Source organism: Sphingobium jiangsuense, from assembly GCF_014196495.1.
Lineage (GTDB): Bacteria > Pseudomonadota > Alphaproteobacteria > Sphingomonadales > Sphingomonadaceae > Sphingobium > Sphingobium jiangsuense.
The window spans coordinates 1-55,116 of sequence record NZ_JACIDT010000013.1; the positions used below are offsets into that span (position 1 = coordinate 1).

General features: G+C 65.5%; 54 protein-coding genes, 1 tRNA gene, 2 pseudogenes and 1 other annotated feature (1 of these 58 only partly in view). Of the genes and pseudogenes, 38 read left to right on the forward strand and 19 right to left on the reverse strand.

Annotated elements, in window-relative coordinates:
• Positions 1–298 precede the first annotated feature (298 nt).
• Positions 299–2,266, forward strand: a complete 1,968-nt coding sequence (locus tag GGR43_RS16220) for a relaxase/mobilization nuclease domain-containing protein (protein ID WP_008642578.1) — start codon at positions 299–301, stop codon at positions 2,264–2,266.
• A gap of 46 nt (positions 2,267–2,312) precedes the next feature.
• Here the strand turns inward: GGR43_RS16220 and GGR43_RS16225 are convergent, their stop codons facing one another.
• The 7 genes from GGR43_RS16225 to GGR43_RS16255 are packed head-to-tail and all read right to left on the reverse strand — an operon-like array spanning position 2,313 to position 9,846.
• Entirely contained in the window at positions 2,313–3,101 is a 789-nt protein-coding gene (locus GGR43_RS16225) for an enoyl-CoA hydratase/isomerase family protein (RefSeq protein WP_008642579.1), read from the reverse strand.
• 31 nt (positions 3,102–3,132) lie between these two features.
• On the reverse strand, positions 3,133–3,915 hold the full coding sequence (locus tag GGR43_RS16230) for an SDR family oxidoreductase (protein ID WP_008642580.1): 783 nt from the start codon (positions 3,913–3,915) through the stop codon (positions 3,133–3,135).
• A 30-nt stretch (positions 3,916–3,945) separates the two neighbouring features.
• Positions 3,946–4,746 (reverse strand): enoyl-CoA hydratase/isomerase family protein, encoded by an 801-nt coding sequence (locus GGR43_RS16235; protein WP_008642581.1) that lies wholly within the window; start codon positions 4,744–4,746, stop codon positions 3,946–3,948.
• Entirely contained in the window at positions 4,743–5,924 is a 1,182-nt protein-coding gene (locus tag GGR43_RS16240) for a thiolase family protein (RefSeq protein WP_008642583.1), read from the reverse strand. The genes GGR43_RS16235 and GGR43_RS16240 overlap by 4 nt, the downstream gene beginning before the upstream one ends.
• A gap of 27 nt (positions 5,925–5,951) precedes the next feature.
• Positions 5,952–7,628, reverse strand: coding sequence for a long-chain-fatty-acid--CoA ligase (locus GGR43_RS16245; RefSeq protein WP_008642585.1), 1,677 nt, complete (start codon positions 7,626–7,628; stop codon positions 5,952–5,954).
• Positions 7,629–7,639: 11 nt separating this feature from the next.
• A complete protein-coding gene (locus tag GGR43_RS16250) occupies positions 7,640–8,698 on the reverse strand; it encodes a CaiB/BaiF CoA transferase family protein (RefSeq protein WP_008642587.1) in 1,059 nt (352 codons plus the stop codon).
• A 2-nt stretch (positions 8,699–8,700) separates the two neighbouring features.
• Entirely contained in the window at positions 8,701–9,846 is a 1,146-nt protein-coding gene (locus tag GGR43_RS16255; RefSeq protein ID WP_008642589.1) for an acyl-CoA dehydrogenase family protein, read from the reverse strand.
• Positions 9,847–10,040: 194 nt separating this feature from the next.
• Between GGR43_RS16255 and GGR43_RS16260 the strand changes: the two genes are divergently transcribed.
• Together GGR43_RS16260 and GGR43_RS16265 are read left to right on the forward strand one after the other, a co-directional pair.
• On the forward strand, positions 10,041–11,081 hold the full coding sequence (locus GGR43_RS16260; protein WP_034201272.1) for an AraC family transcriptional regulator: 1,041 nt from the start codon (positions 10,041–10,043) through the stop codon (positions 11,079–11,081).
• A gap of 305 nt (positions 11,082–11,386) precedes the next feature.
• A complete protein-coding gene (locus tag GGR43_RS16265) occupies positions 11,387–12,436 on the forward strand; it encodes an MBL fold metallo-hydrolase (RefSeq protein ID WP_021025934.1) in 1,050 nt (349 codons plus the stop codon).
• Between the two features lie 176 nt (positions 12,437–12,612).
• Here the strand turns inward: GGR43_RS16265 and GGR43_RS16270 are convergent.
• A protein-coding gene (locus tag GGR43_RS16270) for an IS3 family transposase (RefSeq protein WP_226145690.1) occupies positions 12,613–13,859 on the reverse strand; the annotation gives its coding sequence in 2 pieces (ribosomal slippage) (positions 12,613–13,568 and positions 13,568–13,859; 1,248 coding nt in all).
• Positions 13,462–13,578 (reverse strand) — a sequence feature (AL1L pseudoknot). It overlaps the preceding gene by 117 nt.
• 300 nt (positions 13,860–14,159) lie before the next feature.
• Here GGR43_RS16270 and GGR43_RS16275 point away from each other — a divergent pair.
• From GGR43_RS16275 to GGR43_RS16370, 20 genes and pseudogenes are all read left to right on the forward strand, one after another.
• The gene (locus GGR43_RS16275; RefSeq protein ID WP_017234568.1) at positions 14,160–15,527 is read left to right on the forward strand and encodes an MFS transporter; all 1,368 of its coding nucleotides are present in this window, start codon (positions 14,160–14,162) and stop codon (positions 15,525–15,527) included.
• 24 nt (positions 15,528–15,551) lie between these two features.
• A complete protein-coding gene (locus tag GGR43_RS16280) occupies positions 15,552–17,336 on the forward strand; it encodes an acyl-CoA dehydrogenase (RefSeq protein WP_034201270.1) in 1,785 nt (594 codons plus the stop codon).
• Between the two features lie 12 nt (positions 17,337–17,348).
• Positions 17,349–17,819: a MaoC family dehydratase gene (locus GGR43_RS16285; protein ID WP_008642609.1), complete on the forward strand. Its 471-nt coding sequence runs from the start codon at positions 17,349–17,351 to the stop codon at positions 17,817–17,819.
• Positions 17,820–17,840: 21 nt separating this feature from the next.
• On the forward strand, positions 17,841–18,590 hold the full coding sequence (locus GGR43_RS16290) for an electron transfer flavoprotein subunit beta/FixA family protein (RefSeq protein ID WP_008642611.1): 750 nt from the start codon (positions 17,841–17,843) through the stop codon (positions 18,588–18,590).
• Positions 18,591–18,624: 34 nt separating this feature from the next.
• A complete protein-coding gene (locus GGR43_RS16295; RefSeq protein ID WP_008642612.1) occupies positions 18,625–19,557 on the forward strand; it encodes an electron transfer flavoprotein subunit alpha/FixB family protein in 933 nt (310 codons plus the stop codon).
• A 14-nt stretch (positions 19,558–19,571) separates the two neighbouring features.
• The gene (locus tag GGR43_RS16300) at positions 19,572–19,772 is read left to right on the forward strand and encodes a hypothetical protein (RefSeq protein WP_124988613.1); all 201 of its coding nucleotides are present in this window, start codon (positions 19,572–19,574) and stop codon (positions 19,770–19,772) included.
• A gap of 158 nt (positions 19,773–19,930) precedes the next feature.
• Positions 19,931–20,842 carry a LysR family transcriptional regulator gene (locus tag GGR43_RS16305; protein ID WP_008642614.1) on the forward strand — a complete coding sequence of 304 codons (912 nt, stop codon included), beginning with the start codon at positions 19,931–19,933 and terminating at the stop codon, positions 20,840–20,842.
• A 25-nt stretch (positions 20,843–20,867) separates the two neighbouring features.
• Positions 20,868–21,098: an EexN family lipoprotein gene (locus tag GGR43_RS16310; RefSeq protein ID WP_008642615.1), complete on the forward strand. Its 231-nt coding sequence runs from the start codon at positions 20,868–20,870 to the stop codon at positions 21,096–21,098.
• Between the two features lie 226 nt (positions 21,099–21,324).
• Positions 21,325–23,355, forward strand: coding sequence for a conjugal transfer protein TraG (locus GGR43_RS16315; protein WP_008642616.1), 2,031 nt, complete (start codon positions 21,325–21,327; stop codon positions 23,353–23,355).
• Entirely contained in the window at positions 23,352–23,807 is a 456-nt protein-coding gene (locus GGR43_RS16320; RefSeq protein WP_008642617.1) for a ribbon-helix-helix protein, CopG family, read from the forward strand. Before GGR43_RS16315 ends, GGR43_RS16320 begins: the two co-directional genes overlap by 4 nt.
• Entirely contained in the window at positions 23,804–24,841 is a 1,038-nt protein-coding gene (gene trbB, locus GGR43_RS16325; protein ID WP_008642618.1) for a P-type conjugative transfer ATPase TrbB, read from the forward strand. Before GGR43_RS16320 ends, trbB begins: the two co-directional genes overlap by 4 nt.
• Before the next feature lie 83 nt (positions 24,842–24,924).
• Complete coding sequence (locus GGR43_RS16330) at positions 24,925–25,221, forward strand: TrbC/VirB2 family type IV secretion system protein (protein ID WP_015014587.1); 297 nt, start codon at positions 24,925–24,927, stop codon at positions 25,219–25,221.
• Positions 25,218–25,503: pseudogene (locus tag GGR43_RS16335) on the forward strand (VirB3 family type IV secretion system protein). Before GGR43_RS16330 ends, GGR43_RS16335 begins: the two are co-directional and overlap by 4 nt.
• Before the next feature lie 10 nt (positions 25,504–25,513).
• Positions 25,514–27,961, forward strand: coding sequence for a conjugal transfer protein TrbE (gene trbE, locus GGR43_RS16340; protein ID WP_008642621.1), 2,448 nt, complete (start codon positions 25,514–25,516; stop codon positions 27,959–27,961).
• On the forward strand, positions 27,958–28,695 hold the full coding sequence (gene trbJ / locus GGR43_RS16345; RefSeq protein ID WP_188073045.1) for a P-type conjugative transfer protein TrbJ: 738 nt from the start codon (positions 27,958–27,960) through the stop codon (positions 28,693–28,695). Before trbE ends, trbJ begins: the two co-directional genes overlap by 4 nt.
• Positions 28,696–28,707: 12 nt before the next feature.
• Positions 28,708–30,015: a P-type conjugative transfer protein TrbL gene (trbL, locus tag GGR43_RS16350; protein ID WP_034201269.1), complete on the forward strand. Its 1,308-nt coding sequence runs from the start codon at positions 28,708–28,710 to the stop codon at positions 30,013–30,015.
• 11 nt (positions 30,016–30,026) lie between these two features.
• Positions 30,027–30,731, forward strand: coding sequence for a conjugal transfer protein TrbF (gene trbF / locus GGR43_RS16355; protein WP_008640769.1), 705 nt, complete (start codon positions 30,027–30,029; stop codon positions 30,729–30,731).
• The gene (gene trbG, locus GGR43_RS16360) at positions 30,728–31,726 is read left to right on the forward strand and encodes a P-type conjugative transfer protein TrbG (RefSeq protein WP_008640770.1); all 999 of its coding nucleotides are present in this window, start codon (positions 30,728–30,730) and stop codon (positions 31,724–31,726) included. The genes trbF and trbG overlap by 4 nt, the downstream gene beginning before the upstream one ends.
• Positions 31,727–31,728: 2 nt before the next feature.
• A complete protein-coding gene (locus GGR43_RS16365; RefSeq protein WP_034201268.1) occupies positions 31,729–32,991 on the forward strand; it encodes a TraB/TrbI/VirB10 family type IV secretion system protein in 1,263 nt (420 codons plus the stop codon).
• Positions 32,988–33,236 carry a DUF2274 domain-containing protein gene (locus GGR43_RS16370; protein WP_008642645.1) on the forward strand — a complete coding sequence of 83 codons (249 nt, stop codon included), beginning with the start codon at positions 32,988–32,990 and terminating at the stop codon, positions 33,234–33,236. Before GGR43_RS16365 ends, GGR43_RS16370 begins: the two co-directional genes overlap by 4 nt.
• Before the next feature lie 289 nt (positions 33,237–33,525).
• Here GGR43_RS16370 and GGR43_RS16375 read toward each other — a convergent pair whose 3' ends face one another.
• Positions 33,526–34,542, reverse strand: coding sequence for an acyltransferase family protein (locus GGR43_RS16375; RefSeq protein WP_188073046.1), 1,017 nt, complete (start codon positions 34,540–34,542; stop codon positions 33,526–33,528).
• A 105-nt stretch (positions 34,543–34,647) separates the two neighbouring features.
• Between GGR43_RS16375 and GGR43_RS16380 the strand changes: the two genes are divergently transcribed.
• The 4 genes from GGR43_RS16380 to GGR43_RS16395 all read left to right on the forward strand — a co-directional run bounded on the left by GGR43_RS16380 (position 34,648) and on the right by GGR43_RS16395 (position 37,363).
• Positions 34,648–35,349: an RluA family pseudouridine synthase gene (locus GGR43_RS16380; protein WP_188073116.1), complete on the forward strand. Its 702-nt coding sequence runs from the start codon at positions 34,648–34,650 to the stop codon at positions 35,347–35,349.
• Entirely contained in the window at positions 35,336–35,755 is a 420-nt protein-coding gene (gene arfB, locus GGR43_RS16385) for an alternative ribosome rescue aminoacyl-tRNA hydrolase ArfB (protein ID WP_188073047.1), read from the forward strand. The genes GGR43_RS16380 and arfB overlap by 14 nt, the downstream gene beginning before the upstream one ends.
• Positions 35,756–35,922: 167 nt before the next feature.
• Positions 35,923–36,312 (forward strand): hypothetical protein, encoded by a 390-nt coding sequence (locus tag GGR43_RS16390; RefSeq protein WP_188073048.1) that lies wholly within the window; start codon positions 35,923–35,925, stop codon positions 36,310–36,312.
• 139 nt (positions 36,313–36,451) lie between these two features.
• Positions 36,452–37,363 (forward strand): hydrogen peroxide-inducible genes activator, encoded by a 912-nt coding sequence (locus GGR43_RS16395; protein WP_188073049.1) that lies wholly within the window; start codon positions 36,452–36,454, stop codon positions 37,361–37,363.
• Here GGR43_RS16395 and GGR43_RS16400 read toward each other — a convergent pair.
• Genes GGR43_RS16400 through pgsA form a run of 3 tightly spaced genes read right to left on the reverse strand, consistent with a single transcriptional unit; the run spans position 37,360 to position 38,630 of the window.
• Positions 37,360–37,806 (reverse strand): molybdenum cofactor biosynthesis protein MoaE, encoded by a 447-nt coding sequence (locus GGR43_RS16400; protein WP_188073050.1) that lies wholly within the window; start codon positions 37,804–37,806, stop codon positions 37,360–37,362. The two genes, GGR43_RS16395 and GGR43_RS16400, sit on opposite strands and share 4 nt — an antisense overlap.
• On the reverse strand, positions 37,803–38,063 hold the full coding sequence (locus GGR43_RS16405) for a MoaD/ThiS family protein (protein WP_188073051.1): 261 nt from the start codon (positions 38,061–38,063) through the stop codon (positions 37,803–37,805). The genes GGR43_RS16400 and GGR43_RS16405 overlap by 4 nt, the downstream gene beginning before the upstream one ends.
• A 3-nt stretch (positions 38,064–38,066) precedes the next feature.
• Entirely contained in the window at positions 38,067–38,630 is a 564-nt protein-coding gene (gene pgsA, locus GGR43_RS16410; protein WP_188073052.1) for a CDP-diacylglycerol--glycerol-3-phosphate 3-phosphatidyltransferase, read from the reverse strand.
• Between the two features lie 163 nt (positions 38,631–38,793).
• On the opposite strand from pgsA, the gene GGR43_RS16415 reads away from it, so the two are divergent.
• Positions 38,794–40,092, forward strand: a complete 1,299-nt coding sequence (locus tag GGR43_RS16415; protein ID WP_188073053.1) for an MFS transporter — start codon at positions 38,794–38,796, stop codon at positions 40,090–40,092.
• Between the two features lie 351 nt (positions 40,093–40,443).
• Here GGR43_RS16415 and GGR43_RS16425 read toward each other — a convergent pair whose 3' ends face one another.
• The gene (locus GGR43_RS16425; protein WP_188073055.1) at positions 40,444–41,091 is read right to left on the reverse strand and encodes a class I SAM-dependent methyltransferase; all 648 of its coding nucleotides are present in this window, start codon (positions 41,089–41,091) and stop codon (positions 40,444–40,446) included.
• A gap of 215 nt (positions 41,092–41,306) precedes the next feature.
• On the opposite strand from GGR43_RS16425, the gene GGR43_RS16430 reads away from it, so the two are divergent.
• Both GGR43_RS16430 and GGR43_RS16435 read left to right on the forward strand, forming a co-directional pair.
• Positions 41,307–41,843: a fimbrillin family protein gene (locus GGR43_RS16430; RefSeq protein WP_188073056.1), complete on the forward strand. Its 537-nt coding sequence runs from the start codon at positions 41,307–41,309 to the stop codon at positions 41,841–41,843.
• A gap of 220 nt (positions 41,844–42,063) precedes the next feature.
• Positions 42,064–43,359, forward strand: a complete 1,296-nt coding sequence (locus GGR43_RS16435; RefSeq protein WP_188073057.1) for an MFS transporter — start codon at positions 42,064–42,066, stop codon at positions 43,357–43,359.
• On the opposite strand, the gene GGR43_RS16440 is transcribed toward GGR43_RS16435, so the two are convergent.
• Positions 43,356–44,057 carry an NAD-dependent deacylase gene (locus tag GGR43_RS16440; protein ID WP_188073058.1) on the reverse strand — a complete coding sequence of 234 codons (702 nt, stop codon included), beginning with the start codon at positions 44,055–44,057 and terminating at the stop codon, positions 43,356–43,358. The genes GGR43_RS16435 and GGR43_RS16440 overlap by 4 nt on opposite strands.
• Positions 44,058–44,096: 39 nt before the next feature.
• Complete coding sequence (locus tag GGR43_RS16445; protein WP_246343840.1) at positions 44,097–44,513, reverse strand: MerR family transcriptional regulator; 417 nt, start codon at positions 44,511–44,513, stop codon at positions 44,097–44,099.
• A 73-nt stretch (positions 44,514–44,586) separates the two neighbouring features.
• On the opposite strand from GGR43_RS16445, the gene GGR43_RS16450 reads away from it, so the two are divergent.
• The 6 genes from GGR43_RS16450 (at position 44,587) to ada (ending at position 48,794) form a co-directional block, all read left to right on the forward strand.
• Positions 44,587–45,348: a glutaredoxin family protein gene (locus GGR43_RS16450; protein ID WP_223177490.1), complete on the forward strand. Its 762-nt coding sequence runs from the start codon at positions 44,587–44,589 to the stop codon at positions 45,346–45,348.
• An 83-nt stretch (positions 45,349–45,431) separates the two neighbouring features.
• Positions 45,432–46,163 carry a 4-hydroxy-tetrahydrodipicolinate reductase gene (gene dapB, locus GGR43_RS16455; RefSeq protein WP_188073060.1) on the forward strand — a complete coding sequence of 244 codons (732 nt, stop codon included), beginning with the start codon at positions 45,432–45,434 and terminating at the stop codon, positions 46,161–46,163.
• 12 nt (positions 46,164–46,175) lie between these two features.
• The gene (gene nth, locus GGR43_RS16460; protein ID WP_188073061.1) at positions 46,176–46,835 is read left to right on the forward strand and encodes an endonuclease III; all 660 of its coding nucleotides are present in this window, start codon (positions 46,176–46,178) and stop codon (positions 46,833–46,835) included.
• 56 nt (positions 46,836–46,891) lie between these two features.
• Entirely contained in the window at positions 46,892–47,341 is a 450-nt protein-coding gene (locus GGR43_RS16465) for a hypothetical protein (RefSeq protein WP_246343841.1), read from the forward strand.
• Between the two features lie 112 nt (positions 47,342–47,453).
• Positions 47,454–47,530 (forward strand) — tRNA-Arg (locus GGR43_RS16470).
• A 178-nt stretch (positions 47,531–47,708) separates the two neighbouring features.
• Positions 47,709–48,794: a bifunctional DNA-binding transcriptional regulator/O6-methylguanine-DNA methyltransferase Ada gene (gene ada / locus GGR43_RS16475; RefSeq protein ID WP_246343842.1), complete on the forward strand. Its 1,086-nt coding sequence runs from the start codon at positions 47,709–47,711 to the stop codon at positions 48,792–48,794.
• 93 nt (positions 48,795–48,887) lie between these two features.
• Here the strand turns inward: ada and GGR43_RS16480 are convergent, their stop codons facing one another.
• Positions 48,888–49,577, reverse strand: a complete 690-nt coding sequence (locus GGR43_RS16480; protein WP_188073062.1) for a hypothetical protein — start codon at positions 49,575–49,577, stop codon at positions 48,888–48,890.
• Positions 49,577–51,028 (reverse strand): CYTH and CHAD domain-containing protein, encoded by a 1,452-nt coding sequence (locus tag GGR43_RS16485; protein WP_188073063.1) that lies wholly within the window; start codon positions 51,026–51,028, stop codon positions 49,577–49,579. Before GGR43_RS16485 ends, GGR43_RS16480 begins: the two co-directional genes overlap by 1 nt.
• Before the next feature lie 266 nt (positions 51,029–51,294).
• Here GGR43_RS16485 and GGR43_RS16490 point away from each other — a divergent pair.
• Positions 51,295–51,795: pseudogene (locus GGR43_RS16490) on the forward strand (CHAP domain-containing protein).
• Positions 51,796–51,832: 37 nt separating this feature from the next.
• Here the strand turns inward: GGR43_RS16490 and GGR43_RS16495 are convergent.
• Positions 51,833–53,197, reverse strand: coding sequence for an ATP-binding protein (locus GGR43_RS16495; RefSeq protein WP_246343843.1), 1,365 nt, complete (start codon positions 53,195–53,197; stop codon positions 51,833–51,835).
• Between the two features lie 7 nt (positions 53,198–53,204).
• Positions 53,205–53,933 carry a response regulator transcription factor gene (locus GGR43_RS16500; protein WP_188073065.1) on the reverse strand — a complete coding sequence of 243 codons (729 nt, stop codon included), beginning with the start codon at positions 53,931–53,933 and terminating at the stop codon, positions 53,205–53,207.
• Positions 53,934–54,268: 335 nt separating this feature from the next.
• On the opposite strand from GGR43_RS16500, the gene GGR43_RS16505 reads away from it, so the two are divergent.
• Positions 54,269–55,116: the 5' portion of an efflux RND transporter periplasmic adaptor subunit gene (locus GGR43_RS16505; RefSeq protein WP_188073066.1), read on the forward strand. 292 nt of this gene lie beyond the right edge of the window; only the first 848 of its 1,140 coding nucleotides appear in the window; the start codon lies at positions 54,269–54,271; the stop codon falls past the right edge of the window.

The window sequence follows — 55,116 nt, forward strand, 5'->3', positions numbered from 1 at the left end:
AACACGGCTGGCCTGCGGCCATTGCCGTGTTCGCCGGTGCGCTGGCTGCTGGTGCAGCCTTGCCACCGGGCCGCAGTTGCCGGGATCGAGAACCTGGGGGACAGGGGGAGGCAAATGCGGAAGGCAAGATTGAAGGGCGCGGCACCACGGCGCGCGCAAAGCCAGTCTGCACGTGGGTTGGGGGCGGCACTCGCCACAAGGTGGCTTCGTGCCGCCAGCAGCCCCAAGGCCTTGCGGGCATTGGGAATACCGTGTGCCGCATGCGCTCGGGCGCGATGGGCTTGGTGGGGACTGCATCATGAGCCAGCGCGGAAATCCCGGTGACGATGACCGTTTTCGCGTGCGGCCCAGCAAGCCCAGGCAGCGCGGCGACACCTTCATTGCCCAGGTGCTGCGCCAGACGAGCAAGGCCGCTGGCGTCTCTGGCCGGGGGCGCAAGACCACCGGCAAGCCCCCCGGTTCGCGCCTGGGGCGCGGTCATGTCGCAGCCCGCTTCACGGGCCAGTCGTTGACGGCGCTTTCTCGCCGGGCCACGGTCAAGGTGCGGCTGGTGTATTTGCAGCAGGCCAGCGGCCGCTCCACCGTGCAGCACCTGCGCTACATCGAGCGCGAAGGCGTGGACCGCCAGGGTGGACAGGGCCGTGCCTATGGCGCCATCACCGACGAGGCGGACACGGCCGCCTTCGAGGAGCGTGGCAAGGGCGACCGCCACCAGTTCCGCTTCATCGTCTCGCCCGAGGATGCGGAGCAGCTCGAAGACCTGCGCACCTACACCCGGCACCTGATGCAGCGCATGGAGGCCGACCTGGGCACCCGCCTGGATTGGGTGGCGGTCGATCACTGGAATACCGACAACCCGCACACCCATGTCGTGCTGTGCGGCAAGGACGACACTGGCAAGGATCTCATCATTTCGCAGGAGTACATCACCCGCGGCATGCGCGAGCGGGCGATGGAACTGGCCACCGAATGGCTGGGGCCGCGCACCGAGCTGGAGATCCAGCGCACCCTAGCCCGCGAAGTGGAACAGGAGCGGTGGACGAGCCTGGATCGCACCCTCCAGCGCGAGGCGGTGGACGGCCTGGTGAAGGTCGAGCGCTTCAACGAACCCAAACTGCAACGCCAGCGTCTGCTGCTGGTCGGGCGCTTGCAGCGGCTTCAACGCATGGGGCTTGCCACGCAGACCCAGCCCGGCACTTGGGCCGTGCATGCCGATGCCGAGAAAACCTTGCGGGCCATGGGAGAACGTGGCGACATCATCCGCACCATGCAGCGCGCGATGGGCGGCAAGCAGCGTGACCTGGCCGTGTTCCAACCGGGCGAGGATGGACACTCCATCATCGGCCGCGTGGCGGGCAAAGGACTGGCCGACGAACTGTACGACCGGGGCTATCTGGTGGTCGATGGCATCGACGGCAAGGCCCACTATGTGGCGCTGCCGCCCAGGACGGAACTGGAGCAGTACCCCATGAGCGCAGTGGTCGAGGTGAAAGGCTCCGCCGAGGTGCGCGCAGCGGACAAGACCATCACCGCGCTGGCGACCAATGGGCTGTACCGCACCGACCATCACTTGGCCATTGCACAAGGCCAGGCCAAGGATGGCCGCGACCCGCATGAAGTGGTTGCGGCCCATGTCCGCCGCCTTGAAGCCCTGCGCCGAGCGGGCATCGTGGAGCGCGTCGCTGAGGGACTATGGAAGGTGCCCGGTGACTTGCCTGAGCGTGGCCGCCAGTACGACGCGCAGCGCCTGGGCGGCGTGGCCGTGGAGCTGAAATCGCACCTGCCCATCGAGCGGCAGGCCCGCGTGATCGGTGCCACCTGGCTGGATCAGCAGTTGATCGGCGGCGGCTCCGGTCTGGGTGACCTGGGCTTTGGCGGCGAGGCCAAGCAGGCGCTACAGCAGCGCGCCGATTTCCTGGCCGAACAGGGACTGGCCGAGCGGCGCGGCCAGCGCGTGATCCTGGCGCGCAATCTGCTGGGCGCGTTGCGCAATCGGGAAGTGGCGCAGGCCGCGAAGGACATTGCCGCTGATACGGGCTTGGAGCATCGTCCGGTAGCTGAGGGGCAGCGCGTGGCGGGTATCTACCGCCGCAGCCTCATGCTGGCCAGCGGGCGCTACGCGATGCTGGATGACGGTATGGGGTTCAGCCTGGTGCCGTGGAAGCCGGTCATCGAACAACGACTCGGCATGCTGATTTCTGCACAGATACATGGTGGCACTGTATCCTGGCAAATCCGACGCCAGTTGGGTTTATCCATTACCTGACGCCAACGGCAATTGAACTCCACCAACTGGATGCGTCTACAACCGATCAGCGTCCGGTAAACTGAGGCACTCGCTTTGCGACGAACGCGTGGACCGCTTCCAGCGAATCCGTGGTTTTCGAGGCCCGATTCATTTCGGCCGCCTCTAACCTCAATGAGGTCACCAGACCGCTCTCGAAGGCAGCAAGTTGCAGGCGCTTGGCGCCCGCATAACCATGCGTAGGACCGGTCGAGAATTGCACCGTCATGCGCTGCGCTTCGTCCAGCAGGCTCTCGCCCGGAACTACTTTCTCGACCAATCCCCAGGCCAAGGCTTCATCCGAACCGACCACGCGGTTGGTCAGGATCATGTCGCGTGCGCGTCGTCCGCCCACTGCGCGCGGCAGGAGCCAGCTGATGCCGAAATCCCCCGCGTATCCAAGGCCGGTGTGGGCCGCCACGAATTTCGTCCCACTTGCGGCAATCAGGTAGTCAGAGGCCAATGCTAGTCCGAGGCCGCCTCCAGCGACCGCGCCTTGTACGGCGCAGACCACCGGGAATGGCAGGCTGGCGAATTGAGGAATCATGCGTTCGACCACCCTCAATTCGTCATCGACCAAGGTAGACAACGCTTCGCCTGCTGCCGCCATTTCGTCGATGTCGCCGCCGCAACTGAACATCCGGCCCTCGCCGCGCAGCAGCAAAGCGCGAATCGAGCCGTCACGTTCGACGTCTGCAATGACGCCAGCTAGCACGTTGACGACAGACGTGCTCAGCGCATTCTTTTTCTGAGGCGCATTGAGTGTGATGGTCGCAACAGCACCATGCTTTTCGAGAATGACAGAATTTTCGGACATGACGCTTCCTGATGGGCCAAGATTTCAGGCGTCAGCGCGGCGCCATGCGAATAGCGCCATCCACCCGAATGGACTCGGCGTTCATGTAGCCGCAGGTGACGAGAAACTCGACGGCCTGCGCGAATTCATCGGGATCGCCCAAACGCTTGGGAAAGGGCACGCTGGCCGCCAGCGCCTGCTTGACGTTGTCCGGCAGGCCCAGCAGCAATGGTGTTCCGAAGATCCCCGGCATGATGGTGTTGACCCGGATCCCTTCGTCCATCATGTCGCGCGCAATCGGCAAGGCCATGCCCACGATGGCAGCCTTACTGGCAGCATAGCTGGCCTGGCCAACCTGGCCATCCTGTGCGGCGGCCGACGCAGTGTTGACGATGGCGCCGCGGTCGCCATCGGCCAGCGGCGCGAGCGTCAACATGCCCGCGGCTGACTTGGCGATGCAGCGGAAGGTGCCCACTAGGTTGATCTGAATGATGCGATTGAAACGATCTGTTGGGCATGGGCGGATTTCGCCGGTTTTCTTGTCGCGGCTGACCGTCTTGACGGCATCGGCAGTACCGGCGCAGTTGACCAGAATGCGTTCCTGTCCAATGGCCGCGCGGGCCTTGGCGAAGGCGGCGTCCACTTGCTCCTCGGACGTCACGTCCACGTTGCAGTAAACACCGTCAAGTTCGCTGGCCAACGCCTGGCCGATGGCTTCGTTCATGTCAAAGATGGCGACTTTGACACCATGGCTGGCCAAGCGCCTGGCCGTGGCAGCTCCTAGGCCGGAAGCGCCCCCGGTGATGACGGCGGAGATGTCGGAATTGAGTTGCATGATTTTTGCTCGATGGATGAGAGACAGGCGCTATTGGCCCGTGAAGTGGGGGAGGCGCTTGCCGAGGAATGCGGCTTGCCCCTCCAGGTTGTCGGCCGAATGCAAAGCGACGAGGAAATTACGCTTCTCATGCTCCAGGCCTTGCGCGAGCGGAGTTTCAAAGCTGGCCAGTGCCGCATCTTTCGCCAGTGCCACGGCCAGCGGCGAATTGGATGCAATCCGGTTGGCCATCGCCAACGCCGTCGGCAGGGCCTGGCCGTCAGCCGTCACCTCGGCGACCATGCCCGCATCGCAGGCTTTGCGGGCGTCGATGAAATCGCCGGTCAGCAGCAGGGCCATAGCCTTGGACTTGCCGATGGCATGGATCAGACGCTGGGTGCCCCCGGCCCCGGGAATGGCGCCCAGCTTGACTTCAGGCACGCCGAACTTGGTGGACTCGCCAGCGATAGCAATGTCACAGGCCAACGCCAGTTCCGTGCCGCCGCCCAGCGCGAGCTTTTCCACGGCTGCGATGACGGGCTTAGGGAAGCGCTCCAGTTCCGCCCAGAAGTGGCCACCTGCCGCCGCACGGTCGCCCAGCAGCGGTTCGGCGCGCAGAGAGTCGAAGGCCGTGATGTCGGCCCCTGCACAAAACACGCCCTCGGCGCCGGTGATGATGACCGCGCGTACGGCATCGTCGTCGCGCAGTTGCACGAGCTGTGCACGCAGGCCATCGAATACTGCGCGGTTCAAGCTGTTCTTCGCGCGCGGGCGGTTGATGATCAAGGTGACGATGGCGCCTTCGCGGCTGACGAGCACTTCGCTGGCTTCGCTCATGGTGGCCTCGTTCATGCCAGGCGCTCGATGATGGTGGTGTTGGCCGTGCCCGAAGCCTCGCAGATGGTCTGCAAGCCATAGCGGCCGCCTCGGCGCTCCAGCTCGCACAGCAGGTCGGTGAGCATGCGCGCGCCAGTGGAGCCCAGCGGATGGCCGATGGCCACCGAGCCGCCATTGACGTTGAGGCGGTCGTCCGGAATGCCGAATTCCTGCTGGAACATCAGCGGCACGCCGCCGAATGCCTCATTGACTTCAAACAGGTCGATGTCGGCCGGGGTCAGCCCCGATTCCTTCAACGCCTTGCGGGTGGCATCGAGCACAGCAGTGAACTGGATGACAGGGTCGGCTGCCGCCACTGCGGTGCTGACGAAGCGCGCACGCGGCTTCAGGCCGTGCTGCTGGGCGTAGGCGCGGCTGGCGATCAGCAGCGCGGCGGCGCCGTCGCTGATCTGCGAGGAGTTAGCAGCCGTTGTAGCGCCGTCTGCGGCAAACACGGGCTTAAGCGTAGCCATCTTCTCGGGGTTGGGGTCGGCGCGCATGCCCTCGTCGGCGGTGACGAGCGGGCTGTCTGGGTCGGTCGGATCCTCATGCAGCCGCACGAGTTGGTCTTGGACACGACCAGCCCGCGAAGCCTCAATGGCGCGCCGATGGCTGCGCACGGCGAAGGCGTCCAGCGCCTCGCGCGTGAGGCCGAAGCGCTTGTTCATCAACTCCGACGAAGCGCCTTGCGGTATCAGCGGGTTGCCCTGGTAGCGCGCCAGCTCACGCGGGCTGTATTGCGCGCCGAGCGGCGCGCCGGGCTTGAATGACGGCGGCATGGGCGCCTGCGACATCGACTCTACCCCGGCGCCGATGGCCAGTTGGTAGGCGCCCGCTTGAATACCGTGCACGACAAAGCTCACCGCCTGCTGGCCGGAGCCGCATTGCCGGTCGACCGTCACCGCCGGGACGGATTCTGGCAGCCCCGCCGCCAGCACGGCATGCCGGCCCAGATTGCCGTGCTGCTGGTCCCACTGCAGCACGCAACCGACGATCACATCGTCCAGATCGGCGGGGTTGATGCCGGAGCGCTCGACCAGCTGACGCAGCGTCTCACCCAGCAGATCAACGGGGTGCCATTTCTGCAAGCGCCCGCCGCGCTTGCCCACGGGGGTGCGCAGCGCACCGACGATGACGGGTTCATGGTCATTCATGTTGTTTTCCTGTAGCAAAAGGTTGGCTCACTCGGCGTAGCGGTCCGCATGCTCAACGCGTATGCGCTTCTTGTCGAGCTTGCCGACGCTGGTCTTGGGGATGGCTTCGACGAACAGAACCTGGTCCGGCAACTGCCACTTGGCGAACGCGCTGCTCAGGTGTTCCTGCAGTTGTTCCTGGGTCGCCTGCTGACCGGGCTTCAGCACCACCAGGGCCAGCGGCCGTTCCTGCCACTTAGCATGCGGAATGCCGACCACTGCGGCGTCACGCACAGCCGGATGGCCCATGAGCAGGTTCTCCATGTCAATGGATGAGATCCATTCACCGCCGCTCTTGATCACGTCCTTGATGCGGTCGGTAACCTTGAGGTAGCCGTTCTCGTCCACCGTGCCGACATCGCCCGAGCGCCACCAGCCGCCCTCCAGGAAGCGGTCGCCTGAATCCGGCATGTCGTGATAGCTGGTCGTGATCCAGGGGCCGCGCAGGCAGATCTCGCCAGCCGACTGTCCGTCGTGCGGGAGGTCCTGGTCGTCTGCATCGAGAATGCGGATGTCCACCCCGGTAAGGATCAGGCCCTGCTTGCGCTTGAGGTTCCACTGCTCGTCCTGGGTCAGGCGCTTCTTGAGCGTGGACTTGAGGCGGTTGACCGCCACCAGCGTCGTGGCTTCGGTGGCGCCGTAGCCGTGCACCACCTCGGCACCCGTCAGTTCGTAAAAGCCGATCATCATCGACAGAGGTGGCTCGGTGGCGCCGGACAGCATGCGCATGCGGCTGAAGTCCGGCTTGACCGGCAACGTCTCGATGTACTGCAGCATAGGCTGGAAGATGGCCGGTGCGCCGTTGGTGATGGTCACGCCCTCGGCGATCATGGTGTCGACCAATGGCTTGGTGTCCTCGGCGGCGTAGCGGCCCGGCAGCACGATCTTGTCGCCCAGCAGCGTGGCCGCCTGCGGCAGGCCCCAGCACTGCCCGTGGAACATGGGCGTGATGAGCATGACGCAGTCGTCCAGCGTCATGCCCATGTTGGTGGCCATGCCCGTGGAATGCAGGTAGATGCCGCGGTGCGAGTAGTACACGCCCTTGGGCTTGCCCGTGGTGCCGGTGGTGTAGCAGGCGCTGTAAGCCGAGGTTTCGTCGATCTCGGGCCAGTCGATCTTGGCGTCGGCGGCGGCCAGCAGGTCTTCGTAGTGCAGCAGCGGCGCCAGCGTGGTCTTGACCTGGTCCAGCGGCTTTTCGGTCATAACGATCCAGCCCTTGATCTGGGGCGAGTTCGCTGCGACGGATTCGGCAATAGGCAGCAATGATTCGTCCACGCAAACGTAGGACACGTCGCTATGGCCGACAACGTAGCCCAGGTCCTCGGGGCCCAGGCGCAGGTTCATCTGCAGCATGACCGCGCCCAGGCCGGGGATGGACCAGTACAGCTCGAAGTGGCGCCGGCTGTTCCAGTCCAGGACGCCGACCCGGTCGCCCGGCTCGACGCCGAGCGCGCGCAGCGCATTGGCGCTGCGGCAGACGCGTGCGTAGCAGTCGGCATAGGTGTAGCGGTCCCAGCCGCCGCCGGGTGTGCGATACACGATCTCCTGATCCCCATGGGTGCGTGCAGCGTGGCGGATCAGCGTCGTGGTGTTCAGTTGGCGCTCGTTGCCCGTGGTGGACGGGCAGCCGCGGACAGGCTTGGTGGGCTGGACGGTTTCGGTCATGTGCTTGTCTCCTAGGTAGTTGTGTCGAGTGCCTGGAACCGTGGGGCCGGGGCCGCTTCGATGGCGCCGGAGGGGGTGATCTGGTAGATGCCCCGTGCCGCGTTATGCGGATGCTGCACCGACTCGGCGAGGCTGAGCACGGGTGCAAAGCAAGCGTCGCTGCCTTCGAGCAGCGCGCACCAGTGCGCTCGGGGCTGGCTGCGGATGAGGGCTGCGATGCGCTCTTTCAGCGCCGGCCACGTTGCCGTGTCGTACTGGTCGGCAGGCTCCACGTCCGCCAGGCCCAGCTTCGACAGCAGCAAGGCGTAGAAAGGCGGCTCGATCGCGCCGAGGCTGATGAAGCCGCCGTCGGCGCAGGCGTACACGTCATAAAACGGCGAATCGTGAAACGGACTCGGCTGCGCGCCATCGATCTGCCCATTGGCGCGAATCCAGTGCACCAGGGTGCCCAGCATTGCCACGATGTCAACGATGGCGGCGTCCACGACCCGGCCGCGGCCGGTGGCGCGCGCATCGACCAGCGCGCAGGCGACGCCGAAAGCCATGCCCAGCGCCCCGGCCGCGTCCCCGAGTACCGTGGGCGGAACGATGGGCGCTTGCCCTTTGTGTGCCGACAGCGACAGCAGGCCGGTCAGCGCGACGTAGTTCATGTCGTGTCCGGCGGCCTGGGCGAGCGGGCCGTCCTGGCCCCAGCCCGTCATGCGGCCGTAGACCAGCCTGGGGTTGCGCGCCGCACACTCGGCGGGGCCGAAGCCCAACCGTTCCATCACACCGGGGCGAAAGCCTTCGATCAAGGCGTCTGCCTGAGCGATCAGGTCCAGGGCACGCGCCTTGCCTTCGGGCGACTTCAGGTCGATGACCTCGACCGTCTTGCCGCGGCGCAGCGGGTTCTCCACCGCCCCGCCCAGCCGCCGCGCCGCAGCGGCCTGCTCGGCGCGTGTCAGCGTAATCACCTCGGCGCCCATGTCAGCTAGCATCCTGGCGGCCAGCGGGCCTGGCCCTATGCCCTCGAACTCCACCACGCGGACGCCGTGCAGCGGCATCTGCAGCGTATGCAACGTGTGCGACATGTTCACAGCTTCCTCGAAACCAGGTCTTTCAGGACCTCGTTGGCGCCGCCATAGATCTTCTGCACTCGCGAAGCGGCATACATCCGCGCGATCGGGTACTCGGCCATGTAGCCGTAGCCGCCGAACAATTGGAGGCATTCGTCCACCACGCGGCACTGCTGCTCGGTGCACCACCACTTGGCCATATAGGCGGCCTCGTTATCCAGCGTGCCGTCCAACAGGCGCTGGGTGCAGTCGTTGACGAAGCTGCGCACCACATGCGCGGTAGTGGCCACCTCAGCCAGTTTCTGGCGCGTGAGCTGCATATCGAAGAGGGGCGCACCGAAGGCCTTGCGCTGCTTCGTGTACTCCACCGTGACGGCCAGTGCCTGCTCGATAGTGGCGGCCGCCGGCACGGCAATGAGCATGCGCTCGTAGGGCAACGCGCCCATCAACTGCCCGAAGCCCTTGCCTTCGACCTCGCCCAGCAGTTGGTCGGCTGGCACGCGCACGCCGTCGAAGAACAACTCCGCCGTGTCCGATGCCTGCATGCCGATCTTCTCCAGTAGTCGGCCAACGCGAAAGCCGGGCAGATTCTCGGTTTCCAGCACAAACAGCGACACCCCCTTGCTGCCCGCGCCGCTGGTGCGCGCCGCGACGATCAGCAGGTTGCCAGTGAAGCCGTTGGTGATGAAGGTTTTGGCGCCGTCGATCACGTAGTGGTCTCCGTCACGGCGGGCCCGGGTGGAAATGGCCTTTAGATCCGAGCCGCAACCCGGCTCGGTCATCGCGATGGCGGCCAGCATCTCGCCGTTCGTCACCTTGGGCAGCCAGCGCTGCTTTTGCGCTTCCGTGCCGAAGTCCAGGATGTAGTGCGAAGCGATGGTGTGCACCGCGATATTGACTGGCATCTCGGCCTTGGCTAGCTCGTCCTGCACCACCAACTGGTAGGCAAGGCTGGCGCCGGCGCCTCCATAGGTCTCGGGCATCTCGGGCAGCAGAAAGCTCATCTCGCCGAATGGACGCCAGACCTCGCGCGGGATGTAGCCCTGACGGCGCCATTCATCGAGCCGGGGCGTGAATTCGGCGGCAACGTAGCGGCGCACCTGCTCGCGAAATGCGTCGATCTCGCCGTCCATCCAGGCGTGGCGATAAAGCTGTGGCAACATGAGAGCGTCTCCTTATATGTTGGCTTCTGTCCCCGCATCGGACGTTCCGCGCAGTGCCACTGCCGAAATGTTTTGGGGATGACACAATCGTAGTAATTGGCCCCTGCAAGGGCGATGGCGGATTACCTCAATCAACTGACAATTAACTTCTTTCGGCCTATGCGACCGGCGTTGGCCCCTTAGAATCACACGCCATGCTGGAACCCGTCTTAACCGCTCCCATCTTTGCCGTGCATGGCCTGCTGGACGGTGCGCGCGGCAAGGGGCTGGCCACGCCAGAATGGCTGGTAGGTGTGCTGGGGCGCGCGGGCATCAGTGAATCGCTGCTGGAGTTGGAGGAGTCGCGCGTGACCGTGGAGCAGTTCAACGCGCTGTTCATCGCCGTCAAGGACAGCCTGAACGACGAGTGCCTGGGCTACCTGCATGGGCGGCCGATGCGCCCGGGCAGCTTCGCACTGATGGTGCGCAGTGCGTTCACTGCCCACTCATTGTCGTTCGCCCTGCGCCGCCTGGGTGAATCCTTTGCTTTGCTGCAGGACGATGTGGCGCTAGTCCCCGTGACTGAGGGCAGGCTGACGGGTGTCGCGCTCGATATGCGTGGCGGCCCGGGCGCGCATGCCGACTTCCTGCACGCACATCTGCTGCGCGTGTTCTGGCGACTGCTGGTATGGCTGCACGGCGGCCGACTGGTGCCGCAGCGCTTCGACTTCAACTTTGCGCCGCCACCTCACGCGCAGAACTACCAACGCATCTTTTCCGGCACGTTGTGCTTTGGGCAGCCGCGCACGGCCGCCTGGTTCGACGCCGATGCCTTCAAACAGCCGGTGCGGCGCGATCGGGACGCGCTGCAGTCCTTCCTGCGCGCCACGCCAGGCAACGTGGTGGGGCCGTACCTGAACGAGCGCAGCGCCAGCGCGCGGGTCCGCATGGTGCTGCAGCGGGCCAGTCCCGAATGGCCTGATCTGGCCATCACTGCGCAGCGCCTGCACATGTCGGTGAGTGCGTTGCAGAGGCACTTGGCCTCCGAGGGCACTTCTTTCCAGGCGCTAAAGGACCAACTGCGGCGCGACATGGCGATCGTACGCCTGACCAGCAGCGAAGCCTCGCTCGCCGCCATCGCCGCTGACCTGGGCTTCACCGACAGCACCGCCTTCCAACGCGCCTTCAAGGTCTGGACCGGCAGCGCGCCGGGAGCCTACCGTGCCCGCTCGCGCACCAAGCAGTACCTTACATAGAGGTATCCGACCAATTTCAGCTTGGCCGCCGAGGAGATCGGCGCCTTCATGGCTACCGGGGCCGTGGCCTGCTTCGGGCGAGGCTCTTGTGCGCTCAAGAGACTGTTGACCGCCGTTGGGGGTTGCACCGACGGCAGCGCAGTGACTGGCTGCGCCAGGACGCAGACGTTTTCCGTCAGCCTATCGAGGTCATTCGTCATTGTCACTTGTCAGTGCTGACCTTAAGCTAAAAATGAACTCGCACAGCATAAGAGTGATGGCTGTGCACCATTGAAGCGGCATTGCCAGAATGTAAACCAAGCATCATGACCGACGCAGCCCCGGCACTCTCGTATCCGTTCTCTCATCTCCCGCTGCCTGGTCAAGCCATTGAAATCAAGCCAGGTGTGCTGTGGCTACGCATGCCGCTGCCGTTTTCCCTGGATCACATCAACCTCTGGGTATTGAGCGATGGTTCTGGTTGGGCGGTCGTGGACACCGGAATTCGTAGCGTGGACGTAATGAACGCATGGTTCGCCTTGTTCGCTCCTCAGGGGCCGCTAGCAGGCCGTCCTGTCTCCCGTGTAATGGCGACGCACATGCACCCGGATCACGTGGGCATGGCGGGATGGTTGACACGTCGCTTCGAATGCGCGCTGTGGATGACACGAGACGAGTATTTAAGCTGTCGGGTGATGCTTGCCGATTCAGGGCGGGAAGCGCCAGTCGATGGTGTTCGCTTCTACCGGAGAGCCGGATGGAGCGACACCGAGGTCGATGAGTATCGCACTCGGTTTGGTGACTTCGGCAAAATGATTCATCCTTTGCCTGACAGCTTTGTACGGCTCACGGATGGTCAGATGTTGCGGATCGGGAATCAGGAATGGGAGGTCATTGTTGGCACAGGACATTCTCCCGAGCACGCGTGCTTTTACTCGCGCGAACTGGATTTGCTGATATCGGGAGATCAGGTTCTTCCCAGGATCAGTTCCAATACCTCCGTGTACGCCACCGAGCCGCATGCTAATCCTTTGCAGGGCTGGCTCGACTCCATCGACCGATTGCTGCAACGCGTACCTGGGAGCGTCTTGGTTCTGCCTGCCCACAACGAACCTTTCTATGGCCTGCACCTACGGTTGGAGCAACTACGTGCGAGCGCCGTGAAAGGCACAGACCGTGTCAGGCAACAACTTGCGCAGCCTTTAAGGGTCATCGACCTAGTTCGCGTCTTGTACCGTTCGTCCACTGTTGCGGAGCAAATGCACCTCAACCTCGCGACCGGAGAGACACTCGCCCACCTGAACTATCTCGACCAGCGTGGGGAAATCGTGTCTGCAGAGGATGAAGACGGCGCCATGCGCTATCGGCTCGCCTGATGCGCTAATTTGCCCTCAAGGATGTAGAAGCAACCCAATCAAGCCCAGTCATTGACTGGGTTCTTTGTGGGGGGGTGTTTCGAGAGCAATGGGTATTTGCACCAGCGCGCCGTGTATGGCCTTCGGTCCTTTGAACACCTTGTTTGCGAACTGAATCGCACCGGGTTTGGTGGAGGCTAGTTTGTTGAAGTGCAGGCGTTAGCCTGCACGGTATTGGCAACTTGCCTCCAGTAGTTTGCCTCAGCTTCCGCTGGCGGTATATGTCCTATAGATTCCAGCAGCCTGTCATGGTTGAACCAGTGCACCCATTGCAGCGTTGCCAGCTCCAGTGATTCCTTTGTTTTCCACGGCCCTCGTTTGTAGATAACTTCCGTTTTGTACAAACCGTTGATGGTTTCGGCCAAGGCGTTGTCGTAGGAGTCGCCAGTGCTGCCCACTGAAGGCATCAGTCCAGCTTCTTCCAAGCGTTCGGTGTAGCGAATGGACACATACTGACTCCCCCTGTCGGAGTGGTGAATCAGTTTGGTGTCGCTGGACGGCTGCCGTGCATACAGAGCCTGCTCCAAAGCATCCACCACAAAGTCCGTACGCATATGGCTGCTGACCCGCCAGCCCACTATGCGGCGTGCATACACATCAATCACAAAGGCCACAAACATCTGCCCTTGCCATGTAGATACATAGGTGAAGTCTGCAACCCAAAGCTGGTCAGGGCGCTGAGCTGTGAACTGGCGGTTGACCAGGTCTAGCGGGCTTGGCCGTGCCACATCTGGGCGTGTCGTACGCACCTTCTTGCCTCGTCTAGCGCCTTCAAGGCCCAGCTTGCGCATCAGGCGTTGCACTGTGCAGCGGGCAATGGTCAAGCCCTCTCGGTGCATCTGCTTCCAAACTTTGACGGCACCATACACCTGCCAATTGGCGTGCCACACCCGTTGAATATGACTGCAACGTTCTTCATCTGATTGGCTGCGCTTGCAGCGCAGCCAATAGCAGTTTCTTTGTTGAACTCTGCGCCTGTAGCCCGATGGGGCAATTTGCAGCAACCTGCAAATTGGCTCGACCCCATAGGCATCACGATACTGGTCTACAAAGTCAATTAACTCTTGATGCGACGGTCCAGCTCCGCCTGCGCAAAAAAAGCGCTCGCAGCCTTGAGGATGTCATTGGCTCGGCGCAGTTCCTTGTTCTCTCGCTCCAGTTGCTTGAGCCGCTCACGTTCATCCGTGGTCAATCCTGGGCGTTGGCCTGCATCTATTTCTTTGCGCTGCACCCATCCATGCAAGGTGCTGACAGAGCAGCCAATCTTGGGGGCTATCGATTCACATGCGCCCCACAGCGATGCGTAATCCGCTTGGCATTCCTGCACCAAACGTACGGCACGTTCACGTACCTCAGGGCTAAAACGAGCAGCTTTAGTGTTCATGACTCAATCCTCTCAGGAGTTGAGCCTCCACGGAAGCCGGTGTGATTCAAACTGGTCTTGAAGTGGCACCTTTCACAGATGCTCGACAGGGTTCATCTCAATTTTGCTTGACGCTTGACCTCTTGGCGCACTTGACGGGGCCCTCAGAAAGGGGGCGTTTGTCATTCGATCGGGGCGCTTCGTCATCGCGGATTGCTGCACCGGCACCTACGATTCCTTGCGTGCGCTGGACGATATGTAGCGGTGCGGCGATGACCGCCGTCCCCACGATCCGGAGCCAAGTTCAAAGGAGACAAACACGTGTGCCAAATCGACATGCAGAAGCTCGCCGACGACGCTCGCTTCAACCGCTTTCATGCCAAGGTGCTTCTATGGTGCCTGTTGATTCTCATCATTGACGGCTATGACATCGCCGTGGTGGGCATCGCCCTGCCGTCCATCATGCAGCAGATGGGCGTGAACGCATCGACTGCCGGTTTCATGGCCAGTTCGGCGCTGTTTGGCATGATGTTCGGTGCTATGGTTCTGGGCACGCTGTCCGACCGGATTGGTCGTCGCTGGGCCCTCTCCATTGGTGTCATGCTGTTCAGTGTGTTCACTGCGGCCGCCGGATTCACCAAGGACCCCATCAGCTTCAGCGTGGTGCGCTTCATTGCTGGCTTGGGGATTGGTGGCGTGCTCCCGGTCATCGTGGCACAGATGGTCGAGTATTCGCCCAAGAAGATCCGCAGCCTGATGACGGCACTGATGACTTCGGGCTACGCACTGGGCGGCATCCTGGCTGCGGTGCTGGGCAAGCAACTGATCGGCGAGTATGGCTGGCAGGCCGTGTTCATCGCGGCGGGGGTGCCCGTGCTGCTAGTTCCGTTCATCCTGAAGTTGGTGCCGGAGTCCATGACCTACCTGATCGCTCAGCGTCGCAATGGTGAGCTAGCCGAAGTGGCACGCCATCTCCAGCCGGGCGGCAAGCACCCGGCGGACGCCCAGTTCTTCGTGCCGGCAGCTGACCGCATGGCAGGTGCACCGGTTACCCGCCTTTTCCAGGACGGGCGGGGCCTGAGCACGGCGCTGTTCTGGGTCGCCTTCTTCTCGGGTCTGTTCATGGTCTATGCGCTCAGTAGCTGGCTGACCAAGCTGATGGCGATGGCTGGCTACAGCCTGGGGTCTGCCCTCAGCTTCGTGATCGCGCTGAATGTTGGCGCGATCATCGGTGCCGTGTGCGGCGGGTGGCTCGCCGACAAGTTCAACATCAAGTGGGTGCTGGTGGCGATGTATGCGCTGGGCGGCGTGCTGCTGTACCTGATGACGTTCCAGACCTTGACCGAGGTGCGCTATCTGATCATTGGCGCGGTCGGCGCCTGCACCACTGGTGCGCAACTGGTGGCCTATGCCTTCTGCGGGCAGTTCTACCCGATGTCCATCCGCTCGACCGGTATCGGCATGGCCTCCGGCGTAGGGCGCCTGGGTGCTATTGCGGCGCCTCTGCTGATCGGCCAGATCGTCGCACTGGAACTACCGCTGGAACAGAACTTCCTGGTGATCGGCGGTTTCGGAGTCCTCGGCGCAATCGCCCTGGCGTTTATCAAGTACGGCGGCCCGACGTCGGCGACTCCGCAAGAGGCCGTGCCAGAACTGCGCCCGTTGCAGCCGACACCGCAAAACGCTTGATCGCTACCATCAAAGGAGTCCGCCATGTCTGTCTATACCGCGCCCTTGCGCGACATGCTGTTCACGATGAAGGAAGTCGGAGGCCTGGAAGCGATCTGCGCCCAGCCCGGCCATGAAGAGACCACACCCGACCTGGTCGAGGCCATCCTGCAGGAGGCAGCCCACTATGCCGCCGGCGTGCTGGATTCACTCAACCGTACGGGCGATGTGCAGGGCGCGCGCTGGCACGATGGCGAGGTCACGCCCGCCGATGGCTTTCGCGAGGCCTGGTCCAGCTTCTGCGAGAACGGCTGGATTGGAATGCCGGCCTCCACAGAGTGGGGCGGTCAAGGACTGCCCACGCTGGTGTCCACCGCCGTGCTGGAGATGTGGAAATCGTCCAACCTGGCCTTCAGCCTGTGCCAGATGCTCACGCTCGGTGCCGTGGAGGCGATTGCCCACCACGGCAGCGAGGCGCTCAAGCAGCGCTTTCTGGAGCCCATGGTCGCCGGCCGCTGGACCGGCACCATGAATCTCACCGAGCCGCAGGCCGGATCCGATCTGGCCGCGCTGCGCAGCCGCGCCGTGCCCGAGGGGGATCACTACCGCATCAGCGGCAACAAGATCTTCATCACCTGGGGCGAGCACGACATGACCGAGAACATCGTGCACTTGGTGCTTGCCCGGCTGCCCGATGCGCCGCCGGGCGTGAAAGGCATCTCGCTGTTTCTGTGCCCGAAGTTCCTGGTCAATGACGACGGCTCCCTGGGCGAACGCAACGACCTGGCCTGCACCTCGATCGAGCACAAGCTGGGCATCCACGGCAGCCCCACGGCCTCTATGACTTTCGGCGACAACGGGGGCGCGATCGGTTATCTCGTCGGCGAGCCGCACCAGGGGCTGGCGTGCATGTTCACCATGATGAACCACGCACGGCTGAACGTCGGGCTGGAGGGCGTGGGCGTTTCCGAGCGTGCCTACCAGCATGCCCGGGCCTATGCGCTCGAGCGCGTGCAGGGCAAGCCGGCGCTGGCCGGCAGCAGCACCATCGCTGGCCACCCCGACGTGCGGCGCATGCTGATGGACATGAAGGCGCGCACCGAGGCCATGCGCGCGCTGGCCTATTTCTGTGCCGGCCAGATGGACCGCGTCGCCGGACACCCCGATGCGCAGGAGCGCGCGCAGGCACAGGCCCTGGTTGGCCTGCTGACGCCTGTGGTCAAAGGCTGGTGCACCGACAGCGCACAGGGCATCACCTCCGATGGCCTGCAGATTCATGGCGGCATGGGCTATATCGAGGAAACCGGGGCCGCGCAGTACTTCCGCGATGCCCGCATCACGACGATCTATGAAGGTACCACCGGCATCCAGGCCAACGACCTGATCGGCCGCAAGCTGGCACGCGAGGGGGGACGCACGCTGAAGGGCTTGTTGACACGTATCGACAGCGATGCGCGCCAGTTGATGGATGCGCGCGACCCGGAGCTCTCGTCCATCGGCGACGCGTTGATGAGAGCAGTTCGGGCTCTGGAGGACGGGGCTGACTGGCAGCTGGCCCACAGTGACGCGCAGCCGCAGGACTGCGCCGCGGGGGCGGTGCCTTTCCTGCGATTGGCGGGCACCGTGATCGGTGGCTGGCTGTCGGCGCGCATGGCCGAAGCCGCCACGGCGCAGTTGGCGGCGGATTCCAGCGATGCGGGCTTTCTGCGGGCCAAGCGCATCACGGCCAGCCACTATGCGACGCACATCCTGGTGGAGGCCTCCGCGCTGCGCGACATCGTGGTCCATGGCGCGGCCAGCACGTTGGCATTGTCGGACGACCAGCTCTGAGAGATATAGACGATGAACGACCTGAATGGCTACGACGTCGAGGATCTGCAGCCGGGCATGAACGCCTGCTTCTCGAAGACCATTACCGAAGCGGACATCGTGATGTTTGCTGGCGTCTCCGGCGATACCAATGCGGTACATCTCAACGAAGAGTTCGCGGCCACGACGCGATTTGGCGCACGCATCGCGCACGGCTTTCTGACGGCCAGCGTGATTTCTGCAGCGGTCGCAAACCGGCTGCCGGGGCCAGGTACGGTCTATCTGGGGCAGCAATTGCGCTTCAAGGTGCCTGTCAAACCGGGCGACACCGTTCATGCCGCGGTCACCGTACTGTCGGTGGAGGTGGCCAAGGCACGGGCAGTGCTGTCCACGGTCTGCCGAGTCAAGGACACCGTAGTCATCGAGGGCGAGGCAACGGTGATGATCACTTCGCGTGCGCAGCGCGCAGCAAGCGAGCTCCAGGCCATGCCCTCGGTGGCCTGAACCTCAATAGGAAATCCTCTCATGAAAATTCTCGTATCCGTAAAACGCGTGGTGGACTACAACGTCAAGGTGCGTGTGAAGTCCGACGGCAGCGGCGTGGACATCGCCAACGTCAAGATGAGCATGAACCCCTTCGACGAGATTGCTGTTGAGGAAGCCGTGCGCCTGAAAGAAAAAGGCGTGGTCACCGAAGTGATCGCCGTCTCCTGCGGCGTGGCCCAGTGCCAGGAAACGCTGCGCACTGCCATGGCCATCGGCGCCGACCGCGGCATCCTGGTCGAGACCAATGAAGAACTGCAGCCGCTGGCCGTGGCCAAGCTGCTCAAGGCTCTGATCGAAAAGGAACAGCCCGGCCTCGTGATCCTGGGCAAGCAGGCCATCGACGACGACTGCAACCAGACGGGTCAGATGCTGGCGGCGCTGGCCGACCTGCCGCAAGCCACCTTCGCCTCCAAGGTCGAGATCGCTGGCGACAAGGTGAACGTGACCCGCGAAGTGGACGGCGGCCTCGAAACCCTGGCGCTGAACATACCTGCGGTCATCACCACCGACCTGCGCCTGAACGAGCCGCGCTACGTCACGCTGCCCAACATCATGAAGGCCAAGAAGAAACAGCTGGACACCTTCAAGCCCGAGGAACTGGGCGTGGACGTGGCACCCCGCATCAAGACGCTGAAGGTCAGCGAGCCGCCCAAGCGCGGCGCCGGAGTCAAGGTGCCCGACGCGGCCACCCTCATTGACAAGCTCAAGAACGAAGCCAAGGTCATCTAAGGCTCATCACAACAACATCGAAAGGACACCAGCCATGACCGCACTCGTTATTGCAGATCACGACAACGCAAGCATCAAGAGCGCCACCCTCAACACCGTCACGGCCGCCAAGGCCTGCGTCGGTGACGTGCACGTGCTCGTCGCCGGCGAGAACGCCGCCGCCGCCGCTGCCGCCGCCGCCCAGATCGCTGGCGTCGCCAAGGTCATCCACGCCGACGGCGCGAGCCTGAAGCACGGCCTGGCCGAGAACATCGCCGCCCAGGTGCTGGCCATCGCGGGCAACTACAGCCACATCCTGTTCCCAGCCACCGCCGGCGGCAAGAACGTGGCCCCCCGCGTGGCCGCCAAGCTCGACGTGGCGCAGATCAGCGACATCACCAAGGTCGACGGCCCCGACACCTTCGAGCGCCCCATCTACGCCGGCAACGCCATCGCCACCGTGCAATCGGGCGACGCCACCAAGGTCATCACCGTGCGCGGCACTGGCTTCGACGCCGCGTCCGCCACCGGTGGCGCAGCAGCGGTCGAGACCGTCGCCGCCGTCGCCGACTCCGGCAAGAGCAGTTTCGTGGGTTCCGAGATCGTCAAGAGCGACCGTCCCGAGCTGACGGCCGCCAAGATCATCGTCTCGGGTGGCCGGGCGCTGGGCAGCGAAGAGAAGTTCAAGGAAGTCATCACCCCGCTGGCCGACAAGCTGGGCGCCGCCATCGGTGCCAGCCGCGCCGCGGTGGACGCGGGCTACGCCCCCAACGACCTGCAGGTCGGCCAGACCGGCAAGATCGTGGCGCCGCAGCTGTACATCGCCTGCGGCATCTCGGGCGCCATCCAGCACCTGGCGGGCATGAAGGACTCCAAGGTGATCGTGGCGATCAACAAGGACCCGGAGGCACCGATCTTCTCGGTGGCCGACTACGGGCTGGAGGCGGACCTGTTTGCCGCCGTGCCGGAGATGACAGCAATTATCTAAATAGGAGCATGACTATGGCCTTGCTGCGCCAGTATTTGTTCGAACTGCGAGCGGCCCTTGAGGCAGGCGCGGCAAGTTGCGATAGCCAAGAAGTGCCGAGTATATTGAATCCCTGTTTTACCGAAATTGCTGCTATCGATCCATCAACCATGGCGGAATCAAATGTGCTATTCAGACCATCTTCGATTGTCAACAAGGTACCACTAGTTCAATGAAGCGGGTCTTGTAGTAATCGCACTCAGTCGCTAACTCGCCGACAACGACTTACAGGCTCGATATATTGGTACATCGGCATTACGACCGGTATTCTCCGCCTTCAAAGTCCCAAGAATCCGGGGGGGGCTTGCGTGTCGCAGGAATGGAAAATTTTCCAATGGAGCTTAGACATTTACGCTACTTTCTCACGGTCGCCGAGGAGCTTCACTTTGCTCGGGCTGCAGAAAAACTGCATATGGATCAGTCACCTCTATCCCGTGCCATCAAAGATCTGGAAGACGAACTAGGAGCAAAGCTATTCACCCGTACCACACGCAACATTCGACTGACTCATGCCGGCAAAGTATTTCTGGAGCGGGTTCCACGTATCTTTGAGGCACTGGAACAAGCGCGCGATGGTGCGAAATCGGCCGCCAGTGGGTTTCATGGCCAGTTGCGCATTGCCCTGTCCGACGGTATCACGCCATCGCGGCTGCCTGCCTTGCTGGCCCGTAGCCGCGAGGAAGAGCCCGAAGTAGAAATCCGCCTGTTCGAGGTACCACTGGATCAGCAGATCAGAGGCTTGCAAGAAGACCTGTACGACGCGGGCTTGTCTATGGCGGACGAGGTAGGCGACGGCATCGTGACGACTCCCGCGTGGGATGACGAATTGATGGTGGCGCTGTCTTTGCGCCACCCCTTGCTGGAGCACCGGCGCATTCCGCTGGAGATGGTGTTGCAGCAACGGTTGGTGCTCGGCGACCCGGCCGCATGCCAGGGGCATACTCGCCAGATAGACCGCATCCTGCAGAAGCGGGACGAGGAGTTGCAGATCCTCCAGCGCGTTGCCACCTTCGACGTGATGATGGCCCTGGTATCCGCAGGACTGGCGGTTGGTCTGGCAGGTGCAGCGCATATCGCATCCAGTAAAGAGCCTGGAGTCAAGGCCCGTCAGTTGGCGGGAACGCCACCCATGCTGACAACTTATCTGCTGCGTCGAGATACTGAACCGTCACCGATGCTGACCCGGTTCATTCAACGTGTCGTCACCATGGATTCGGCTGGTGCCGATAACGTGACCGATTCGTGAATCCGAAATCCAAAGGACGCTCGCCATGAACAAAATCGTGATGTCCGTGATTGCCGTTGTGATGACGGCCTGTGGTCCTGCCAATCCTACAGAGACAGTGGATGAGCTGGTGGCGAACCCCGCACGCATCAAGGAAATCCAGCGCCAATGCAAGGAAGATCGCGCGAAGATCGGCGATGAACTTTGCATGCGCGCAGCCGCAGCCGCCGAACGGCGCTTCTTCGGCGACAGGCCGGAGCAGAAGAAAGCCCCGTAGCCCACGCAAGGCGCACCGGCGTCGCGCTTCTGCGACAGCTTGCGCACTGTTACCTCGATACGCCGCAGCGCCTTTGTGCCTGCGGCATTTTTATTGTCTTCGCCACAGCAAGAACTATGGCTTTTTAAGCCTTAATCCCGGCGATTTCAGTCTTTGACCGGTACTCCCTATGGCATTGATCCTGATAGGGGCGGCACGTTGTTGTGCCGTTCTCGGAGGCAGGATCATGCAAGGGACGAACGTGCTGTTCGGTCAGATTGCCGTCGTATTCGGCATCGTGATCGCCGGAGTGTGGAGCGCCACGCAATGGACGGCAGCGGCTCTGGGGTACCAGCTACGCCTGGGATCGCCGTGGTTCGATTTCCTCGGCACGCCGGTCTATCACCCGTGGCGCCTGTTCGAGTGGTGGTTCTTCTTCGATGCCTACGCGCCGCATGTCTTCGACGTGGGCGGGGTCATTGCAGCGGGCAGTGGCCTGTTCGCGGTGCTGGTCGCCATCGGCATGTCGATCTGGCGCTCGCGCCAGTCCAAGCTGGTCACGACCTATGGCTCTGCGCGCTGGGCCAACGCGGAGGACATTCACAAAGCGGGCCTTGACCAGTCCGCGGGCGTGTTCCTCGGCCTGCATCGCCAGCAGTACCTGCGCCATGAAGGCCCGGAACACGTCCTGACCTTCGCGCCCACCCGCTCGGGCAAGGGTGTGGGCCTAGTGGTGCCGACCCTGCTGTCGTGGCCCGCATCCGCCGTCATCCACGACATCAAGGGCGAGAACTGGAGCATTACCGCAGGTTGGCGTTCGCGCTTCTCGCACTGCCTGCTGTTCAACCCGACGGATAGCCAGTCGGCGGCCTACAACCCGCTGCTCGAAGTGCGGCGCGGCGGGCATGAGGTGCGCGACGTGCAGAACATCGCGGACATCCTGGTCGATCCAGAAGGCGCACTGGAGCGGCGCAACCACTGGGAGAAGACTTCGCATGCGCTGCTGGTTGGAGCCATCCTGCATGTGCTCTACGCGGGCGAAGACAAGACGCTGCGCGGCGTGGCGAACTTCCTTTCCGATCCTGCCTGCCCATTCGATCTGACCTTGCACCGCATGATGACCACGCCCCACCTCGTGAATGAGGAGGGTGGTGGCCCGCATCCGGTGGTGGCTTCAGCGGCGCGCGAAGTGCTCAACAAGAGCGACAACGAGCGCTCGGGCGTGCTGTCCACGGCCATGTCGTTCTTGGGCCTCTACCGCGACCCTACGGTGGCCGAAGTCACGTCGCGCTGCGACTGGCGCATCGCTGACCTGATCGCGGCCGAGCATCCGGTGTCGCTGTACTTGGTGGTGCCGCCTTCGGACATTTCGCGGACGAAGCCGCTGATCCGCCTGATCCTCAACCAGATCGGGCGACGCCTCACCGAATCGCTTGACGGCTCCGATGGCATCGAGCGCCGCCACAAGCTGCTGCTGATGCTCGATGAATTCCCCGCGCTCGGGCGGCTGGATTTCTTCGAGACGGCGCTGGCCTTCATGGCGGGCTACGGCATCCGCAGCTTCCTGATCGCGCAGAGCCTGAACCAGATCGATAAGGCCTACGGCCAGAACCATTCGATCCTGGACAACTGCCATGTGCGCGTGACCTTCGCCACCAACGATGAGCGCACCGCCAAGCGGATATCCGAGACACTGGGAACCGCCACCGAACTGCGCGCGCAGCGCAACTATGCCGGCCATCGGCTCGCGCCCTGGCTGGGGCACCTCATGGTGTCACGGCAGGAGACAGCCCGCCCGCTGCTGACGGCCGGCGAAGTCATGCAGCTACCGCCCGACGAGGCGGTGGTGATGGTCTCCAGCGTGGCGCCGATCAAGGCCAGGAAGCTGCGCTACTACGCGGACGCCAACTTCAAGCGACGGGTGCTGCCGCCGCCGGTGCTCGCCGCGGGGCGCTATGCCGACGTGCCGCCGGCCCGTGCGGATGACTGGAGTGGGCTGGCGATTCCCGCCGTGCCCGTCGCACCGGCCGCGGCATCGGCCGATGGCCTGGAGCACCTGGGTTCGACCGATGACGGCGGCCCGCGCCGTCAGCCCGAACTCTCCGAGACCGTCGCCTACGACCCCGACCTGGTTGCGCCCGCAGCCGACCTCGGGCTGCTCGATGACGACGACATGCCTTTGCCTCTTTCGGTCTCCCTCCCGCGCCAGCTCGACCCGGCCCTGCAGCGCACGGCCCGGCTGGCATCCCTCGACCCTGACGACGGAATCGCGCTATGAGTCAGCACCGCTTGAATCTCTTCATCCAGCCCGAGCACGCCAGGCGGCTCGACGAACTGGCCGCCGCCAAGGGCGTGTCCAAGTCCAGCATCGTCGCGGCAGCGCTTGCATCGTGGCTGTCGCCCGACGCTGGCGACCAGCGCGAAGCCGCCATCGCCAAGCGACTGGATCGCCTGTCGCGCCACGCCGAGCGCCTGGAGCGCGACCAGAACATTGCCATCGAAACGCTGGCGCTGTTCATCCGCTACTTCCTGACCGTCAGCACACCTGTTCCCGAGGCCCATCAGGACGCCGCCCGCGCCCAGGGTAAGGCCCGCTTCGAGCAGTTTGTCGAACAGCTTGGCCGCCACCTGCTGCGTGGGCGCAGTCTGGTGCGCGACGTGGTGGACGAACTGAATCCCGATCCGATGCGGATGGCGGACACGGCCGAAGCACAGGAGCGAGCCTCATGAGCGCCGTTCCTTCCTCCTTCACGGCCACATCGCTGGATCGCCGCATCCAGATGCTGCGCACGGCAATGGGGCCGCTGATCGCTGCCGCGCTCGAAGACCCGGACGTGGTGGAAATCATGCTCAATCCCGACCGGACGCTCTGGGTGGATCGCCTGTCCACGGGCCGCGCGCCGATGGGCGTGGAGCTGTCCGAGGCCGATGGCGAACGCATCATCCGCCTCGTGGCTGCCCACGTCGGCGCCGAAGTGCATCGGGGTCAGCCACTGCTGACAGCCGAGCTGCCGGAAACCGGCGAACGCTTCGAGGGCATCCTGCCGCCCGCTGCACCGGGGCCAGCCTTCGCGCTGCGCAAGCGCGCCTTCGGCGTGATCCCGTTGTCGCGCTACATCGAGGACGGGATGATGACCGCCGCACAGGCGGGCCTGCTGGTGCGCGCTGTGCGCGAGCGCCAGAACATCCTGATCGCCGGTGGGACGAGTACCGGCAAGACCACCCTGGCCAATGCGTTGCTGGCCGAGATCGCCGCCACCGGCGACCGCGTGCTGGTGCTCGAAGACACGGTGGAGCTGCAATGCGCAGCCCGCGACCACGTACCGCTGCGCACACGCCAGGGCGTGGTGTCCATGACCGAGCTGGTGCGGTCTTCGATGCGCCTGCGCCCGGATCGTGTCGTCGTCGGCGAGGTGCGCGGCGCCGAGGCGCTGGATCTCATCAAGGTCTGGGGCACCGGCCATCCAGGCGGCGTCGCCACCATCCACGCCGGCTCCGCGCTGGGCGCATTGCTGCGCCTGGAGCAACTGATTCTCGAAGTGGCGGTGAACCCGCCCCGTGCGCTGATCGCGGAAGCGGTCAATGTGGTCATCCACATCGCCGGGCGCGGGCGCAAGCGCCGCATCGAGAGCATCGCCCGCGTCGTCGGCTTCGATGGCGTGGGCTACCAACTGGCGGATGCACTGGAGGCTCCATTCCCGGAGCTGCTGCCGCAGTCCGACCTTTCCTCCCCGTCCCCTGACCACTCTGGAGAACTGCCATGACGCAGATGATCGTTCCTGCTTTCCGTACTTCCGCAAATCCTCTTCGCCGGCCCGCGCGGCTGGATAACCTGGCTCGCCCGGCCATGCAAGGCTTGATGCTCGCGGCGCTGATGCTGCTGCTTGCGGGCACCGCCCAGGCCGCGGGTTCCTCGATGCCCTGGGAAGGGCCGCTGCAATCCATCCTCGAATCCATCCAGGGGCCGGTGGCCCGGATCATCGCGGTCATCATCATCATCGCCACGGGCCTGGCGCTGGCCTTCGGCGATACCTCGGGCGGGTTCCGCAAGCTGATCCAGATCGTCTTCGGTCTGTCGATCGCGTTTGCCGCGTCCTCGTTCTTCCTGTCGTTCTTCAGCTTCTCGGGCGGGGCCGTCGTATGAACGCGGCCCACGATGGCGTGCAGGGCTTCGCTCCCGGCTTTGAGGTGCCGCTGCATCGCTCGCTGACCGAGCCGATTTTGATGGGCGGCGCTCCGCGCACCGTGGCCATCACCAACGGCACCTTGGCCGCTGCCGTGGGCCTGGGCTTGCAGATGTGGATTCCCGGCGTGGTGCTCTGGATCGTCGGTCATGCGCTGGCGGTTTTGGGGCGCGCGCGTCGATCCGCAGTTCATGCAGGTCTTCGCCCGCCACATCAAGCACCGGCCGCTGCTGGACGTGTGAGGGGAATGCCATGCTGAACCTTGCCGAATACCGCCAGCGGCCCGCATTGCTGGCCGACTGGCTGCCCTGGGCCGGGCTGGTTGCGCCGGGCGTCGTGCTGAACAAGGATGGCTCGTTCCAGCGCACGGCGCGCTTTCGTGGCCCCGACCTCGACAGTGCCACGCAGGGCGAGCTGATCTCTACGTCAGCACGATTGAACAACGCGTTGCGCAGGCTGGGTTCGGGCTGGGCCTTGTTCATCGAAGCCGAGCGCCGGCCCGCCGCCAACTACCCGCACTCGGAGTTTCCCGAGCCGCTGTCGTGGCTGGTAGACGAGGAACGCCGCGCCGCCTTCCAGGACTCGGGCAACCACTTCGAGAGCGGCTACCACCTGACGCTGATGTATCTGCCGCCCGAGGAGGCACGCGCCCGCGCGGCGGGCCTGCTCTACGAGAACCGTCCGACCGAAGGCGTGGACTGGCGCGAGCGCCTGACGGCCTTCGTCGCGGAAACGGATCGCATCTTTGACCTGCTCGATGGCGTGATGCCGGAGATCGCGTGGCTCGATGACAGCCAGACGCTGACCTACCTGCACTCGACCATCTCCACGCGGTGCTATCGCGTCGGTGTGCCGGAAGTGCCATTCCATCTCGATGCGCTGCTGGCCGATTCCGCGCTCATTGGCGGGCTGGCGCCCATGCTGGGCGATCAGCACCTGCGCGTGGCGACGGTGCGCGGCTTCCCGACCTCGACCTGGCCGGGGATTCTGGATGACCTCAACCGCCTCGGCTTTGCGTATCGCTGGTCAACCCGGTTCCTGTGCCTCGACAAAGCCGATGCGGAAAAGGAGCTTTCCCGCCTGCGCCGCCAATGGTTCGCCAAGCGCAAGAACGTCATCGCATTGCTGCGCGAAACCATCTTCCAGCAGGAAACCCCGCTGGTCGATACCGACGCGAGCAAAAAATCGGCGGATGCCGATGCGGCGTTGCAGGAGCTGGGCAGCGACCAAGTGGCCTTCGGCTATGTCACCACCACGGTGACGGTGCTCGATGCCGACCCGGCGAAGGCCGATGAGAAGCTGCGCATGGTGGAACGCGTCATCCAGGGGCGCGGCTTTGTGACGATCCCCGAAACGCTCAATGCCGTGGATGCCTGGCTATCGTCGATTCCGGGGCACGCCTACGCGAACGTGCGCCAGCCCATCATCTCGACGCTGAATCTGGCACATCTGATGCCGGTGTCCGCCGTATGGGCCGGGCCGGAGAAGAACGACCACCTCGACGGCCCGCCGCTGATCGTCACGCGCACCGAGGGGGCAACGCCGTTCCGGCTGGTGACGCACATTGGCGACGTGGGCCATACCTTGGTGGCCGGCCCCACGGGCATGGGCAAGTCGGTCTTGCTCGCCACCTTGGCGATGCAGTTCCGTCGTTATCGCGGCTCGCGCATCTTCGCCTTCGACATGGGGCGCTCGATGCGCGCCACCATCCTGGGCCTGGGCGGCGAGCACTACGACCTGGGCACGGATGGAGAAATTGCCTTCCAGCCGCTCGCCCGCATCGACCGCGAGGGCTATCGCACCTGGGCGGCCGAATGGCTCGAAGGCCGCTTGCGGCATGAGGGTGTCGCGGTCGGCCCCGACGAGAAGGTGGCCATCTGGTCGGCACTCGGCAGTCTCGCCGGTGCTCCGCTGGAGCAGCGCACGATGACCGGGCTTTCCGTCTTGCTGCAATCGAACGCACTGCGGCAAGCGCTGGCGCCCTATGTGCTAGGTGGCGCACACGGCAAGTTGCTGGATGCGGATTCGGATCGCCTGGGCGCTGGTTCCGTGCAGTGCTTCGAGATGGAGGAACTGATGCACAGCAAGGCCGCTGTCATGGCCGTGCTGCATTACCTCTTTGCGCGCTTCGATGAACGCTTTGACGGTGCGCCGACGCTGCTGATCCTCGACGAAGCGTGGCTGTTTCTCGATGACCCGGTGTTTGCGGCGCACATCCGCCAGTGGCTCAAGACGCTCAGGAAGAAGAACGTCAGCGTCATCTTTGCCACGCAGAGCCTGGCGGACATCAAGGATTCGAGCATCGCGCCGGCCATCATCGAGAGCTGCGCGAGCCGCATCTTCCTGCCCAACCCGCAGGCGACCGAGCCGCAGATTCGCACGATCTACGAAGGCTTCGGGCTCAACAGCCGCCAGATCGAGATCGTGGCGACTGCACAGCCCAAGCGGGACTACTACTACCAGTCGCGTCTCGGCAATCGCCTGTTCGACCTCGACCTGGGCGCCGCGACCTTGGCCTTCGCGGGTGCGTCCACGCCGCAAGACCAGCGCGACATCGACGCGGTGCTCGCTGCCGCCACCACCTCCACATCTTCCGCTTCCACCCCGTTCGCGGCCACCTGGCTGCGCCATCGCGGCCTGCATTGGGCCGCCGAACTGCTGTCCTCGTTTCCTTCCCACCCGCAGGAGAACTCACCATGAAAACCCGCATCCTTCCCGCCGCAATCGCCGCCGTCCTGACCGGCTCCCTGATGTTCGCCCAGCCCGCGGCGGCCCTCATCGTGTTCGATCCGTCCAACTTCGTGCAGAACATGCTGACGGCCATCCAGACGCTGCAGCAGCTCTACAACCAGATCAAGCAGTTGCAGAACGAGGCCAAGATGTTGGAGAACCAGGCGCGCAACCTGGCGAGCTTGCCATCCAGCGTGGTCGGTCAGTTGCGCGCCAACCTGGCGTTGACCCAGCGGCTGATCGACCAGGCCAAGGGCCTGGCCTACGACGTGACGAACATGGACAAGGAGTTCAAGCGCCTGTATCCCGAGCAGTACGCTGCCACCGTGAGCGGCGACCAGATGTACCGGGACACGCAGGAACGCTGGAAGAACACGCTCACCAGCCTGCAGACCGCGATGCAGATGCAGGCCCAGGCCTCGCAGAACCTCAAGGATGACGAGGCCGTGCTGGCTGACCTCGTGGGTAAGAGCCAATCGGCCGTGGGCGCGCTGCAAGCGATGCAGGCCATGAACCAGTTGCTGGCCCTGCAGGCCAAGCAGTCGATCCAGACGCAACGCTTGCAGCTCACGCAGGATCGCGCCGTATCGCTGGAGCAGGCGCGGCAGGCCGCGGCCACGGAGCGCGGGCGCGAAATCACGCGGCGCTTTCTGGGCTCTGGAACGCCATACACGCAGCACCCCGTCGATTTCTACAACCGCTGACGGGGCCGGGCCATGAACGACGTATCGGTCATCGACCGCTTTCTCGATGTTTTCTCGCGCTACATCGACTCGGGCTTTGGGCTGCTGCAGGGCGAGGTGGCGTTTCTGACAGCCACGCTGATCGTCATCGACATGACGCTCGCCGGACTGTTCTGGGCGATGGGCCATGCCAGCGGCCAGGGCGAGGACGTGATCGCCAAGCTGATCCGCAAGGTGCTCTATGTGGGCGCCTTCGCCTACATCATCGGCAACTTCAACATGCTCGCGGGCGTGGTGTTTCGCTCTTTCGCGGGGCTGGGCCTGACGGCCAGCGGTTCCAGCGTGAGCATGGGCAACTTCCTGCAGCCGGGGCGGCTGGCCAAGACCGGCATCGACGCGGCGGCCCCCATCCTGGAGCAGATCAAGCAGATGGCGGGCTTCCCGGAGGTGTTCGTCAACATCACCTCCATCGTGGTGCTGTTCCTCGCGTGGGGCATCGTCCTCCTGTGCTTCTTCGTGCTGGCGGTGCAGCTCTTCGTGACGCTGATCGAGTTCAAGCTGACCACGCTCGCGGGCTTCGTGTTGGTGCCGTTCGCCCTCTGGAACAAGACGGCGTTCCTGGCCGAGAAGGTGCTGGGCAATGTGGTGTCTTCGGGCATCAAGGTGCTGGTGCTCGCGGTCATCGTGGGGATCGGCACCGGGCTGTTTGCCGAGTTCAGGATTCCCGCAGGTGCCGAGCCCTCCATCGACCAGGCGCTGGTCATCATGCTGGCTTCGCTGTCCATGCTGGCCCTGGGCATCTTCGGGCCGGGCATTGCCACCGGGCTGGTGTCCGGCGGGCCACAGCTTGGAGCCGGTGCGATGGCCGGAGCAACGCTGGGGGCCGCAGGCGCTGCCATTGGCGTCGGGGCTGCGGCTGCTGGCGTCGGCAGCGCCGTGGCTGCAGGGGCGCGGATGGCACCTGGTGCAGCCCGCCTTGCGGCCGGCGGCGCGCGCGGCGCCAAGGCGGCTTTCGATGCTGGCTCTACGGCCGCAGGCAGTGGCATCCAAGGCGCTGCCGCTGGCGCGGGCAACGTGGCCAAGACCGCCGGGCAAAAGGTAGCCGACGGCGCACGCTCGATGAAGGAGCGCGTGGCAGCGGCCTTCCGGCCGGATGAGGCGCCGGCATCTGGCGCTGATGCCGCAGATGCGCCTCCATCCAACGAACAGCCTGCCTGGGCCAAGCGCCTGCACCGCAGGCAGCAGCTCACCCATGCCGCGACCACGGCCGCCCACACGCTGCGCGGCGGCGACGGCGGCAGCTCCAGCCAGGGGCCAAGCCTTCGTGATTCCGATTCATAAGGAGAACTCCCATGCGATTCAAACGACCGCAGGTGCGCTACGCCGATACGCCGCAGCCTGCCACCCCGTACCAATCCGCCGCCCAGGTCTGGGACGACCGCATCGGCTCGGCCCGCGTGCAGGCGAAGAACTGGCGGCTTATGGCCTTCGGCTGCCTCACGCTGGCGGTGCTGATGGCCGGCGGCCTGGTCTGGCGCTCGGCGCAGTCCATCGTCACGCCCTACGTGATCGAGGTGGACAACGCGGGCCAGGTGCGCGCTGTCGGCGAAGCCGCCACGCCGTACCAGCCCAGCGATGCGCAGATTGCTTACCACCTGGGCCGCTTCATCGGCCTGGTGCGCTCGCTGTCCATCGACCCCATCGTGGTGCGGCAGAACTGGCTCGATGCCTATGACTACACCACGGACAAGGGCGCCGTGGTGCTCAATGAGTACGCGCGGGTGGCTGATCCGTTCTCGCGCATCGGCAAGGAGTCGGTGACGGTGCAGGTGTCCAGCGTGACCCGCGCCAGCGACCAGTCCTTCAACGTGCGCTGGACCGAGACGCGCTTCGTCAACGGCGCGCTGGATCGCACCGAGCGCTGGAACGCGGTGATCTCCACGGTGCTGCAGACCCCGCGCACGGAGCAGCGCGTGCGCAAGAACCCGCTGGGTATCTACGTCAACGGGCTGGCGTGGAGCCGCGAGCTGGAAGGAAACGAAGGAGCAAAACCATGAATGGACATTTCCGTAAACCCGCCTTGCCTGTGATCCTACTGGCATCCACCGTTTTGTTCTCGGGCTGCGCCACGCAGGGGACTCCGCCGCCATCCATCTCGTTGGATGGGCCGGTGCAGGCCCAGCCGCTGCCCGAGGCGCCGAAGCCCGTGGAGGTCGTGACCGTGCCCGAGGTGCTGGCACTGCCTGGACAGATGAAGCCGCTGGCCGGTGATGCCAAGGCCACACTGGAATCGCCCGACGAGAAGGTGCGCGTGACCCGTGCGAACACGGAGGCCCGTGTTGCGCCCACACGCGAGGGCTATGTGAACGCCATCCAGGTCTGGCCGTTCACTGATGGCGCGCTGTACCAGGTCTATGCGGCCGTGGGTCGCGTGACCGTGATCGCGCTCCAGCCGGGCGAGGAACTGGTGACGGTGGCTGCCGGTGACACGGTGCGCTGGATCGTGGGCGACACATCGAGCGGCAGCGGCGATGCGCTGCGCGTCAATGTGATGGTCAAGCCCATCCGCTCGGGCCTCAAGACCAATTTGGTCATCACGACCAGTCGGCGCACCTACCTGCTAGAACTGACTTCGACCGAGAAGACATGGATGGCTTCGGTGTCCTGGGAATACCCCAAGGACAGGATGCTGGCCCTGCAGCGCCAGGCACAAGCGGCCAGCGCCGCCGCGCCGGTCGATGCCGGGCTGTCGCTGGAGAAGATCCGTTTCCGCTACGCGGTCAGCGGCAGCAATCCGCCGTGGAAGCCGTTGCGGGCCTTTGACGATGGCGAGAAGGTCTATATCCAGTTTCCGGCGGGCATCGCTCAAGGCGAGCTACCGCCAATGTTCGTGATCGGCGCGCAAGGCGACGGACAACTGGTGAACTACCGCTTCCGCTCGCCGTACTACATCGTGGATCGGCTGTTTGGTGCGGCCGAGCTGCGCCTGGGTGGCGATAAGGGCGCCGTGGTGCGAATTGAGCGCACCGATGGCGTGGCACGGAGGAATTGAGCATGAGCCAAGACAACACCCCCGACCATGCCACTTCTCAGGGGGGCAAGGCGGCGCCCGAAGCGATGGCGTTGCGCGCCCAGCCGCGCCCGGTCACGCGCCTGAACCGGCGCACGCTGGCCATGCTCACCGGCGGCCTGTCGGTCGCCGTGCTCGGGGCCACGATCTGGGCCCTGCAGCCGCACCGGCGCGGCGCAGGCTGGCAGAACGAGCTGTACAACGTGGATCGGGTCTCAAAGTCCGAAGGGCTGGATGGGTTGCCGTCCGATTACTCGAAACTGCCGAAGGCGCCCGAGCTGGGGCCGCCGCTGCCGGGCGACCTGGGGCCGGCCATCGTGGCGGCGCAGCAGCCCACCTACATGCCGCCGGGACATGATCCCAACGACGCCTTGCGCAAGGAGGCCGAAGCGGCGGCGGCTTCGGCGGTGTTCTTCCGCTCGGGAAAGCCGGGCCAAGCCGCTGGCGCTGTCGCGCAGGCGGCGCCCGGAGCACCCGGCATGGCCAACGCCTTGGCAGGGTTCGATCCGCTGGCGGCCGGTCCGGCCTCGACGGCGGCCCAGCCCAGTGATCCCACCACCGTGCAGAACCGGCAAGACCAGAAAGAGGCGTTCCTGAAAGGCGGCTCCAAGGAGACTCGCAATTCCGGCAATCTCCAAATGCCAGCCTCGCCGTACCAGGTGATGGCCGGGACGGTGATCGCAGCGGCGCTGGTCACAGGCATCAAGTCCGACCTGCCGGGCGATGTGATCGCCACGGTGACGGAGCCGGTCTATGACACGGCTACGGGCAGGTTCCTGCTGATTCCGCAGGGCTCGCGCATTTTGGGCAAATACAACAGCCAGGTGAGCTTCGGGCAGAGCCGGGTGCAGATGGTGTGGAACCGGATCATCTTGCCAGACACATCCTCGCTGACGCTCGACAACCTTGTCGGCACCGATCCTGCGGGCTACGCAGGGTTGGAGGATGAAGTGGATCAGCATTGGGGCCGCATCTTTGCCGGGGCGGCGCTGACCACGCTGCTGGGTATCGGCGCCGAGTTGGCCGCGCCGGAGAATCGGCAGAACGGCAACCGCATCGTCATTGCCGGGCGCGATGGTCTGCAGGACAGTGTGAACCAAGTGGGGCAGGAGATGACCCGGCGCAACATGAACATCCAGCCGACGCTGACAGCGCGGCCGGGGTTGCCGGTGCGGATCATCGTGGCAAGGGATTTACAGGTTCGACCTTACCAGCCGCTCTTTCTTCAGCGTGGAGGTGCCCGATGAACATGGCCAGAAAACTCCGGCTTGGGCCGCTGCCATCGACCAGCAGCACCAAGCTGACATTCGCTTGTCCAGCCAGCCTGAAAATGGATCTAGACCGGTACGCCGCTCTTCATGCGCAGACCTATGGCGAAGCGGTCGATGCGGCCACGCTGATCCCGCACATGCTCGAAGCCTTCATGGCGGGGGATCGGGGATTCAAGCGGGGTGGCAAGGCCAAGGCCGTCGCCACCCCGAAGTCAGGATGACGATGCTCCGACATAGATTTAATGAAGAACGCGCGGCTCCAGGCCGTGCGTTCTTCGTTTGGGAAGCCGGTAATATGGGAGTTCAGGTCGGTTGCCGACGCTGCACTCCGTGTCCGATGTAGCGCGATCCGGCTTTCTCTCCCAACGCTCTCATGTGGCACCTAGCCCACACCGCCGAGGTGCCATCGGGTGGCACGATACAGAGCTAACTTGCTGTCTCGTATAAGGTTTCAGGCCAAATGGGATGCCTTGAAAATACTTGACACCGAACATTTTTTATTGCCCTGGTTCAATTTGGGGCAGATTTGGCCCCTTTGCCGCCGCGCATTCCCAGAAAATAGCGCCTGCCCCAGCCGGTGCGGGCCAGCGCCTCATGCACGATCAACGGCACGATGACCGCCAGCGCCAGCAGCGCCGCCTTGCCCATATAAGGCGCGCAATAATGAATGACCGCGACATGGCAGTACATGATGGTAAGCGAGCGCCGTCCCAGAAAGGGAAGCACACGCCACCCCGCCAGCGCCCGCGCGATGGCGCACAGCCCCAGCGACATCGCCACCGCCAGCGCCAGCGAAACGAGAGGGATGCCGTAATCCCCCACCTTCATGTTGAGCGGCACCGGCTTCCACAGCAGCAGCGCGAGCAGGCTCAGCCCCAGCCCCGCGAGCATCAGCGCCCCTTCCCCGCCGATGCGGCGCCAAAGCGCGCCAAGCCACAGCAGCACCAGCGCCACCGGCACGGCCAGCAGGCCCAGCGGGGAAAAATCGCTCCGCGCCCCGATCCACAGGCCGCCTGCCAGCGCGACGGCCATGGCAGCGCCCCATTTCCAGTCGCGGGGGTCGGGCCAGAGGCGGGCCAGCGCGTTCTGCGCCATCCGCGCGAAAAAGAGGCAGGGCACGAACCAGAAGATCGTCAGCGGCCCCTTCAGCTCCGACCCGCCCAGCAGCATCGCCCAGGCGGCCGACCCCCATGTGCGGAACAGCGGCAAATGGCCGCGCGCATGCTCTATCGCCTGATCCAGCAGCACCAGCGCCAGCAGGAAAGCGGCATAGGGCGCCGCCATCGTATGCCATTGCCGCCCCGCGAACTCCCCCATCGGGCGCGGGCGGGCACAATATCCGGCCAGCAGGAAGAAGAGCGGCATGTGAAAGGCGTAGATCGCGTCGCGCACGGCGCCGCGCGTCCACACATGCCCCGCCACCACCAGCACGATGCCCAGCCCCTTGGCCGCGTCGACCCAGTCGAGCCGGCACGGATCGTTCCGCATCGCCGCGCGCTCTTTCACATCCGTGGCTTGCCCCGTCATGCAATCCGCCTATAGCATCGCGCGATAACGTCAATCCCGCGCCGGGCGGTGCCGTGCCGCATTCCGCCCGCGCCTGCACAGGTAGCTGCCACGCCCATGTCCACCATGTCCCCGCTTGCCCAGCGCATACTCTTCATGGATGGCGAGGCGATCCTGCTCGACAAGCCGTCGGGCCTGCCGGTCGATCCGCCGCGCGACGGGTCGCTCAGCCTCGAAAACCATCTCGCTTCGCTGACCTTCGGCTTCCAGCGCTGGCCGCTGGCCGTCCATCGGCTGGACCGCGACACCAGCGGCTGCCTGCTGCTGGCGCGCAACCCCAAGGCGCACAAGCGCTTCGCCGCCGCGTTCGAGGCGGGCGAGGTGTCAAAAACCTATGTCGCGGCCGTTGCCGGAACGCCGCCCGCACAGGAAGGGATCATCGACCTGCCGCTCACCAAGATCAGCAGTGCCGAGCGCGGCTGGCGCATGGTGGGCAGCCCCAAGGGCAAGCCCGCCCTCACCCGCTGGCGGCTGGTCGCGACGGTCGCCGCGCCGGAGGGGGAGCGCTCGCTGATCGCCTGCTTCCCGGAAACCGGCCGCACCCACCAGATCCGCGTCCATCTGGCCGAGGGGCTGCGGCTCGGCATCATCGGCGATCCCGTCTACGGCACGCCGCCTCTGGAACCGGGCGCGGCGATGCTGCTCCATGCGCGCTCGCTCTCCATCCCGCGCAAGGGCAAGCCGCCGGTGGAGGGCAAGGCCCCGCTGCCCGACCGCTTCCACGCGGCGGGCTTTACTGAAACGACGCTGACCGATGCCGGGCTTTGATCCCGACCTCTACACCATCCCGGCCGAAGCGCTGGAGGAGCGCTTCGTAACGGCGGGCGGCCCCGGCGGGCAGAATGTCAACAAGGTGGCGACGGCGGTGCAACTGCGCGTCGACATCTTCCGCCTCGGCCTGCCCGTGCATGTCTTCCGCAAACTCAAGGAGCTGGCAGGATCGCGCCTCAACAGCGAGGGCGTCATCGTCATTCAGGCGCAGCGCTTCCGCACGCAGGAGGCCAATCGCGAGGATGCGCGCAACCGCTTCGTCGCGATGCTCGCCAAGGCGCATGAACGGGAGGAACGCCGCATCGCGACCCGGCCCAGCAAGGCGTCCAAGGCGCGGCGGATCGAGGCCAAGAAGGCGCGCTCCACGATCAAGGCGGGCCGGGGCAAGTACCGCCCCGATTGAGGCGCCTGCTGTCCCGATCGAGCCATTTCGGGACAGGCCGAGCACCGGACCCGCCCCATCCGGGTGGACCCGCCTTTCCCCGGATGGTATATGCGGCGTTAAGAATATCGCGCCTCTGCCCCTTGCGAGACGGACCTGTCCGGGCAGATCAGACGAGAGGGATTGTCATGCGCCGCCGCGCCACCCTGATTTCCATGCTGCTGCTTCCCCTGACCGCCACCGCCCCGTCCGCGCTCGCGCAGGACAAGGGCGCCGCCACGCCGCGCCTCGACTATCGGATGGACGGCTATCGCGACGAGCAGCTGACCCATGACAGCCGGGGGGAGGATTATCGCGGCCGCTGGGTCGGCACCTGGTATGGGGCGGACGGCACCACCTACAGCGGCACCTATGAAGGCGGCTTCGACGCCAACGGCCAGCCCGCTCCGGCCCCCGCGCCAGCACCGCATACCGAGCCCGACCCGGCCTATATCGGCAGCGGAAAGGTCGTCAACGGCTGGTATTATCCGCCGCCGGTGGTGACGACGACCGTAACGGAATATGCGCCGGCGCGCTGACGCCGGCCCGCACCTTCCCCTTCCCCGATCCTGATCGCCTCCGCCGCCCCGACAGCGGAACCTGCAAACGCGCCCCGCCGACATTGCAAAAATCGATCCAGGCGATTATATCAATGATATTAATCCAGGGGGTCGATCAATGTCCGCTTATCTGCCGACGCTCAAGCAACTGCAATATCTGATCGCGCTGAAGGAACAGGGGCATTTCGGGCGCGCCGCCGAAAGCTGCTTCGTCACCCAGTCGACCCTGTCCGCCGGGATAAGGGAGCTGGAAACGCTGATCGGCACCACGCTGGTGGAGCGGACGCGCCGCGTCGTGCGCTTCACGCAGCTGGGCGACCGCATCGTCGAAAAGGCCTATCGCGTGCTGCGGGAGGCGGAGGAATTGGCCGCCATCGCGCAGGCGGCGGGCAAGCCGCTGTCGGGCGACCTGCGGATGAGCGTCATCCCCACCATCGCCCCGTTCCTGCTGCCCCGCCTGCTGCCGCATCTGCGCCGCGAAAAGCCGGAACTGAAGCTCTACCTGCGCGAGGAAACCAGCGCGGCGGCGGTGGAATCGCTGCGCCACGGCCATGTCGATTGCGTGCTGATGGCGCTGCCCTTCGCCACCGGCGAGGTCGAGCAGGCGCATCTGTTCGACGACAGGCTCTTCGTCGCCTTTCCGCGCGACGATCCGCGCGACCCGCCCTCCACCATCGACCCGGATATGATCGACGAGACGCGCCTGCTGCTGCTGGAGGACGGCCATTGCCTGAAGGACCACGCGCTGGCCGCGTGCAACCGCCCGGAACTGCGCGCCGAGGCGACGATGATGGGCACGTCCCTGCACACGCTGGTGCAGATGGTGGACAATGGCCTCGGCCTTACGCTGCTGCCCGAAATGGCGATCAAGGGCGGCATATTGGAGCATACCAACATCGCCGCCCGCCCGCTCCAGTCCGAGCATGCGGCGCGGGAAATCGCGCTGGTGTGGCGCAAGGGCAGCCCGCGCGAGAAGGAATTCCGCATGCTGGCGGAGATATTGCAGCATCTCGCCCAGCAGGAGGGCTAGCTCTTCATCCAGCGGTCGCGCGCGGCGTCGTCTTCGGCCCGCGCCTCGACCCACTGCGAGCGGCCGTCGAGAAAGCTTTCCTTCTTCCAGAACGGCGCCGAGCTCTTGAGCCAGTCGATCAGGAAGGCGCAGCTTTCCAGCGCGGCGGCGCGATGGATGGAGGCGGTGCCGACGAACACGATCCGGTCCTCCGGCTGCAAATCCCCGACGCGGTGGACGACGGTGACGCCCAGCAGCGGCCAGCGCGCCCGTGCTTCCTCCACGATATGCGCGATGCGCCGCTCCGTCATCGCGGGATAATGGTCGAGCCGCATCGAGACGAGGCCGCCCCCGCCGCGCACGATGCCGGTGAAGCTGGCCACCGCCCCACCGCCCAGCCGCTCCAGCGGTTCCAGCAGGGCGGCCGGGTCGAAGCCCTCCTCGCCGATGCGGATGTGGATCATCCCCCGGTCACCGGCGGAAACAGCGCCAGTTCATGCGCATTCCCCAGCGGCGTTTCCAGTGGCACGAACGCATGGTCGAGCGCGGCGCGCAGGCGGCTCCTGTCCGCGAACGCCTCGGCATAGCCCGGCCCGCGCGGGACCAGGCTGTCGATCAGGTCGGCGATGGTGGCCTCCGCCCCCGGATGCTCGACCGTCTCGCCGTCGCGGCCGATCGCTTCGCGCACCCATGCGAAATAGAGGATATCCAGCGTCGCCATAACTCAATCCATATGCTTGATGCCGACGCGCAGATAATCCCAGCCGGTTATCAGCGTCAGGATCGCCGCCGCCCACAGCGTCGCGAGGCCGACGAGCTGGACGATCGGCCAGCCCGGCAGCGCGCCCGCCAGGATCATCGCGCCGAGCGCGATCAGCTGGAACGCGGTCTTCCATTTGGCGAGCCGCGACACCGGCACCGACACCTGCAACCCGGCCAGAAACTCGCGCAGGCCGGAGACGGCGATCTCGCGCAGCAGGATCACCAGCGCGGCGATGATGTGCACGCCCTTGATGTCCCGCGTCGCCGCCAGCATCAGGATCACCGCGCCGACCATGATCTTGTCGGCGATCGGATCGAGGAAGATGCCGAGCCGCGACACCGTTCCTTTCGCGCGGGCCAGATAGCCGTCGAAATAATCGGTGATGCCCATCAGGCAATAAAGCAGGAAAGCCAGCGCATAGCCGGTCCGCCACTCATGCCCCTGCTCCGCCGGCCAGAGCAGCGCGACCAGCAGCGGGACGGCCAATATGCGGGACAGGGTCAGAATATTCGGCAGGGTCAGCATGGCCACCCTCGACTGCCACACCCTCCCCCCGCTGGCAAGCGCGGACAGGCGCCTGAGGCCCGATTGCGCGCCTTCTGCGGAAATCGGACCGCGGGATTGGACAGATCGGCCGCGAGCCTGTAGAGGGCGGGCAGTCGATAACGATCGGGATCCGCCACCGACCATGAAAGCCTCGCTGCGGTTGTTGACGAAGCGCCGGTTCGCGCCGCTGTTCGTCACCCAGTTACTGGGCGCATTCAACGACAATCTCTTCAAAAATGCGGTGGTGCTGTTCGTCGTCTACAGCGTCTACAGCGATCCGCACGCGGAAACATGGTTCAGCGCCATCGCCACCGGGCTGGTCACCCTGCCCTTCTTCCTGCTGTCGGCGCTGTCGGGCCAGCTGGCCGACCAGCGCGACAAGGCGGGCATCATCCGGCTGGTGAAGCTGGCCGAGATCTTCATCATGATCGTCGGCGCGATCGGGCTGATGCTCGCCTGGTTCGATTTCGCCGTCCATCTGCTGGCGGTGCCGCTGATGCTGCTGGCGATCTTCGCCATGGGGGTCCATTCGACCTTCTTCGGCCCGATCAAATATGCGATCCTGCCGCAGCATCTGAAGAAGGACGAAGTGCTGGGCGGCACCGGGCTGGTCGAGGCGGGCACCTATATCGCGATCCTCGCCGGGACCATCCTCGCCGGGCTGATTTCGGTGGAGGCCGCCGCCGTCGCCGTGCTGCTGGTCGCCGTCATCGGCTATATCAGCGGGCGCAAGGTGCCCCCGGCCCCGCCGCTGGCCGAACCGGTGAAGCTCGATTTCCATATCGTCCGCTCCTCCATCGCGCTGGTGAGCGGCACCATGCATATCCGGCGCCTGTTCCTCGCGATCGTTTCGATCAGCCTGTTCTGGACCATCGGCACGGTGCTGTTCATCCAGTTCCCGCCGCTGGTCAAGAATGTGCTGGCCGCAGACAAGGCGGTGGCCAGCCTGTTCCTCGCGGTCTTTTCGGTCGGCGTGGCGATCGGGTCGATCGCGATCAACCGCCTGCTGGGCGGCGCGGTATCGGCCAAATTCGCGCCGGTTTCCGTGCTGGCGATGGGCGCGTTCGTGATTGCCTTCCACATCGTCTGCCGCTTCTGGGACAGCGGCCTGCCGCCCGGCCAGCTGATGAGCTTTGCTCATTTCATCGATCATGACCATGCCTATTGGCTGCTGGCGACGCTGCTGGGCATCGCCACCGCGGGCGGCATGTTCGTGGTGCCGCTCTACGCCTTCCTGACCACCACGGTCGACACCTCGCTGGCCGCGCGCACGGTCGCCGCCAACAACATCGTCAATTCCGGGGCGATGGTGATCGGCGCGTCGATCACCATCGGCATGAGCGCGTTTGGCGTGAACGTCGTCAACCAGTTGCTGCTGGCGGCGGCGATGTCGATCCTGTCGGCGTGGCTAGCGCAGAAGCTGCACCTCGCCTGCGATTGACGGCGGCGGCATAACCAGCCCCCCGCTCAAACAGACATGGCCGGATCGCGCCCCCACGATCCGGCCATTCCCCGCTGCAAGCCCCGTGTCAGAACAGGAAGCTGTAGGCCGCGATGAAGAAGGCGGCGAAGCTCATGAAGAAGAGCTTCACATCCTCGTCATTGCGTCTGCGCAGATCAGGCAAAGCGGCGAGCACATGCGGCGGAAGCGTCCGGCGAAAGGGGTGCCGGGCGGATTCCGTGGTCAGAACAAGGGCTCGTCTCTTCATGCCCTTGGGTTAACAATTCGCCAATGGTTAAGAAATAGTAAATATCGGCCCGTCGGCACCTGTCCCATAACGGGGCGGAAATTTCAGGCCGCCTGCTCCTCTTCCGCCTCGATCCGGCGGTAATGGAAAACGGTCGCGGGCGGGAAATTCCGCACCGTCTGCCCGGCCCGTGCCGCGATGACGCCCATGTCGTTCAGCAGCGCCTGGTTGATCGGCGAGCGCACCGAATAGGTGAACTGGACAAAGACGCCGCCCGGCGCGAGCAGCTTCAGCGCCTCTTCCAATATCGCGCGCTGCGTCGCCTGGTTCATCGCCAGCAGGGGCAGGCCGCTGATGACGCGCTGATACCCGCCCGGTTCGCCGGAGACATGGGCGCTGATGGTTTCCGCACGGTGGCGGATGATGTCGACGCCGGGGAAATGCCGTTCCAGCCCGCGCGCGAAGGCGGGGTTGATCTCCACCACCTCCAGCTTTTCGGGCGGCAGGCCGGTGGACAATATCTCGCGGGTGAAAACGCCGGTGCCGCCGCCCAGTTCGAGCACCCTTCCGCCCTCGGGATCGATATCGCGCACCATCAGCCGCGCGAGGAAGCGGCTGGACGGCACGACCGAGGCGGTCTGTCGCGGCTTGCGTACCCATGCGGCCAGAAAATCAAGATATTCCGCCGCGCGAACCCTGACTGTGGCGCCTGAGGAAAGGGCAATGGCGCGCGGCTTGGTCCTGAAACTCATTGAGGGAAAATCCCGTGTCATTCCGATCGAGCGGCATGGCTGCCGCGGCTCGTGGGTTAAGGCAAGACGGGCCGATGTTCAATCCCGTTCTCAGCATTTCGCCCCGGCCGCGCAGGGGTCCGCCGGAACAAAAGCCACATGCAAACGCTGGTTTCATCGCCACGGCAATGATGGCACAAGCGCGACGAAGCCAGCGACAAAGGAACGAAGCCGCCATGAATCATCGCTTTCCCGCATCCGCCTTCGCCCTCGCCTTCCTGCTGACCGCCTGCTCTTCCCAGAAGGACGACGAGGCGGGGAACGACACCAATCTTTCCGCCCCCATCGTCGACAACCGCGCCGTGGGGACGGCAAGCGAGGACATGCCGGACAACGCCACGCAGGCCAATGCGGCCACCCCCGCCGCGCCCGACATCGCCAACGAGAACCAGAGCCGGGAACAGATCCCGCTGGCGCTGCGGGGCCGCTGGGGGCTGGTGCCCGCCGACTGCGAGAAGCGCAGCGACAACAAGGGCCTACTGGTGATTTCCGGCACGACGCTGGGCTTTTATGAATCGCGCGGCACGCTCAAATCCATCACCGAATGGACGCCCGCGCGCCTGCATGCCGATTTCGACTTCACCGGCGAGGGCATGAGCTGGACGCGGGAGATGGAGCTGGACCTGCAACAGGGCGACACCGTGCTGGTCCGCCGTGACCATGGCGAGGACGCCCAGCCGGGCGCGCTGCGCTATCGCCGCTGCGCGGGGTGATGGCCGGATCGGGTTTGCGTCTCCCCATTTTCGTCATGCCAGCGCAGGCTGGCATCTCGGGAGGCGGCGCGCGACATGGCCTACGACCCCAGCCTGCGCTGGGGTGACGAATGAAGAAGGCGGCCCCCCCCCCCCCGCATCCGCTCTGGACAAATCACTGCCGTCCCCGCCATCAAGGCGCACCACTCACCCTTCCCGCCGTGAAAAGGCCCTGTCGTCCATGACCGCCATCGCCCGCCCGTCCTCGCGCTCCCGCCTGCTCTCCATCATCGGCGGGTCGGCGGGCAATCTGGTCGAATGGTATGACTGGTATGTCTACGCCGCCTTCGCCCTCTATTTCGCGCCGGTCTTCTTCCCGCGCGAGGACCCGACCGCCCAGTTGCTGAGCACCGGCGCGATCTTCGCCATCGGCTTCCTGATGCGCCCGATCGGCGCGTGGGCGATGGGCATCTACGCCGACCGCAAGGGACGCAAGGCGGGCCTGACCGTCTCGATCCTGCTGATGAGCGGCGGGTCGATGCTGATCGCCTGCACGCCCACCTATGCCAGCATCGGCGTCGGCGCGCCGATCCTGCTGGTGCTCGCGCGGCTGCTTCAGGGGCTGTCGGTCGGTGGCGAATATGGGGCGAGCGCGACCTATCTTTCCGAAATGGCGGGCAGCGAGCGGCGCGGCTTCTGGTCGAGCTTCCAATATGTGACGCTGATCATGGGGCAGCTCATCGCGCTCGCCGTGCTGCTGGTGCTGCAACGGCTGCTGGGCGAGGCGGCGCTGGAAAGCTGGGGCTGGCGCATTCCCTTCTTCATCGGCGGGCTGCTGGCGCTGATCGTCCTCGTGCTGCGGCGGCGGTTGCTGGAAACGGAGCATCACCAGAAGGCCGCGCAACGCACCGATGTACCGAAATCCAGCCTCTTTTCGCTGCTGCGCCATCACCCCGGCGCGGCGGCGCTGGTGGTGGCGCTGACCGCGGGCGGCACGCTCGCCTTCTATACCTACACCACCTATATGCAGAAATATCTCGTCAATTCCGCCGGATTTTCCCGCGTGACGGCGAGCGAGATCATGGCGGGCACGCTGTTCCTGTTCATGCTCGCCCAGCCGCTGTTCGGCGCGCTGTCCGACCGGATCGGTCGCCGCCCGCTGATGATCGGCTTCGGCCTCGCCGGATTGCTCGGCACGGTGCCGCTGTTCCGCGCGCTGGAGCAGGCGCAGAGCAGCGCCGCCGCCTTCGCGCTGGTGATGGCCTCGCTGGTCGCGGTGAGCGGCTATACCTCGATCAACGCGGTGGTGAAGGCGGAGCTGTTCCCCGCCCATATCCGCGCGCTGGGGGTCGCCCTGCCCTATGCGGTCGCCAATGCACTGTTCGGCGGCAGCGCGGAATATGTCGCGCTCCAGCTCAAGGACTGGGGGCAGGAAAGCGCCTTCTACTGGTATGTCAGCGGGATGATCGGCCTGTCGCTGGTCGCCTATGTGGTGATGAGCGAAACGAAGCTGTCCAGCCTGATAGACCGGGATTAACTGCCGAGGATTTCCTCCACCCATGAAGGCACCAGTTCGCTCGCCGGGCCCATGCGGCTTTCGTGGAAGAAGAGGCTGCCCTCGGACGGATCGAGATTGAGTTCCAGCGTGCGCGCGCCGGCATGGCGGGCGGTGCGCACGAAACCGGCGGCGGGGTAGACCGCGCCGGATGTGCCGATCGACAGGAACAGGTCGCACTTCCACAACGCCGCCTCGATCCGTTCCATCTGATAGGGCATCTCGCCGAAGAACACGATGTCGGGCCGCAACGCCGCCTGCCCGCACTCCGCGCAGGCGCTGCCGGGCGGCAGCGACCCGCGCCATTCCCGCCGCCCGCCGCAGGCCGCGCACAGCGCCGAGTTCAGCTCGCCATGCATATGCAGCACCTCGCCGCAGCCGCCGCGCTCGTGCAGGTCATCGACATTCTGCGTGACGAGCAGCAAGTCGCCGCGCCATTCCCGCTCCAGCCGCGCCAGCGCCTCATGCGCGGAATTGGGCCGCACCTCGGTCAGCGTCGCGCGACGCTCGTCATAGAAGCGGTGAACCAGCGCCGGGTCGCGCGCCAGCGCCTCCGGCGTGCAGACATCCTCGACCCGATGCCCTTCCCACAGGCCTCCCGGCCCGCGAAAGGTCGCAAGGCCGCTCTCGGCCGATATGCCTGCGCCGGTGAGGATGACGATGGAGGAAAAGTCGCTCATGCCCCCTTCAAACAGGCAATGTGCCCGCGATGCAAGACCTCATCGCCGGTCGAACGCGGCAAGGATCGGGCATGGCCCCCTGTCCGACGCCTCGCAGGCATGGGCGAGCCGCAGCAACGCCGCGCGGGCATTTTCCAGCTCGGAGATCCTCGCATTCAGCACGCCCAGTTGCTCGCGCGCCAGCTCCCGCGCCCGCGCGCGATCCTCGCCTGCGTCGAGGCGCAGCAGTTCGCCGATCTGGTCGAGCGTGAACCCCGCCCCCTGCGCCGAGCGAATGAAGCGCAGGCGGCGCAGATGTTCCGCGTCATAGCGGCGGATGCCGCCCGACAGGCCGCTCCCGCCGCTGCGTTCCGGCAATTCCAGCAGGCCGCGCCGCTGGTAGAAGCGCACCGTTTCCACCCCCACGCCCGCCGCCTGCGCGAGGGCCGAGATCGTCATCGCCGCATTGTTCGTCATCAGCCCTTGACTCCGTACCATGGTACGGACCCTAGATAGAGGGCATCGATTTCACCTTCAAGGGACAGATGCCATGACCGCAACCCCCGCCACCAGCCATTCCCGGCGCGCCATCCTCCACCGCATGGTGATGCCCAACCACATCTGCCCCTATGGCATCAAGGCCCGGCACCTGCTGCGCAAGCGGGGCTATGAGGTCGAGGATCGCTGGATCACCACGCGCGAGGAGCAGGAGGCGTTCAAGGCCGCCCATGACGTCAGGACGACGCCGCAGGTCTTCATCGATGGCGAGCGGATCGGCGGCTATGACGATCTGCGCCGCTTTTTCGGCCTGCCCGTCAGGGACCCGGCGGCGACCAGCTATGTGCCGGTGCTGGCGGTGTTCGTGGTGGGGCTGCTGCTGGCGCTGGCGATCAACCGGCTGACAGGCGCGCCGCTGGTCGGCATCGAACTGGCCGAACGTTTCATCGCCGCCACGATGATGCTGCTCGCCATGCTGAAATTGCAGGATGTGGAGCGCTTCGCGACGATGTTCCTCGGCTATGACCTGCTCGCCCGGCGCATCGTGCCCTATGCCCATGCCTATCCCTTTCTGGAGCTGGGCGCGGGCGTGCTGATGCTGGCGGGCGTGCTGCACTGGCTGTCGATCCCGGTCGCGCTGTTCATCGGCGGCATCGGCGCGGTGTCGGTGTTCAAGGCGGTCTATATCGACGGGCGCAGCCTCAAATGCGCCTGCGTCGGCGGCAGCGGCAATGTGCCGCTCGGCTTCGTCTCGCTGACCGAAAATGTGATGATGGTGGCGATGGCGCTGTGGATGGCGGCGAAGTTCATCTGAACGCCCTGCCCCAACGAAAGCCGGTGACATTGGGCGCGGAGTCTGGCATCGGCGCGCTAGGACGGAACGGGAAGGAAATGGCCATGACGGCAATCGGCATTATCGGCAGCGCGGGGCGCATGGGCATGGCGATCCTGGCCGAGCTCGGCGCACAGGGCCTCACGCTGGCGGGCGGGGTGGACCGGCATGAGGGCGACCTCGCGAAGCTGGTGCCGGACAGCGACGTGCTGATCGACTTTTCCTCGCCCGCCGCACTCGCCGCCACGCTCGACGCCTGCACCCGTGCGGGCAAACCGATCGTCATCGGCACCACCGGGCTGGAGGCGGAGCATCATCGCCTGATCGACGAGGCCGCGCGCACGATTCCGGTGCTCCAGACCGGCAATACCTCGCTCGGCGTCAATCTGCTCGCCGCACTGGTCGAGGAAGCCGCCCGCCGTCTCGATGACGATTGGGATATCGAGATCGTCGAGATGCACCACCGGCACAAGGTCGATGCGCCCTCCGGCACCGCGCTGCTGCTCGGCGAGGCCGCAGCGAAGGGGCGCGGCATTGCGCTGGCCGACCATAGCGAGCGCGGCCGCGACGGCATCACCGGCGCGCGGGCGAAGGGCGCCATCGGCTTTGCCGCACTGCGCGGGGGATCGGTGCCGGGCGACCATAGCGTGATCCTCGCCACCGAGGGCGAGAGCATCACCCTTTCCCACCGTGCCGAAAACCGCGCCATCTTCGCGCGCGGCGCGGTGAAGGCGGCGCTGTGGCTGAAGGATCAGCCCGCGGGCCGCTATGCGATGAAGAGCGTGCTGGGCCTCTGAGCCGCCGCCGCGATGAAGAAAGACGATATCTTCGAATTCTACCGGCGCCTGGCGGAACTCAACCCCGCCCCGCGCACGGAGCTGGAATATGGCAACGACTATCAGCTGCTGGTCGCGGTCGTGCTCTCCGCCCAGGCGACCGACGTCGGCGTCAACAAGGCGACGCGCGCGCTGTTTCGCGAGGTCAGGACCCCCGCGCAGATGGTCGCGCTGGGCGAGGAAGGGCTGAAGCAGCACATCAAGACCATCGGCCTCTTCAACGCCAAGGCGAAGAATGTGATCGCCCTGTCCGAGATACTCGTGCGCGATTTCGGCGGCGAGGTGCCGAAGGATCGCGACATATTGACCACCCTGCCCGGAGTCGGGCGCAAGACCGCCAATGTGGTGATGAACACCGCCTTCGGCGCGGAGACCTTCGCGGTCGACACCCATATCTTCCGCGTCGGCAACCGCACCGGCCTCGCGCCGGGCAAGAACCCGCTGGAGGTCGAGCGGAAGCTGGAAAAACAGACGCCCGCCCCCTTCCGCCGCGACGCGCACCATTGGCTGATCCTCCACGGTCGCTATATATGCAAGGCGCGCAAGCCGGAATGCTGGCGTTGCCCGGTATCGGACCTGTGCCGGTACAAGCCCAAGACGCCCGCGCCGGCAAACGCGTCCAAAGCAGCCTGACAGGGCCGTCAGCCCGCGTTCAGCCATGAGCGCGTACTGCGGCCGGAGAGGAGGATATGATGGCACCTGTTATCTCTCGTTTCGTCGCCCCCGCGCTCGTCCCGCTTGTCGCACTCGCCCTTTTGCCCGCCCCGGCGCTGGCCGAGGAGGGTGGCGCAGCGAAGGACGGCAAGGCCAAGGCCGCCGAACTGGTCCCGGTCGGCGAGCCGGTTTCCTGCATCATGCCCAGCCAGTTGCGATCCACCCGCGTGATCGACGACCAGACCATCGATTTCGAGATGAACAACGGCACCGTCTATCGCAACCGCCTGTCCCATCGCTGCCCCGGCCTGAAGATGGAGGAACGGTTCGCCTACAAGATCTCGACCAGCCAGCTCTGCTCGGTGGACATCATCACGGTGCTGCAAAGCTTCGGCGGCGGCCTGAGCCAGGGGGCGAGCTGCGGCCTCGGCACTTTCCAGAAGATGGAAAAGCCGGGCCAGAAGATGGAAAAGCCGGGCAAATAGCCGTTCCATTCGGGGTAGGAGGAATTCCCGCCCGCGATTTTATGCCCGGCGCGCAATTTGTGGCTGGCGCAGGCCGCTTCGCTTTGCTAAGCGGCCTGCCACAAGGCGTCATGCACTCGTAGCTCAGCTGGATAGAGCGCTGCCCTCCGAAGGCAGAGGCCACAGGTTCGAATCCTGTCGAGTGCGCCACCCCCTCCATCAGATACCCGAACAGACCGAAGCGAAGGCGCGGCGATGGTTTCGCGTGGCCACATGCACGGCGGTCGAATCGCGATAGCGGCTCCCCTTGAAGCCTCTCCCACCCTATATCGGATTTGAGAGCAGGAAATGGAGCGCGCGCGCCGCAGCCCGCTGGCATGATGGTGGAATGATGACCGATCCGTACAAATCCCCGCCGCTTCCGACAGCGCACGACCCCCGCTGGGTGCGGGTGGTGGCGCGTGACAGGAGTGCCGATGGCGCCTTCTGGTATTCCGTCGCCACCACTGGCGTCTATTGCCGCCCGTCCTGCCCGTCGCGCACCGCCAATCCGCAGAATGTGACCTTGCACGACACGCTCGAAAGCGCGCGGCGCACGGGTTTCCGCCCCTGCCTGCGCTGCAACCCCGACGGCGCTTCCACGGAAGAGGAAAACGCCGCGCGGATCGAGCGCGCCTGCCGCATCATCGAAACGGCGGAAGGAAATATCCCGCTGGCCGATCTCGCCGCGGCGGTGCGCCTCAGCCCGGCTTATTTCCATCGCCTGTTCCGGGCGAGGACGGGCCTGACGCCCAAAGGCTATGCCGCCGCGCACCGGGCGAAACGGGTGCGCGACACTCTTGCGAAAGGAAAAAGCGTGACCGAGACGATCCATGAGGCTGGCTTCGGCTCCAATGGCCGTTTCTACGCCCAATCGGAAGCGATGCTGGGCATGACCCCGACCCGCTATCGCCGCGGCGGCGCGGAAGAGGCGCTGCGCTTCGCGGTGGGCCAATGCTCGCTCGGCGCGATCCTTGTGGCGTCGAGCGGAAAGGGCGTGGCGGCGATCCTGCTGGGCGACGATCCCGATGAGCTGGTCCGCGAGTTGCAGGACCGCTTCCCCCGCGCCGCGCTGACCGGCGGCGATGCCGACTATGAGCGGCTGGTCGCGCAGGTGGTGGGGTTCGTCGAGCAACCGGCGATCGGCCTCGACCTGCCGCTCGACGTGCGCGGCACCGCATTCCAGCAGCGCGTCTGGCAGGCGCTGAGGGAGATACCGGCGGGCCGGACCGCAAGCTATGCGGAGGTGGCAAAGCGCATCGGTGCGCCCGAAGCGGTGCGCGCCGTCGCCGGGGCCTGCGCGGCCAACCATATCGCGGTCGCCATCCCCTGCCACCGCGTCGTGCGCACCGACGGGTCGCTGTCGGGCTATCGCTGGGGCGTGGAGCGCAAGCGCGAGTTGCTCGACCGGGAAAAAAGGGACGGCGGCGCGTAGGAGACTGACCCAACGGCTGCTTTTCTCTTGGGGCGAGAAGAAAGACAGGGCTTCGACAAGCTCAGCCCGAACGGTGGAGAATGTGTCTGGACCTCAGGAATGAGAGGACGACGCCGGGCCCTCCTCAACCGAGCCGACGCCGAGGCCCACGCCCATCCCGACACCCATCGCGCCGCCCATTCCCATGCCGCCGCCGCGTCCCGCCCCGTCCTTGCCGCGATTGTCCTTGTCCCGCGAGCCGGAACCGGACGGCCGCGCCGGCCCCTGCATCGGCACCTGAACATCCGCCGGTATCGGGTCGAGATCCAGCGCCTCGCGGATGAAGGCGCGCAGCGAGACGACCAGTTCATGCGTGTGCACCGGACGCCCGGCGACCAGCTCGCGCGCCGCATGCTCGGCCAGCCGCACCTGCTCCTCGGTGCCGAGCAGGATGATGTCCGACAGCGCCGCCTCCACCGCATCGCGGATGCGGCGGGCGCGATCGGACCCCGTCGCGCCCTCGGCGGAGGCGTCCGGAGTCTCGGCGGGCGGCCCCTCCCGGCGCAATTGCCGCAAATGGGTGGGGTCCACGGTCAGCGTGCCGGTGAACGACCCGCCCAGCACCTTGTAGGCGGCGATCAGCGTGCGCAGCCGCTCGTTGATCTGGCGGTTCATCCTTTCCCGCCGTTGCTGGATGGTCACCATCATCAGCAGGCGGATGCCCATTCCGATCAGCGTGATCAGCGCCAGGCCGAGCAGCGTCGTCAGCAGGCTGTGCCAGGAGGTGAAATCGAGATTGCGCATCAGTCCCTATCCTGTCGCCAGAAACGCGCGGCGTCCGCGAATGCCGCATGCGCCCCGGCGGCCTTGTGCAGCAACTTCTCCTTGTCCCGCATCCGCGCGGGCAGAAGGGCTTCGGCCTGCCCCTCCAACCCCAGCTCCGCCAGCAGGCCGGGAAGGGTGGCCAGATCGTTGAGCGCGCCCAGATCGTCCTGCAACGCCGAGAGGGTCGAGAGGAAATGCTTCGCCCGCCGCTCTTCCTTCCCTTCATAGAGCCCGGCGAAGAATTCCGCCGCATAGCGCAGCTTCTTCGCGGATTTGCGGAGCCGGTGGCGGGCCTCGTCATCGATGTCGACGAGATGGCGCCCGCGCTTCTTCACCTTACGGCGCAGATCGTCGAGCAGCGCGACAGCGAAATCGCCGACGGGCAGCGCGCCCGCACCGCCTGCCAGTTCCGTCCCCCCGTCGCCTGACACCCATTCCACCAGATCCAGCGCCAGCATCCGCGCGCGCGGCGAATCGAGCGCGCGGCGCACCTGTGCATAGGCATCGCGCCGATGGCGCAGCAGGGCCTGGGCAAGCTCTTCGTCGGCCAGCCGGTCGGCCAGCACGTCGATGTCCCGCGCGCGGCCAAGCTCGCCCGTCAGCCAGCGCAATTCCCCGGAAAAGCGCGCATAAGGCGCGTCCGCCATCGACGCCCGCAGCAACGACAGCGCCGAGCGCAACCGCCGCAGCGCGACCCGCGCCTGATGCAAGGCGTCGCGGTCGTCCCGCTCCAGGATCAGCATCTCGTTGAGGCGGAACTGGCGGATGCAGGCGAGGATGATCGCCCGGAACGCCGCCGCCACCGTCATCGACGGCAGCACGGCGACCGCCTCCGCCCGCGCCGCCACCGGCAGCGGGCCGAGCAGCCGATAGCCCCGCTCCGACTTGCTCAGCAGGCCGAGGCGCACCGGCACGACCGCGCCGATTTTCCGCGCCAGATCGAACAGCGCCGCCCGCGCCCCGCCCTTCTGTTCCAGCTCCAGCTCGCAATAGGGCGCCTGACGATCGCCCGCGACGACCATGCCCCGGTCGAGCACCGCCTCTATCGCCTCACCCTCGCCGGACAATATCGTCCGGTCGTTGCGCACCACGAAAAGCGGCGCGATCGATCCGGCTGTGCCGCCCGGCAGGAGCGGCAAGACTGCCTCTTCGTCCAGCACCGGCATTTCGTCGGCGATATCCCGCTCCCACTCCCCGCGCTCGAACAGGCCGATGCCGCCGCCCCCGGTCTTGACGGTCTGGACCAGCCGCGCGCCTTCCTTGCGGATGCGCAGCGACATGCCGGAGCGGCGCAGCGCCAGATCCGGCGTGTCGAAATAGGTGGCGTGCTGGCGAACGCGCCTCGGCTTGCCGTGGAACAGCCCGGCCGCCTCGATCCGGCGCGCGGCGTCCTCCGGCACTTCCAGCTTCAGTTCGATTTCCTGCCCCATGCCACCCCGCATTGCGTCGGACAAAGCCGGCGCGCACCATATAATATAACCCCGCCCGCCGCCATATCGCCCCTGCCCGGCGGGCCGCACCGGTTAAAATCCGTTAAATTCCGTTAAAAACGGCCGATTTCCGTTAGGAAATGGAGCAACCCGGCGCAGATCGACGCAGCGACGAAACGGTTCGTCGCCCGGCGCTTTTCAGATCGCCGCCGCTCTGCCCTAAGGACGCCCACACAGTTCAAGCTGTTCTACCGAGGGTCGCACGAATGAAGTCTGGTTTTCGCGCTTTGATCGCAACGGCAATGCTTGCGCTCGGCGCCCTGACCGCCTCCCCCACCATCGCGGGCGTCCTGTAATGCGCGCCCTTCGCGCGCCAGATTTCCGGCATCGAGCTTTACGGCAACGCCGGGACCTGGTGGTCGCAGGCGCAAGGCCGCTATGAGCGCGGCCACGAACCGCGCGTTGGCGCGGTGCTCGCCTTCTCCTCCAGCCGCTCCATGCCGGTCGGCCATGTCGCGATGGTCAGCAAGGTCGTCAGCGATCGCGAGGTGCTGCTGACCCATGCGAACTGGTCCTATCGCGGCGGCATCGAACGCAATGTGCGCGCGGTGGACGTGTCGCCGAACAACGACTGGACCGACGTGCGCGTCTGGTACGGCCCGATCGGCGATCTGGGCCAGCGGTCGAACGGTGCCTTCGGCTTCATCTACCCGGAAGAGGCCACGCCTGCCGCCAAGGCGCCGATCCGGATCGCCATGGCCAACTGATCCCGGCAGGGCGCGCCGGTCATTCGATCGGAATTCCCTACCCCTCGAAATGAATCGTCGCGATCAGGCCGCCGCCTTCCGCATTGGCGAGCCGCACCGATCCGTCGAAGGTCATCGCCAGCGTGCGCGCGATCGTCAGGCCGATACCGGTGCCCGACCGCCCGCCCGGCTGGCCCGCCGTGCCGCGCGTGAACGGCTCGAACATCTCGTCCAGCTCCGCCTCGTCTATGCCCGGCCCATGGTCGCGGACCGATATCCACACATGGCCGTCCGTCCGGGTGCAGCGGATTTCCGCATCGCCGCCATATTTGACCGCATTGTCCACCAGATTGCCGATGCAGCGCGTCAACGCATTGGGCTTGCCCCGCACCATGCCGCCGCATTCGGACAGCAGGCGCACATCATGCCCCAACTCCACCGCATCCTCGACGATGCTGTGCAGCACCGAATCGATGTCGATCATCGCCCAGTCCTCCTGCGCCTCGGTCGAGCTGGCGAGGTCCAGCCCCTCGCGCACCAGCGTCTGCATTGCGCGATGGTCCTGCAACAGCTTGTCGCGCAGTTCCGGATTGTCCACCTGCTCCAGCCGCAGGCGCATGCGGGTGAGCGGGGTCTGGAGATCGTGGCTGATCGCCGCGAGCAGCTGCGTGCGCTCGCGGAAACCGGCGCGCACGCGGTTCTGCATCAGGTTGAAGGTGGAAAGGGCCGCGCGCACCTCGTCCGGCCCTTCCTCCGGCAGCGGCCGGGGGTCGAGCGAGAGGGAGAAGGCCTCCGCCGCCTTTTCCAGCCGCCGCAACGGCTTGGCGATTTCCCGCGCGACCAGCACGGAAAGCAGCGCGCTGACCAGCATGATGAGCAGCAGATCCACCGGGCGGAACGTGCTGTCCGCCGGCATGGTGAGGCGCGGCAGGCCGAGGGCGATCGCCTGCCGCTTGCCCGCCGTGTCGGTGAAGCGCACGATCCAGCAATCGGGCAGCGGCGCATCGGCAAAGCCCGCCGCCGCCTGCCGGGGGTCGAGTTTCTTGTATCGGAAGCAAAACCCCGTAGGCACCTGCCCCGCCTCCGGGTGGGAGGCCGCGCCGAGATGCCTTTCAAGCTCCTTCGCCAGTCCAGGCTCCGGATCGCCGATGGCGATCCCGACCGGCGCGGCGGCGGCGCCGAGGATCAGGCGCTGTTCGAGCATCTGCGCGGTTTTCTCCGGCTCTCTGGCAAGGCGCCCGGCGACGTCCACCGCGCTCGCCACCACGCGTTCGTGGCGGATGCGGTGGAAATCGTTGCGCCGGGCCTGATTGGCGAAAAAGAGCGAGATGATGGAACTGGCCGCGATGCCCACCGCCAGCAGCACGAAGATGCGCCCCGCCATGGAACGGAAGAGGACCGACGGGCGCAGGCGTCTGTTCATCCTTCCCTCACTCATGGATCACCGGACAGGCCAGCACATAGCCTTCGCTGCGCACGGTCAGGATGAGATCCGCGCCGCCTTCAATCTGCCCCAGCTTCTGCCGCAAGCGGCTCACCTGAAGGTCGATCGACCGGTCATAGGCGACGGTCGCCTTGCGTTCGGGCAGCAGTTCCTCGCGCGAGAGCACGCGGTTGGGCTCTTCGATGAAGCGGCTCAGCAGCCGGAATTCGGCCGAGGACAGCATCACCAGCCCCTCGTCGGGCGCGATCAGGCGGCGCTGGAACAGGTCGAGCCGCCACGGCCCGAAGCGGACCAGCCGCCGCTGCACCTTCGCGGCCGCCGCATTGCCCTCCGTCCGGCGCAGCAGGTTGCGCACCCGCGCCATCAGCTCGCGCGGCTCGAACGGTTTGGTCAGATAATCGTCCGCGCCCAGCTCCAGTCCCAGCACGCGGTCGATCGCGGTGCCGCGCGCCGTTACCATGATGACCGGCGTCGCAATGTCGCGCGCGCGCAGCTCGCGGCACAGCGCCAGGCCGTCGCCGTCGGGAAGGTTGAGGTCCAGCACGATCAGGTCCACCGCCTCGGCCGCGCAGATGCGGCGCAGCCCGGCGATGTCGGGCGCGGCGAGCAGGCGATAATTGTCGCGCGCCAGCTGCTCGACGATGAGGTCGCGAATATCCTCGTCATCCTCGACGACCAGCACCGTCTTGCGGCCCGTCCGGTCGCCGCCGGTCATTCCGCCTTCTGTTACGCCACCCTCATTCATCCTTCCTGATTAGCGCCCTCCCCCGCATAAGTCTGCCCCGCAAGAAGCAGGACATGCTTTGATACAAAATGATACGAAATTCCGGCCGCCTTTCCCCTATGAACCGGGGCTGCGGGAACCGGCGCGGTTTCCTGCGGCGACCGGGCGGTCCTGCCCCAGGGCAAGGCCCCGCAACCATTTGTAACGAGGACGAGATGATCTGTGAAAGAGGCATGACGGCGCCTGCTTTCCTCCTGCGCTGCTTCGCGCCCCGTCCCGCGCGCCCGCCCCTTTCCCGCCTGCCCCGAAACCGGAAAAGACCTTTCATGCCCATTCTCCCGCTGCCTTCCCGTTCCCTTTTCGGCCTCGCGATGCTCCTCTGCTCGCTGGGCCTCGCGGGATGCGGAGAGAAGGAAGCCCCGCAAAGGGGACCGGTCGAGGTCGGCGTGCTCACCCTCACCAGCGGCCCCGTCACCGTATCCACCGAATTGCCGGGCCGCACCGCCTCCACGATGATATCGGAGGTGCGCCCGCAGGTCGCCGGCATCATCCAGAAGCGCCTGTTCGAGGAAGGATCCTACGTAAAGGCGGGCCAGCCGCTTTATCAGATCGACCCGTCGCTCTACCGGGCCTCCCACAATGAGGCCAACGCCGCGCTGTCGAGCGCGCAGGCGACGCTCGCCGCGGCGCAGGCCCGCGCCACGCGCTATCGCGCGCTCGCCGATGGCGATGCGGTGAGCCGGCAGGACAGGGACGACGTGCTCGCCGCCGCGCGGCAGGCGGAGGCCGCTGTCGCGCAGGCGCGCGCGCAGCTCGACACCGCGAGCATCAACCTGCGCTTCACCAAGGTCTATGCGCCGATCAGCGGACGCATAGGCCGCTCTCTGGTCACGCCCGGCGCGCTGGTGACGGCCAATCAGGCGACCGCGCTGGCGACGATCCAGCAGCTCGACCCGATCTATGTCGACATCACCCAGTCGAGCGCGAAGCTGCTGCAATTGCGCCGCGCGCTCGCGGCCGGGCAGGTGCTGCCCGCCAGCGCCACCATCCGGCTGAAGCTGGACGACGGCACCGACTATCCGCAGAGCGGCACGATCGAATTCACCGAGCCGATCGTCGATCCCAACAGCGGCACGGTGACGCTGCGCGCCCGCTTCCCCAACCCGGACGGGCT

Coding starts and splice junctions, on each gene's coding strand:
- GGR43_RS16235 (WP_008642581.1), bottom strand. CDS start 4,746: ATGAACGAGGCCACCATGAGCGAAGCCAGCGAAGTGCTCGTCAGCCGC.
- GGR43_RS16305 (WP_008642614.1), top strand. CDS start 19,931: ATGGAGCTTAGACATTTACGCTACTTTCTCACGGTCGCCGAGGAGCTT.
- GGR43_RS16435 (WP_188073057.1), top strand. CDS start 42,064: ATGACCGCCATCGCCCGCCCGTCCTCGCGCTCCCGCCTGCTCTCCATC.
- GGR43_RS16405 (WP_188073051.1), bottom strand. CDS start 38,063: ATGGCGACGCTGGATATCCTCTATTTCGCATGGGTGCGCGAAGCGATC.
- GGR43_RS16480 (WP_188073062.1), bottom strand. CDS start 49,577: ATGCGCAATCTCGATTTCACCTCCTGGCACAGCCTGCTGACGACGCTG.
- ada (WP_246343842.1), top strand. CDS start 47,709: ATGATGACCGATCCGTACAAATCCCCGCCGCTTCCGACAGCGCACGAC.
- trbB (WP_008642618.1), top strand. CDS start 23,804: ATGAGCGCCGTTCCTTCCTCCTTCACGGCCACATCGCTGGATCGCCGC.
- GGR43_RS16370 (WP_008642645.1), top strand. CDS start 32,988: ATGAACATGGCCAGAAAACTCCGGCTTGGGCCGCTGCCATCGACCAGC.
- trbL (WP_034201269.1), top strand. CDS start 28,708: ATGAACGACGTATCGGTCATCGACCGCTTTCTCGATGTTTTCTCGCGC.
- GGR43_RS16315 (WP_008642616.1), top strand. CDS start 21,325: ATGCAAGGGACGAACGTGCTGTTCGGTCAGATTGCCGTCGTATTCGGC.
- GGR43_RS16225 (WP_008642579.1), bottom strand. CDS start 3,101: ATGTCCGAAAATTCTGTCATTCTCGAAAAGCATGGTGCTGTTGCGACC.
- GGR43_RS16300 (WP_124988613.1), top strand. CDS start 19,572: ATGGCCTTGCTGCGCCAGTATTTGTTCGAACTGCGAGCGGCCCTTGAG.
- GGR43_RS16255 (WP_008642589.1), bottom strand. CDS start 9,846: ATGTTGCCACAGCTTTATCGCCACGCCTGGATGGACGGCGAGATCGAC.
- GGR43_RS16230 (WP_008642580.1), bottom strand. CDS start 3,915: ATGCAACTCAATTCCGACATCTCCGCCGTCATCACCGGGGGCGCTTCC.
- GGR43_RS16220 (WP_008642578.1), top strand. CDS start 299: ATGAGCCAGCGCGGAAATCCCGGTGACGATGACCGTTTTCGCGTGCGG.
- GGR43_RS16290 (WP_008642611.1), top strand. CDS start 17,841: ATGAAAATTCTCGTATCCGTAAAACGCGTGGTGGACTACAACGTCAAG.
- GGR43_RS16495 (WP_246343843.1), bottom strand. CDS start 53,197: ATGAACAGACGCCTGCGCCCGTCGGTCCTCTTCCGTTCCATGGCGGGG.
- GGR43_RS16295 (WP_008642612.1), top strand. CDS start 18,625: ATGACCGCACTCGTTATTGCAGATCACGACAACGCAAGCATCAAGAGC.
- GGR43_RS16320 (WP_008642617.1), top strand. CDS start 23,352: ATGAGTCAGCACCGCTTGAATCTCTTCATCCAGCCCGAGCACGCCAGG.
- dapB (WP_188073060.1), top strand. CDS start 45,432: ATGACGGCAATCGGCATTATCGGCAGCGCGGGGCGCATGGGCATGGCG.
- GGR43_RS16485 (WP_188073063.1), bottom strand. CDS start 51,028: ATGGGGCAGGAAATCGAACTGAAGCTGGAAGTGCCGGAGGACGCCGCG.
- trbJ (WP_188073045.1), top strand. CDS start 27,958: ATGAAAACCCGCATCCTTCCCGCCGCAATCGCCGCCGTCCTGACCGGC.
- GGR43_RS16250 (WP_008642587.1), bottom strand. CDS start 8,698: ATGTCGCACACGTTGCATACGCTGCAGATGCCGCTGCACGGCGTCCGC.
- GGR43_RS16390 (WP_188073048.1), top strand. CDS start 35,923: ATGCGCCGCCGCGCCACCCTGATTTCCATGCTGCTGCTTCCCCTGACC.
- GGR43_RS16450 (WP_223177490.1), top strand. CDS start 44,587: ATGACCGCAACCCCCGCCACCAGCCATTCCCGGCGCGCCATCCTCCAC.
- GGR43_RS16330 (WP_015014587.1), top strand. CDS start 24,925: ATGCAAGGCTTGATGCTCGCGGCGCTGATGCTGCTGCTTGCGGGCACC.
- pgsA (WP_188073052.1), bottom strand. CDS start 38,630: ATGCTGACCCTGCCGAATATTCTGACCCTGTCCCGCATATTGGCCGTC.
- trbF (WP_008640769.1), top strand. CDS start 30,027: ATGCGATTCAAACGACCGCAGGTGCGCTACGCCGATACGCCGCAGCCT.
- arfB (WP_188073047.1), top strand. CDS start 35,336: ATGCCGGGCTTTGATCCCGACCTCTACACCATCCCGGCCGAAGCGCTG.
- GGR43_RS16365 (WP_034201268.1), top strand. CDS start 31,729: ATGAGCCAAGACAACACCCCCGACCATGCCACTTCTCAGGGGGGCAAG.
- GGR43_RS16465 (WP_246343841.1), top strand. CDS start 46,892: ATGATGGCACCTGTTATCTCTCGTTTCGTCGCCCCCGCGCTCGTCCCG.
- trbE (WP_008642621.1), top strand. CDS start 25,514: ATGCTGAACCTTGCCGAATACCGCCAGCGGCCCGCATTGCTGGCCGAC.
- nth (WP_188073061.1), top strand. CDS start 46,176: ATGAAGAAAGACGATATCTTCGAATTCTACCGGCGCCTGGCGGAACTC.
- GGR43_RS16245 (WP_008642585.1), bottom strand. CDS start 7,628: ATGACCGAAACCGTCCAGCCCACCAAGCCTGTCCGCGGCTGCCCGTCC.
- GGR43_RS16415 (WP_188073053.1), top strand. CDS start 38,794: ATGAAAGCCTCGCTGCGGTTGTTGACGAAGCGCCGGTTCGCGCCGCTG.
- trbG (WP_008640770.1), top strand. CDS start 30,728: ATGAATGGACATTTCCGTAAACCCGCCTTGCCTGTGATCCTACTGGCA.
- GGR43_RS16400 (WP_188073050.1), bottom strand. CDS start 37,806: ATGATCCACATCCGCATCGGCGAGGAGGGCTTCGACCCGGCCGCCCTG.
- GGR43_RS16375 (WP_188073046.1), bottom strand. CDS start 34,542: ATGACGGGGCAAGCCACGGATGTGAAAGAGCGCGCGGCGATGCGGAAC.
- GGR43_RS16500 (WP_188073065.1), bottom strand. CDS start 53,933: ATGACCGGCGGCGACCGGACGGGCCGCAAGACGGTGCTGGTCGTCGAG.
- GGR43_RS16425 (WP_188073055.1), bottom strand. CDS start 41,091: ATGAGTTTCAGGACCAAGCCGCGCGCCATTGCCCTTTCCTCAGGCGCC.
- GGR43_RS16265 (WP_021025934.1), top strand. CDS start 11,387: ATGACCGACGCAGCCCCGGCACTCTCGTATCCGTTCTCTCATCTCCCG.
- GGR43_RS16445 (WP_246343840.1), bottom strand. CDS start 44,513: ATGACGAACAATGCGGCGATGACGATCTCGGCCCTCGCGCAGGCGGCG.
- GGR43_RS16310 (WP_008642615.1), top strand. CDS start 20,868: ATGAACAAAATCGTGATGTCCGTGATTGCCGTTGTGATGACGGCCTGT.
- GGR43_RS16380 (WP_188073116.1), top strand. CDS start 34,648: ATGTCCCCGCTTGCCCAGCGCATACTCTTCATGGATGGCGAGGCGATC.
- GGR43_RS16430 (WP_188073056.1), top strand. CDS start 41,307: ATGAATCATCGCTTTCCCGCATCCGCCTTCGCCCTCGCCTTCCTGCTG.
- GGR43_RS16260 (WP_034201272.1), top strand. CDS start 10,041: ATGCTGGAACCCGTCTTAACCGCTCCCATCTTTGCCGTGCATGGCCTG.
- GGR43_RS16395 (WP_188073049.1), top strand. CDS start 36,452: ATGTCCGCTTATCTGCCGACGCTCAAGCAACTGCAATATCTGATCGCG.
- GGR43_RS16285 (WP_008642609.1), top strand. CDS start 17,349: ATGAACGACCTGAATGGCTACGACGTCGAGGATCTGCAGCCGGGCATG.
- GGR43_RS16440 (WP_188073058.1), bottom strand. CDS start 44,057: ATGAGCGACTTTTCCTCCATCGTCATCCTCACCGGCGCAGGCATATCG.
- GGR43_RS16240 (WP_008642583.1), bottom strand. CDS start 5,924: ATGAATGACCATGAACCCGTCATCGTCGGTGCGCTGCGCACCCCCGTG.
- GGR43_RS16280 (WP_034201270.1), top strand. CDS start 15,552: ATGTCTGTCTATACCGCGCCCTTGCGCGACATGCTGTTCACGATGAAG.